This window comes from Rhizobium sp. BK538, assembly GCF_014197575.1.
Taxonomy (GTDB): domain Bacteria; phylum Pseudomonadota; class Alphaproteobacteria; order Rhizobiales; family Rhizobiaceae; genus Rhizobium.
The window spans coordinates 1-55,623 of sequence record NZ_JACIFT010000021.1 but is presented as its reverse complement, the minus strand read 5'-3'; the positions used below and the strand labels follow the sequence as shown (position 1 = coordinate 55,623).

The window sequence follows — 55,623 nt, the reverse complement described above, 5'->3', positions numbered from 1 at the left end:
CCTTGCCGGTTGGAGGCCATCAAGGGCGGAGATGGTGTCGTGAATGCGGCCGCTCTGCGCGACGTCCTGAGCGGCGCAAAGAACGCTTACCGCGATATCGCGCTTGCCAACGCGGCGGCTTCGCTGGTCATATCGGGCAAAGCTGAGATGCTCCAGGATGGTATGCGTCTTGCTGCGCAGTCTCTGGACAGCGGTGCAACGGCCGCGGCCCTCGATAAACTCATCGCCGTGTCGAACGACATCGACTAGGATAGAGCCATGACCGACATCCTGAAGAAGATCGAACTCTACAAGCGCGAAGAGATCGCCGCCGCAAAGGCGAAAGTGTCGCTGGCCGATCTGAAGGCGATGCAGGCGGATCAATCGGCGCCGCGCGGCTTTCACCGTTCGCTGGTGGCGAAGCGAGAGGCTGGTCAGTACGGCCTGATCGCTGAGATCAAGAAGGCCAGTCCTTCCAAGGGGCTGATCAGGCCCGATTTCGATCCGCCGTCGCTGGCCAAGGCTTATGAACTTGGAGGTGCGGCCTGCCTTTCGGTATTGACGGATACGCCGAGCTTTCAGGGTGCGCCGGAATTCCTGATGGCGGCGCGTGCGGCGTGTTCGCTACCGGCACTGCGCAAGGATTTCATGTTCGACACCTACCAGGTGCAGGAAGCGCGTGCCTGGGGTGCCGATTGCATCCTGCTGATCATGGCCTCACTTTCGGATGACGATGCAATGCGCCTCGAGGATGAGGCCTTCGACCTTGGCATGGATGTACTGGTGGAAGTCCATGATGCCGTGGAAATGGAGCGTGCACTGAAACTCTCCTCCTCGCTCGTTGGCATCAACAATCGCAATCTCCGAACATTCGAAGTCAGCCTTGAGGTCAGCGAGCAACTCGCCCCAATGGTTCCAGAGGATCGCCTGCTGGTGGGCGAAAGCGGCATCTTCACGAATGCTGATTGCAACCGTCTCCAAGCGGTTGGCATTAACACCTTCCTGGTTGGTGAGAGCCTCATGCGCAAGGAGGACGTAACGGCCGCGACGCGTGCGCTGCTCTTCGGCGAAGCCGTGCTGGCGGCCGAGTGAGATGAGCGGTGGCCAAACCGGACTGACCCACATTGATGCCTCCGGCGAGGCGCATATGGTCGATGTCAGCGATAAGGTCGAGACAACAAGGGTTGCGACCGCCGAAGGCCACGTGCGAATGGCGGCTGCGACGCTCGATCTCATTCGCACGGGCAATGCGAAAAAGGGTGATGTGATCGGCGCGGCGCGCCTTGCCGGCATCATGGCGGCCAAGCAGACGAGCAATCTGATCCCGCTCTGCCACCCCCTAATGCTTACGAAGGTTTCGGTCGACATCACGGAGGATACCGACCTACCCGGCCTGCGCGTCAGTGCAACGGCGAAGCTGACGGGCAAGACCGGCGTCGAAATGGAAGCGTTGACGGCCGTTTCCGTTGCCTGCCTGACGATATACGATATGGCCAAGGCTGCCGATAAAGCCATGGAAATCGGCGGCATCAGGCTGCTCGAAAAATCGGGCGGCAAGTCCGGAGACTTTCGTCGTCCGGAGTACGGCAAATGAGCATGCTCCCCGTTGCCGAGGCGCAAGATCAGTTGCTGTCGCGCGCCAAGCCGGTTCAGACGAGCGAAATCGTTTCCTTGCAGGAGGCCGAGGGCCGCGTGCTGGCAGCTGACGTTGCAGCCAAACTGACGCAACCGCCGTTCAATGCTTCCGCAATGGATGGATATGCGCTACGCCGCGAGGATGCTCCAGAGCCCGGCGCCGAGTTGAAGCTCATCGGCACGTCGTCCGCCGGTCGTGGGTTCGACGGTGCCATCGGCAAAGGCGAGACGGTGCGGATATTCACCGGCGCCCCGGTTCCTTCAGGCGCGGACAGCGTGTTGCTCCAGGAGGATGCGGAGAAGATCGACGGCGGCATCCGCACGACATTCACTGTTCGTATTGGCCAGCACATCCGGCCGCGGGGGCAGGACTTTCTTGAAGGCGAAGCTGTACTCAAGGCGGGGACTGCGCTGGACTTCTCGCGCCTAACCGTAGCGGCTGGAATGAACCATGCGGTACTCGAGGTCTGGCGCAAGCCGGTAGTCGCGTTGCTCGCCACCGGTGACGAATTACTGCCACCCGGAAGCTCGCCGGCTCCCGCTCAGATCATTGCGTCAAGCACCTTCGGTATAGCTGCGCTGGCGCGCAAGGCTGGCGCCGATGTTCTCGATCTCGGGATTGTACCCGACGACAAGCGCGCGATTTCGGCTGCGGTCGAGCGCGCCCGGCAGGCTGAGGTCGATGTCATCGTGACGCTTGGCGGGGCGTCGGTGGGCGACCACGATCTGGTGCAGGCGGCGCTGCTCGCCGCGGGGATGAAACTCGATTTCTGGCGGATCGCCATGCGCCCGGGCAAACCGTTAATGGTGGGCAGGTTCGACGAGACGCATGTTATTGGTTTGCCCGGCAACCCGGTATCGAGTCTGGTCTGCGGGCTGCTGTTCCTGGAGCCGTTGATTCGCAAACTTGCCTCACTTCCGCCGGTCAAGCGCGAGGCAAAGGTGGAGACGACAGCAACGCTCCGTGCCAATGACCAGCGACAGGACTATGTGCGAGCCACGCTGTCGCGATCGTCATCAGGCGCACTGACGGCGAAGCCGTTCAGCAAGCAAGACTCGTCGATGATGAAGATATTCGCCCAGGCCGACTGCTTAATTATCCGACCGCCGCATGCACCGGAACTGCCCGCAGGAAGTCCCTGCCCGGTGATATTGTTAAGGCCAGACCTTCTCGACTGAGGCCGTTTTATTTGTGGTGCCGGGTATGACTGGTGAACTGAAGGCAGGATTGCGATGACGAATGAGACCGTTCGGGACACGCATGCGATGCTGTCCGGCATGACGCCCACCCTCATGGAGGGTGAGTTCGTATTCTGCGTGACCTCAGACCAGGATGTCGCCAGGCTTGCGGCTCCCGATGCGCTGGCCTGGTTTCGTGAGCGTGAAGGAATCTCCCTGATCCTCTCGAAGAGCCGGGCAGCGGAACTCGGTTTCAATTGCGATGTGCCGATGCGGCGTATCGTTCTGGAAGTCTTTTCGTCGCTGGAAGGTGTGGGCTTGACGGCCGCGGTTGCCTCCGAATTGGCAGCCCATTCAATGCCGTGCAACATGGTAGCAGCCTACCATCACGATCACGTCTTCGTTCCAGCTGCCATGGCGGACTTGGCACTGGACGCCTTGCTGAAGCTACAGAAAGCGTCGTCTAACTGAGCGTCCTCATCGATCAGCCGGATGCGGCAGCGTGAATACGCCGCCAATGGCAGCCTGTCCGGTCGAAGAGTCGCCAAAATCGGGGACGGCATATTCCGCGATAAGCTCCAACGCTGCGCGCGGCAGTGACCGTCTGCCCGGATCCCCTATGAGCACCTCGATGCCCGCCTTGCGACTGGCCGTAAGGAACTGCAAAACTCTCTGCGCAAGCTGGGCACTGTAGAAGACATCCCCCGCAAGAATAATATCGACGTCGGGCGGGTGGCCTGCGAGAACATCAGCGCTCGTTACTTCAACTGTCACGCCGTTCGCTTCGGCGTTGAGAGCGATTACCGCGATCGCGTTCGTGTCGATCTCCGCTGCAATCACCCGGGATGCTCCGCATTTTCGAGCCGCGATCCCGACTATGCCCGAACCTGCGCCGAGATCGAGGATGCGACGATTGCGAACGATGTCTCGATGCTCCAGGATATGCCGAGCAAGTAGGGTTCCGCCGGCCCAGTTATAGGCCCAATAAGGCGGTGAATCCTCCTCGTCGCTGGATCTGAGACGCGAGAGCCCGCTGCCGGGATGAGCTGTATAAAGCTGTATCTCAGGCAAGCCGGGTGCCGGCTTCAGTTGCAGGTTTTCGACGATAAAGGTGTGAACATCCACTAGGGAGAGAGCGCCGCGATTTGGGCTACGCTCACGACGGTGCAGTCCCCTCATTCCCTTCCCACTCGCCCAATCAATAATTCTTCATCGCCAGATGCGGCATCCCGCCATCCGGGAACTCGTTGCCGAACGCGACGAATCCGAAGCGTTCGTAGAGGGCTATTTTGTCACTTTGTGCCGTCAGATAAAATCGATTCTCACGAACGGATCGGTGCTCGTTCATCGCATAGGTCAACATCGCGCTCGCGACACCGTGTCCGCGCCATGCCTTGCTGACTGCGACGCGGCCGATTTTCACATGCTCCTTCGCATGAGTGATCCGGAGTGTCCCGCAAACCTCGCCGCCCGCCACAGCGACGACATGATGCGCCGTGAGGTCAAGCGCATCGAATTCTTCATCGGCAGGTACATTCTGTTCGGCGATGAAGACCGCACGTCGGAGCTTGAACGCCTCGTTGCAAAGGGTGCTGAAAACAGGAACCGGTAAGACGATCGTATTTGCCATTATCCTCTCCCCTGTCTCTAGCGGCGACGCAAAAACTGCGTCGCCGTTGGGATGGTTATCCCTTCTTTTTTGAGAACTTGGGCTTCGGGCCACCGCTGCCCTTGCCCTCGAACTTCGGCTTGCCCGGCTTCTTGCCCCAGGGCTTTGAATCGCGTCGCTCGTCGCCCTCGCTGCGGGCTTCCTTGCGGAACTTATCCTTCGGGCGGTCGTCGCTGAATTCACGACGCTCGCCAAAGGCCTTCTTACCAGCATAGGGTTTCAAGGCTGTTGGTTTGCTGAAATCGGGTGTGCCGTCGAGGGGCGTGACGCGGATGCCGCGCTCCATCGTCTTGTTCTGACCGATCGACTGCAGGAAGCTGTCGGCGCGGGCCGCTGAAATCTCGACGTAAGTTTCGTCGGTCTGCATCTTGATCGCGCCGATCTCTCGTTTCGTCAGATTGCCGTTTCGGCAAAGCATCGGGATCAGCCAGCGTGGCTCTGCATTCTGCTTGCGGCCGACCGAAATCGAAAACCAGACGCTCGCCCCGAAGTCATCGCGCGGACCCTTCTGATACGGTTCGCGTGGCTCGTCGGCGGTCTCGCGGCGCTTGCCACCGCGGCTGTCCTGGACCGAGACCTCGACCAGATCCTCCGGTGCAGACTGGTTGGAGCGGTAGAGATTGACGAAGGCCGCGGCGAGCTTTTCGGCCCCATGCGTATCGAGAAGCCGCTTGACCAGGTCCCGAACTTCCTCGCTCGGCGCTTCCTCGAAGATGGGGTCGGCAAGCAGACGCGCTTCGTCGCGTGCCGTGACTTCTTCCGCTGACGGTGGAAGAGCCCATGCGGCCGAGATGCCGGCATTGCCAAGAAGGCGTTCAGCCTTGCGGCGCACGTTCAGCGGCACGATCAGTGCACTAACGCCCTTGCGGCCGGCGCGACCTGTGCGACCGCTGCGGTGAAGCAGAGTTTCGGGATTGGTCGGCAGGTCCGCGTGAATGACGAGGTCGAGGCCGGGAAGGTCGATACCGCGGGCGGCGACATCCGTCGCGATACAGACGCGAGCACGTCCATCGCGCATCGCCTGCAGTGCATGGCTGCGTTCGTTCTGTGTCAGCTCGCCAGACAAGGCGACGACGTGGAAGTTGCGATTGTGAAAGCGAGCGGTGAGATGGTTGACCGCCGCTCGCGTCGAACAGAACACGATTGCATTGGTTGCTTCGTAGTACCGCAGAACGTTGATGATTGCGTTCTCGCGGTCGCTTGGCGACACGACAAGAGCCCGATACTCGATGTCCCCATGTTGCTTTTCTTCGGTCGCCGTCGCGATCCGCACCGCGTTCTTCTGGTAGCTCTTCGCCAGCTTAGCAATGGCCGCCGGAACAGTTGCTGAGAACATCAGGGTCCGACGGTCATCCGGCGAGGAATCCAGAATGAACTCGAGATCTTCGCGGAAGCCGAGGTCGAGCATTTCGTCGGCTTCATCAAGCACGACGGCCTTGAGTGCAGAAATGTCGAGCGCGCGCCGGCGGATGTGATCGCAGAGGCGACCGGGTGTGCCGACGACGATATGGGAACCCCGCTCCAGCGCGCGGCGCTCGCTGCGGATGTCCATGCCGCCGACGCAGCTGACGATCAGGGCACCTGTTGCTTCGTAAAGCCATTCTAGCTCGCGCTTGACTTGGAGCGCGAGTTCTCGCGTCGGCGCGATCACGAGCGCCAGCGGTTCGGCCGCAGGCCCAAAACGGTCCTCGTTTTCCAGTAGCGTGGGCGCCAGCGCGAGGCCGAAGGCGACGGTCTTGCCGGAGCCGGTCTGGGCCGAAACGAGGGCGTCCGACGCGGCAAGCGCAGGGTCGAGCATGGACTTTTGAACCGGCGTCAGCTCGGTATAGCCGCGTTTCACCAACGCCTTGGCGATCGCCGGAACGACGCCGCTAAAATCTGTCATGTTGTCTATCTTTCGGAAGTCTCACGCGCACGTTGCGCCTTGGCCGGCAGTTGCCAGCAGAGAAGTTGGCCGTTCCTACTTGGTCAGACGCAAAATGTCAAAGCGGATGTCCCTGCCAGAGCCATACGTCGATGCCTTCGTTTCTGCCACGAATGCGCGCTTGCGCTGGGCCTTCGAGCTGGCCAGAGCGAAGCGGTGCGCTTTCCGGCCCGGCCGCCGCCATCAAGGCGGCGCTCAATGCCAACTTGAAACCGCGTTCGGCAGCTACTTCCATCAGGCGGCTTGCGACATTCACAGTGTCACCGGTCGCCGTAATTTGCTGGCGATTGCCGCTCCCGAGCCGCGAGGCGACGACCGGACCGCAATGTGCCCCGACCTTGAAACCGATCTTTTGGCCGCTCATGGCCGAATGAGCGATGAGCCAGGGCCGCATCCGCTCACACAGGCTGACTGCGCAGGCGGCGGCCCGCGTCGCGTCGTCGTCAGCCGGTTGCGGCAAGCCGAAGAGAATCATCGCTCCATCGCCCGTGAAGCTGGTGACCGCCCCGCCATGCGAGCGCGCCTCCTCGTCGACAAGCTCGAAGAAATCGCTGAGAACTTCGCGGACATTCGTCGCGCCGATTGCCTCGCTCAAGCCCGTGAAACCGGAGAGGTCGATGAAGATAACCGCGGCGTCCTGTCGGATCGGTTTCGCGAGAAAGTTCGGATCGCGCGCGAGCCACTCGCCCATGCCCGGTGCCTCGATGCGCTGCAAGAGGTCGCTTTGCGCCGCGAAGTGCGCGGCCTGGCGACGATCGATCCAGATCTCGGCGGCGCCGAAGAGCAGGACGGGCGGCAGGGCTGCTGCGATGGGCAGTGCTGCGCTGAACCAGTAGCCATGCGCGAAGGCGGCAACGTTCAAAGCGGCCCATGCGAGCGCCGCGGAGGCAATGATGGCATAGCCGATGGCGCTGCGCCGCCACGCAAGCAAGCTGATCAGCAGCAGCGGCAGAGCCAAGGCTATAAGCGAATCGAGCAAACGTACGTTGCGGTCTCTGACGATGCTGTCGCCGGCAATCAGATGTGTCGCCGCCGTCGCCATCACCTCTACGCCTGGGAGCACCGGATCGAAAGGTGTCGGGAAGACGTCGCCGCCGCCGGTCACGGTCGAGCCGATCACGACAATCCTGTCCTCGATCGCCTTGGCGGGGAGCTTTCCGGCCAGTGCATCCGCAGCGCTGAAGGTCGGAATGGTGCCGCGTGGGCCGTAGAAGGTGACTGGCAGCCGCTGCCCATTGTCGGTCGGCAGATGCCGGTCACCAAGTGCAAGGCCGCCAGGCGAGAACGCCGGATTGATGCCCAATGCCAGCGAAGCGACCCGCAATGGAAACGAGGCATCGACCCGCTCGCCGCCGCGGGAGATCAGGGGAATGAAACGCGGTGTGCCTGACTCATCGGTAGCCACGTTGACGACCCCAATGGCGGCAACGTCGGAAAAGCGGCCAAGGGGTAACAGCATCTTGCTGGCAGTCGGTATCGCCGCCAGCGGATCGTTGGCGTCGATGCCGACCACCTGTATCTCTTTCGGGAAAACGCCGGCGGCGGCGATGACACTGGGCGTCTGCTGCAGTGCCAAAGCCAACGCTGCATCGCCCTCGTCCGATCCGGGATCAACCAGCAAGAGATCGAGCGCTATGACCTTCGGCTTCAAGGCGCTGACGGCGGACACCACGCGGGCGAGTGTCGCCCGATTGAGCGGATAGCCGTTGTCGGCGGCGGTCTGATCGTCGATTGCGACGATGCTGGTGATCGGAGGTGGCACCCGCGCGCCGACTACAGTGCTTCGAAGATCGGTCAGCGAAGCCTCGAGGCGGTCGAGGAAGCTCATACTGCCCGAAAGATGCATATAGCCGAGAAGCCCGCCCCATAGTGCGGCCAGCAGCAGCGCGATCGTGATCAGGAGCCGTCTGCCCTGCATTGGGGCGCTATTGGCCAAGGCGGGCAAGCAGGGCTGCGGCGCGGGCTGGTGGCCAGCGGCGGACAGTCAACGGGGTGCTGCCTCGCGTGACGTCAACGCCCTCGCCTACACTCAACACGACCCGCCGTCCCGCCGAGGGACGACCGACCGCGACGCGGCCGCGCACGACGAAGACGGAGGTCGTGCCGCTATTGACATCGACAGCCCAGCGCGTGCCGCGGACGGCCGCGATCGCTTGTGGCGTGACGACCTCGAATCCGCCCGGCCGCTGGGCGCGGTCAACATCCACGAGCACGGCCTTGTTGCGCAATGACACCGCGTCCGGTCGCCCATCGCGGTTACGGTCGATGATATTGAAGCGGGCCCCACTCTCGGCAACGATCGCCACGCCATCCGCGCACCGCATGACTTGCCGCGAGGTCCCCGCCATGCGCTCCATGGTGCATCCGGTCGCTTGTGCAAACGCTGCATCCGAGCCGAACAGACAGGCAGCGCTACCCCACACGACCAACGCCAAAAGCATTCTGGAGTTTACAAGCATATCCGTCCCCTACCTGAATGCACCATCGGACGACCCAGCGTGCGGCGGCCATCATACGCTGATTGCTGCAGCACGCATGCCGAAACGTCAACGGCTATCCGACAGAGTCTATGCTTTAAGCGACGTTTCGATTGACGGTCCCGTATAGCGCGCCCTTGGACGAATGAGATGGCCGCTCTCGACCTGCTCCATGGCATGAGCGAGCCACCCGACGGTACGCGCGAGCGCGAAGATCACAAGCGGCGCATTTGCGGGAAGATCAAAAACAGCCGTCATAGCCGTCAGCGCAAAATCGATGTTGACGCTTTCTCCAATGATTTCCTGCCCCGCCCTCGCCAGTTCGGCGTAGCTCGGGGGTAAGGAGAACTGGGACATCAACGCCTTTGCCCTGATGTCTCCGTCCGGATAAAGAGGGTGGCCAAAGGCGGGGAGCGATCTTCCCTGCGTCAGCGCCTGCCGTACGGTCGCGCTGGCCCCAAGGGCATTGACGTCTTCGATCAATGAGGCGACGCCCTGCCACGCGCCGCCGTGGAGCGGCCCAGTCAAGGTCGAGAGGCCCGACAGCACGGCAGCCGATAGCGTTGCGCCTGAAGAGGCTGTGACTCGGGTGGCGAAGGTCGATGCGTTGAGTTCGTGATCTGCGAGGAGCACAAGCGCGCGCCTGATGCAGTCGGCGGCTTCAGGCCTGCGCCAACTCATGGCGAGGCGCAGATGCAATGGCAATGCGCTCGTATCTGGTGCTAGGGCACCAGAGACGCTCGACAGGATACTTTGCGCTTCGGCCTTCAGCACCTTCGGCGACCGTCCAAGGGTCGGCAGGTCGTGGGTGACACGCTGCGCGAGCAGAACAAATGCGCGTTCCAGCGAGGGCGCCGCTTCCGGAGCCTCGCCCGGCGCCGTCGCAATCTGTCCAGAGTTCCATAGAAGCGTTGCGGTTTCCTCCAGCGTCGCATGTTCCGCCCAGGCGGCGGCGTCATGGCCACGATAGTAGAGCCGGCCATCCAAAATGGTGGAAATAGCAGATGGCAGTACCGGATCACCCCATTGGATGGTGTCTGCCGCAACCGTCTCGGTCTTTCGGCGGCCCGCATGTCGCGCGGCCAGCCGCGTCACGTCAGCTGCGCTGTAAAGACTTCGCCGCGGATCGGTGGCATCAGGTTTGGCCCGGATGCGGCCGCGGCTCACATTGGCGTAAAGCGTTTGCGGCTTCGTGCCGAGTTTCTCAAGCGCCTGCTCGGCGGTCAGCCAGGACATCCTGTCCTCTTACATTGATCAATTACATCAAGATTGACGTCAATCAATCTAGGCTCGATCCTGCTCTGCGTAAAGGAGAAACACCATGAAGAACGGTTTGGAAGATGTCATCGCAGCTGAAACGCAGCTCTCCGATGTGGACGGCGAAGCGGGCCGCCTGATCATCCGCGGTGTGTCGCTCGATCATCTCGTGTCTACAGCAACCTATGAAAGCGTTGCCGCCCTCTTGCTCGACGGACTGATGGAGCGGCATTTTACTCTAGCGGATCTCGACCGGCGGTTGGGCGAAATGCGGGAGCGCCTGTTCGTGCACGTGACGACGCTCGATTCGGAGCTGTTGGCTTTGCCGCCTGTGGAAGTCATGCGGGCTCTCATCGCTCGCCTGCAAGATGGCGAGGATTTCGAGGCCGCCCTTCGATTGCTGGCTGCGCCTGCCGTCTTCCTGCCGGCGATCCTCCGTCTGCAGGCTGGCAACGACCCGGTAGCGCCGGACGGCTCCCTTTCTCAGGCGACCGACATCCTGCGCATGCTGACCGGCCAATTCCCGAGCGCGGAACAGACGGCTGCACTCGATGCCTATCTGGTGACCATCTCCGACCACGGACTGAATGCCTCGACCTTCGCATCGCGCGTCGTCGCCTCGACGCGCGCCGGCCTGACCTCGTCGGTGCTTGCGGCGCTGAGTGCCCTCAAGGGACCGCTGCATGGCGGCGCCCCCGGCCCTGTGCTCGATATGTTCGACGCGATTGGAACCAGCGAGAATGCACGCGACTGGCTCGGCCAGGCACTGGACCGCGGCGAGCGCCTGATGGGCTTCGGCCACCGCATCTACCGGGTGCGTGATCCGCGCGCCGATGCCCTGAATCAGGCTCTTCGGTCGCTCGTCTTGGCCGCGCAGGTCGATCGCGAGCGGATCGACCTTGCGGAAGCCGTCGAGCACGCGGCGCTTACAATCCTCAAGGAGCGTAAGCCGAATCGTCCGCTTAATGTTAATGTCGAATTCTACACGGCGTTGCTACTCGATGCGCTGGGATTTCCAAGAGAGTCCTTCACCGGCGTTTTCGCGATCGGCCGGACCGTGGGATGGATTGCCCATGCGCGCGAACAGAGCCTGGAAGGCCGGCTGATGCGTCCCCGCTCGGTCTATGTCGGGCCATTGCCGCAAGCGGCATGACGTCGCCAATAAGACAGCCCGGCCGCCACGCGGCCGGGCTGCTGTTTCAATCCGCAGGCTCGACGCCCAAAAAACCACCGGATTGGCGGGCCCAGAGCCGCGCATATATGCCGTTCTCCTGGAGCAGATCGGCATGCCCTCCCTCCTCCACGATACGCCCCCTTTCCAGCACGACGATCCGATCCATACGTGCAATCGTCGAGAGACGGTGCGCGATCGCCACAACGGTCTTGCCTTCCATGAAGCCATAAAGCGTGTCCTGAATAGCGGCCTCGACTTCTGAATCGAGTGCGGAGGTCGCTTCGTCCAGAACCAGGATAGGCGCGTTTCTCAAGATCGCTCGGGCCAGCGCGATGCGCTGGCGCTGGCCGCCGGAAAGCTTCACCCCACGTTCGCCCACATGCGCGTCATAGCCGGTCCGTCCCTCCTGGTCGCTGAGTCCCGGTATGAAACCATCGGCGTGAGCCTTGAGGGCCGCGGCTTCGATCATGGACTGCGGCATGTCCTCGCGACCATAGGCGATGTTGTCCCGCACTGAGCGATGCAGCAGAGTGGCATTTTGCGCTACCACGCTGAATCGGCCGCGCAGGCTCTCCTGCGTCACTGCGCGGATGTCCTGACCGTCGATCAGGATCCGTCCGCTTTCAGCTTCAAAGAAGCGCATGGCGAGATTGACGAGCGTCGATTTTCCCGCCCCCGAACGGCCAACGAGCCCGACCTTTTCGCCGGCTTTGATGTTGAGCGTGACGCCATCAAGCCCACCGCCTTCCTTGCCGTAGTGGTGCGTGATGTTCTCGAAGGACAGCGAGCCACCATTGAGCTTCATCTCAGCTGCTTCGCAGCGATCCGGAATATCGACCGGCTGTGCGATGGTGCCGAGCTGGTCGCGCGCGGCCCCGACATAATTGAATAAGGCCGCGACCGCATCGAGCAGCCATTCGGCCATGGCGGTGACGCGGAAGCCGAGCGCCAAAGCGGCGGCGACCATCCCGAGCGGGGCAGCTCCCGATTGCCAAAGGATGAGCGAGTAGCCAATCAGGCTGACCATCAACAGGCTGCTGAGAAAAACCATGCTGCTATTGACCAGGACCTCGAGCCGTTGCACCGAGATAAAGGCCCGACGCACCCTGTCGAGATGGCTGCGGTTGTCCCGATCCTGGTCTCGCTGACGGGAGAAGAGCTTGATCGTGTCCATGTTGGCGAAGGTGTCGACCAACAACCCGGAGAGCGCCGAGTCCGCCTCCTGAAACCGCTGCGACGCATTTCTTACGCGCGGGATCACGAAGCCCATGAGCGTGAAGTACAGCCCGACCCACGTGACCATCGGGACCACCAGACGCGCGTCTGCCGAGGCCATCAGCCAGATGGAGCCGAGGACGTAGATCGCCACATAGGAGATCGTGTGAATGACTGAATAGGCGGCTCCCGTCGCTGTGTTGCCGAGTTCCTGGACCCGGTAGGCGATGCGTCCTGAAAAGTCGTTCTGGAACCAGCCGACCGACTGGCCCTGCACATGGCGAAGTGCGCGCCAGCGGACCATCGCGACGGCAGTCGGCCGGAACGCGATGTCATCGAGTGCCTCTCGTGCGGCGGTGGCCAGCGGACGGATGACCAACAGCAGAAACGCGGCGATAAGGAGCGCGGCGCCATGGCGCTCCCAAAGCTCGTCGGGGCGAATGGCCGCAAGGGTATCGACTAGCCTGCCGGCGTAGCCGATCAGCCAGACTTCCAGGATCGCGCCAACGGTAGTGAGTAGCAGGCTCGCGGCAACGACACCACGAAGCGGCTGCAACGTATCGAAGATAAAAGGCCAGACCCGGTTAGACAGGGGGCTTTGGTCATAGCGTTGGAATGGATCGATCAGCTTTTCGAAGCGACGAAACATGAAGGCCCTCCAGGGGCAGGATGATGACATTTGATGACGGGCCGAACAGGCAGCCCACACCGGCACTGCTGCTCAGCGGTAATTTCCGGTGCCGTTGGTCCTCATCAAACGATCTCCCCATGGGTCGCTTTGCGCCAGCTTCAACTGGCGAATGGCGCGTTCTTACCATCTTGGGCTGCGTATGTGAATGTCTTTGCGCGAAAAGGGAGAATTCTGCCTCTACCCCTTGAGATAGGCAGCGCGTTGCTCGAGCGTCTGCCGGCAACCGAGCTCATTGTCTTCCAAACCTATCCCGACAGGAATGTCATCGGTCATCATGGTAACCTCGGTGCCGTCCGAGGTCGGCCGCATATGCGTGCGGATCGTCATTTCGCCTGCAAAGGCCGAATCGTCGGAATTGAATACCGTCTTCCAGACGACGAGAGAGTTCGAGATGAACTGCGCAATTTTCCCGGGGAACCGGTCGGTCTTCTCCGAGGTCTTGCCCTCCATGTCGGTCTCTCCGTCCGGATAGACGAGCGACATGCTGAAGGCGCGCCGCCTTGCCTGCCCTCGAACTCATGTACAACGCCGCGCGTCTCGCCTAGCGGCAGCCATGTAGCAACGGCCTTGGCATCGAGGAAGGCCGTATAGACCGCGCTGGGCGGTGCGTGAATGATCTGGGAAACAGTCGTGCTGCGGTTTTGGCTCATCCGACGCAAGATAGCGACGGTACGCCAATTGAAAAGGCCGCCGCGCCGATATGGCGAGGCGGCATCTTATTGATTAGACCAGGCGACTCTGTTCAGTCGCCGCTTCGATGAAGCTTGCGAACAGCGGATGCGGATCGAGTGGGCGGCTCTTAAGCTCAGGATGGTACTGGACGCCGATGAACCAGGGATGATCCGGATATTCGATCGTCTCTGGCAACACGCCGTCCGGCGACATTCCCGAGAAGACGAGACCGCAGTCTTCCAAACGATCCTTGTAATCGATATTGACTTCGTAGCGGTGGCGATGGCGCTCGGAAATATCGGTCGAGCCATAGATCTCGGAGATCTTGGTGTCCTTCTTCAGCGCAGCCTTGTAGGCGCCAAGGCGCATCGTGCCGCCGAGATCGCCCGATGCCGTGCGCTTCTGCAGCTCATTGCCCTTCACCCACTCGGTCATCAGGCCGACGACCGGCTCCTTCGTCGGGCCGAATTCGGTCGAAGACGCGCTATCCACGCCGGCAAGGTTGCGGGCTGCTTCGATGACGGCCATCTGCATGCCGAAGCAGATGCCGAAATACGGCACCTTGCGTTCGCGCGCAAAGCGAGCCGCATGGATCTTGCCTTCCGAGCCACGCTCGCCGAAGCCGCCGGGAACGAGAATCCCGTGGACCTTCTCAAGGTAAGGCGCCGGGTCTTCCTTTTCGAAGACCTCTGATTCGATCCATTCGAGCTTGACCTTGACGCGATTGGCGATGCCGCCGTGATGCAGCGCTTCGATCAGCGACTTATAGGCATCCTTGAGGCCGGTGTACTTGCCGACGATCGCGATCGTGACTTCGCCTTCCGGCGTGCGGATTCGGTTGCAGACCTCTTCCCAAGGATCGAGGCGCGGTTTCGGTGCCGGCTCGATGCCGAAGGCTGCCAGCACTTCGTTGTCGAGGCCTTCCTTATGGTAGGCGATAGGCACGTCGTAGATGTTGGCGACGTCGAGCGCCTGGATCACGGCGGACGGGCGGACATTGCAGAACAGCGAGAGCTTACGGCGTTCCGCTTCCGGAATTTCGCGGTCGGCGCGGACCAGCAGGATGTCGGGATGAATGCCGAGGGCCTGCAGTTCCTTGACGGAATGCTGCGTCGGCTTAGTCTTCAGCTCGCCTGCGGCCGGAATATAGGGCATCAGCGTCAGGTGGACGTAGATCGCCGTGCCGCGCGGGAGGTCGTTGCCGAGCTGGCGGATCGCTTCCATAAAGGGCATGGCCTCGATATCGCCGACCGTACCGCCGATCTCGCAGATGACGAAGTCGTAGTCGTCATTGCCCTCGGTGACGAAATCCTTGATCTCGTTGGTGACGTGCGGAATCACCTGAACGGTTGCGCCGAGATAGTCGCCGCGGCGTTCCTTGTCGATAATGTTCTTATAGATGCGGCCAGTGGTGATGTTGTCGGTCTTGGTCGCCGAACGCCCGGTGAAGCGCTCGTAGTGGCCGAGATCGAGGTCAGTTTCGGCACCGTCGTCAGTGACGAAGACTTCGCCGTGCTGGGTCGGGCTCATGGTGCCCGGGTCCACGTTCAGATAGGGGTCGAGTTTGCGAAGCCGCACCCGGTAACCACGGGCCTGCAGCAACGCTCCGAGTGCCGCGGCCGCAATTCCTTTACCGAGAGAGGAAACCACGCCGCCAGTGATGAATACGTATCGCGCCATGGGATTCACCGGATACCTTTTCAAAAACGATTCCACCAGCCCAAAAATTCATTTCCAGAATTTTTGGCGCCAGCGCGGAATCTGAACAAAAGAAAACCGGCAGACCCGAAGGCCTGCCGGCGGTTTATGCTGTCTGCCGCTTACTGTCCGCTTGGGACGGTAGCGGGCGCCGGAGTGGCAGGCGTGGTGGCCTGCGGTGCTGCCGGAGCAGTTTGACTGGACGGGGCCGTTGCCGGGGCTGCGGGCGGGGTTGCTGCCGGAGCCGGAGCGGATGCGCCGCCCGTCGGAACGCCGTTGCTGCTCTGCGGGGCCGGGGCTGGTGCGACCGGAGCGGTGTTGCCGCTCTGGCCGCCGAGCGAATCGAGGATGCCGTTGCCCTGCCCGCCCGTGGCCGGAATACGGTTCAGAATATCCGTCGGACGACTCTCATAGCGGTTGAGAATGCCGAGACCAAGCGATGTGATGAAGAACAGCGCCGCCAGGATCGCGGTCGTGCGCGTCAGCGCATTGGCCGTGCCGCGGGCAGACATGAAGCCCGAACCGCCGCCGATACCGAGGCCGCCGCCTTCGGAGCGCTGGATGAGCACGACGCCTACAAGCGCCAGCACGATCATGAGATGGATGACAATCAAAACGGTCTGCATGGGTCCAGTCCTGCCCACACGCGCGGCGGGCATAAAGTAAAATTCTGGCGCTCTTTACATGAGGTCATCCGCTATTCCAAGCCCTTCGGCTCGGAATATACACGGCTCTAAGCAAGCAACGCTTCGTATGCGCCGTAAATGGCGAGGAAGTCGGTCGCTTTCAAGCTCGCGCCGCCGATCAGGGCGCCATCGACGTTCGCGACGCCCATCAATTCTCTCGCATTGCTTGGCTTGACCGAGCCGCCATAGAGGATACGGATCTCCTTGCCGGCATCGCCAAATCGGGCGACGAGCTCGGAACGCATGAAGGCGTGAGCCTTCTCGACGTCTTCCACGGTCGGCGTGACACCGGTGCCGATCGCCCAGACGGGCTCGTAGGCAATGACCGTATTCTCCGGCGTCGCGCTATCCGGCACCGAGGCGGAAAGCTGACGCTTGATGATGTCGAGGGCCTGGCCGGCTTTGCGCTCGTCAGCCGTTTCACCGATGCAGACGATCGCCGTTAGTTCCGCGGCGAAGGCGGCCTCTGCCTTGGCGCGAACAAGGTGGTCGGTCTCGGCGTGGTCGGTGCGACGCTCCGAATGCCCGACGATGACGTACGTGCCGAAGCAATCCGCAATCATCTCGGCCGAGATATCGCCGGTGTGGGCGCCCGACGGATTCTGGTGGCAATCCTGCGCGCCGATTGCAAGCGGGCTATCTGTGCAGAGCGCCGTGGCCACATAAAGCAGCGTCGCCGGAGGGCAGATCAGCACCTCCACCTTCGCGGAAAGTTGCCCCTGAACACCTTCAGCGATCGCCTTGATCTGGTCGAGGGAGGCACGTGTGCCGTTCATTTTCCAGTTTCCCGCCACGAGCGGGCGCACGTCAGGTGTCATGCCAGCCTTCCAATCTTCCACGTATCGAGCGGCCTTAGCAAAAGCAGGGATCAATGAAAAGGTTTCGCCCCTTTCGTTAAGGGAAATAACGGCTTTTTGTCGCGCAGATGCTTAAAATTTGGGGCCGATGTTGCTGAAAATCATAAAGCGGGACGCCGTGTACGTCATCCGGCATCCTGTCTTCTGAGCGATCGTCAGGAACCCAATATCCAGTTTAGCGTACGGCGCCAATCGATCATGCGGATCGGCGTTCCGTGATTGCCGGTCTGATAGAGCGTGAAATGCGTAGGGTAACCTGCCTTCAGCAACTTCTCGAAGAGCGTCTGCTGGTCTGTCGCCTCATAGACGGGATCGCGGCTGCCATGCGCGAACCAAAGCGGCAGCCTGGCCTTGAAGAAAGGACTTTTGGCAAAATCCGGATCGGCAACGCCACTCAGGATCACCATCCCCTTGAGGCGCTTTGCGCTATCCGGATCGCGGCTAATACCCCAGCAGACCTGACTGCCCATCGACGCACAGGCCAGGATGAGCGGCTTACCGGGCGATTGTTTGGAAACGTAACGGATCAGACCTTCAATCGCGGCCACTCCATCGCTATCGAAGCTCTTGACCGACGGCGAGTAGTAGACGCCGCCGTTGCCGGCCACTAGGTTCTTCAAGCGATTGAAGTTTCCGCCGAAGCTGTAGTCGTTGGCGCCGAGACGCCGGTCGCCGTTGCGTCCGTGAACGAAGATGACCGTAAATGCGGCTCCCGAGCTTTGTCCCACCCGGGTGACATCGAGCCGTTGGCCGCCAAGCTGCAACGTCTCATCCGATTGCTGCTTTCTGATGCCGAGAGACACGTATTTTTGTTGGGCACGTTTTTGGGGTATCTGATCGCGGCCGTTAATGTCGCGCATCTCGTCGTACTCGATGACATCGAGCGAGCCACCGTTGCTCGTCTCCAGCACATTTTGTGTGGAAAAGAGATCGTCCTTAAAGGGTGGCAGCCGCTCAGCGGCCTGGCCGCTTGCTGACGCCGCTAGGAAAAAGGCCGCAATTGCGGCGATGATGGCACAATGACTTGTGGACATTCGCATGCGCATAGTTCCCTGAGCCTTATGGCCGCTTGCCATTCCACGTCCATCAACGCAAACCAATTCCTGAGAAAGTCCGCCGGATGGGCGGCGTCGCGTAACAAGGCGCTTTCTGGCAGAATCTGCCTGATTCGCAAACGTGACATCAAATGCGGTGATTTTGGGTCAGGCATGGCATAAGCCGCCTGCCCTGAACAGGATGAAGATCTGAACGACCCCATGGACGATAGCAACGACCTCTTTTCCGGACTGCCCCTGACACCGAAGCAGGAGGAGGCTCCAAAGCCTGCCGCGCCGCCAAAGGCAGCGCCCGCCGAGGCCGCTGCTGCGGTCTCGCGTCCAGCGCCCGTGAGCTCGACATCCGACGACTACGGTGCGTCCTCGATCCGCGTTCTAGAGGGACTCGAGCCCGTTCGCATGCGTCCGGGCATGTATATCGGCGGCACCGACGAAAAGGCCCTGCACCATCTGTTCGCTGAGGTGATCGACAACTCGATGGACGAAGCGGTCGCCGGCCACGCCAACTTTATCGAGGTGTATCTCGACCGCGAAGGCTATCTGACAGTCAGCGACAACGGACGCGGGATACCCGTCGAAAACCATCCGCAGGTTCCGGGCAAGTCGACGCTCGAAGTCATCATGACCAAGCTGCACGCTGGCGGCAAGTTCGACGGCAAGGCATACGAGACATCCGGCGGCCTCCACGGCGTTGGCGTTTCTGTCGTCAATGCGCTTTCCGACGTGTTGGAAGTCGAGGTTGCGCGTAACCGGAAGCTATACCGCCAGCGCTTCTCCCGCGGTTTGCCGCAGGGCGAGCTGGAGGAACTCGGCGACGTCCATAATCGTCGTGGCACGCGTGTTCGCTTTCACCCCGATCCGCAGATTTTTGGCGAGCACGCGAAGTTCGACGCGGGGCGCGTGTTTCGTATGGCACGCTCCAAGGCTTACCTCTTTGGCGGCGTGGAAATCCGCTGGAGCTGCGAAGAAGGTGTGCTTCCGCAAGGCTCAGAGATACCTGACAAGGCGGTCTTCCACTTCCCCGGCGGCCTGAAGGATTACCTGCAGGCGACGATGGGCAAGGAATTCACTGTCACTCGCGAGATATTCGCAGGCAAGACGGAGAAAACCAGCGGTCACGGCTCGCTGGAGTGGGCGATCACCTGGTACGGCGGCGATCCTCAGGTCCATTCGTACTGCAATACCATCCCGACACCCGAAGGTGGCACGCACGAGGCAGGCCTTCGTATCGCGCTGACCAAGGGCCTGAAGAACTATGCCGATCTGACCCAGAACAAGCGCGCCGCCCAGATCACCACCGATGACGTGATGATTTCAGCCGTCGGCATGCTGTCGGTCTTCATTCGCGAACCTGAATTCGTCGGCCAGACGAAGGACAAGCTTGCGACCGTTGAAGCTCAGCGCATCGTCGAAAACGCACTTCGCGATCCGTTTGACCACTACCTCGCCGATAATCCGAACGAAGCAGCCAAGCTGCTCGATTGGGTCATCGAGCGCGCGGAGGAACGCCTGCGCCGTCGCAAGGAAAAGGAAGTCAACCGCAAGACGGCCGTGCGCAAGCTGCGTCTTCCCGGCAAGCTCGCTGATTGCGCACAGAACACCGCCCAGGGTGCCGAACTCTTCATCGTCGAAGGCGACTCGGCAGGCGGCTCGGCCAAGCAGGCGCGTAACCGTGCCAACCAGGCGATCCTCCCGCTACGCGGCAAGATCCTCAATGTCGCCAGTGCCGGCCGCGAAAAGCTTGGCGCCAACCAGCAGCTGGCTGATCTCGTGCAGGCGCTCGGCTGCGGCACACGCTCGAAGTATCGCGAAGAAGACCTTCGCTACGAACGCATCATCGTGATGACCGACGCCGATGTGGACGGCGCTCACATTGCATCGTTGCTCATCACGTTCTTCTATCAGGAGATGCCCGAGCTGGTCCGTGGCGGTCACCTCTTTCTTGCCGTGCCGCCGCTTTACAAGATCACCCAGGGCGCGAAGTCGGCTTATGCCCGCGACGACGCGCACCGGTCCGAGTTGATGGAGACCGAGTTCAAGGGCAAGGCCAAAGTCGAAATCAGCCGCTTCAAAGGTCTCGGCGAAATGCTGCCGGCGCAGCTCAAGGAAACCACCATGGACCCAAGCAAGCGCACGCTGTTGCGCGTGATGATTGACGAGGTGGATTTCGAGGGCACACGCACGGCGGTCGACGATCTGATGGGAACGAAGCCCGAAGCTCGATTCCGGTTCATTCAGGATCGTGCTGCCTTTGCGGAAAACCTAGATATCTAGAACGTCTAGTCGAGGCGTACGGTAATCTCCGTCTTCACGGAGTTGGCGAGGAAGCACAATTCGTGCGCCTCGTGATGCAGTTTTTCTTCGAGTTTACGGCTGGGATTGTCGCTTGAGTAAGTGACGCGCGGCCGAAGCTCGACACGGCTCACCATCGTTCTGCCCTGCACGGTTTCCATGAGGCCGGTTGCTGCATCGACATAGCTGTCGACCATGATGCGCTTCTTTGAAGCAAGCCAGAGGTAGAACAGCATGTGGCAGCTTGACAACGACGCAACGTACGCCTCTTCCGGATCCACATTCTCAGCCACGGCATAGGGCAGCGGCACATTGTGTGGCGAAGCGGAGGCGGCGACGGTGGCGCCGCCGTCGAAGCTCCATGTGTGTCCGCGGCTGTATCGTCCGTCGATAAAACTTGCCGCGCCCCGCTCCCACGCAACCTCTGCCGAAAACGTCGTCATCTGTCATTCTCCTTCGCGTGTCAGGCGCGCTGTTGTCATTTGCAAATGGTCCGACAATGCTTGCAGCGCTGCGGCTTCGTCGCGACGTGCGCAGGCATCGATGATGGCGCGATGCTCGGCATGGAGGATAATGCGCTCATCGGAGCCCTTCGGCTGCCTCGAGTAGGCGCGACGCGATTCACGTCGCAGTTCGTCGATCATAGAAAGAAGGCGGGCATTGCCGCATCGCCCATAGAGCGTTCGATGAAAAGCGACATCCAGCTCTTCCAGGGTAGCAGGGTCCTCCTCTTCAACCAGATCTTCATTGAGACGCTGCGCCTTACGTAAGTCGCTACCACCGAGGGTCGGCAGTGCTCCACGCAGTGCCATACTCTCCAACGCCGCGCGGATATCGGCGAGCTCGCGCGCCTGCTCTTCCGTCAAACCGACGACAGCTAAGCTTCGATCCGGCCGCCGGTCGAGCAGGCCCGACGCCAGCAGTCGATCAAGCGCCTGACGCACCGGCTGCCGGCTGACACCAAATCGCTTCGCCAAGAGCTCTTGCTTCAGGACTGTTCCTGGCAGCAGACGCCCGGCTTCTATTTCGCGCCGCAGCGCCGTTGCGATCGTGGTTGTATCCATGGATCCAAACTATCTGCTGAAATGAATTTTGGCAACGCTGTTGCGGGATTTCTGTCATATTGATTGCGGAGAATGGGGCTAAGGAGCGTAGTATAGATCGCCGGGGATCTCGGGTGCCAGTCGACGGCATAAATCCGTCATTGTGCTTGCGCCCGAGGGATGCATGGCCCATATCCATAGTCAAAATAGGGGGAAAAGAACGACGTGAGCCTTCCGAACAACAATATCCAGCGAGAGTCGCGATGGCTCGGCCCTTCGGGCCCTGCCCGCACGCCGTTAATTCCCTCGATCTCTGCAGCGCGCTGGCTGCTGGTTCTCGTTGTCGCGGCTGGCGTTTACTTCTTCTACGGCTTTGCCGTCCCCGTGCTTGCGGCGCTAGTCATCGGTTTTGCGAGCTGGCCGCTTTACCGTCGATTGCTCGAGCGCGTCGGCGGAAACACAACAATCGCTGCCACCATCGCGATTGTACTGATCGTCACGTTCCTGGTTTTGCCCATCGTTTTTGCCGTGACCTACACGACAGGAGAGGTGCGGGAATGGGTCGCCTGGGCTGTGCATGCAAACAGGTCGGGCGCGCCGACGCCGCAGTGGATCATCGCCCTGCCCTTCGCTGGCCCTTATCTCGATGAGTTATGGACCAAATACATCGGCAGCCCCGGCTCCATGGGTGAGGTCATCCAGGCTGTCAGCGGCGCCAACATCGGCAACATCTATCGGGCGATTCTCGCCGCAGGCGGCGGCGCCTTCCACCTGCTGCTGACGCTGCTTTTCATGCTGATTGCGCTGTTCTTCGTCTACCGCGATGGTTCCGCCTTCTCGCAGCAGATCGATATGCTCGGCGAGCGCATTCTCCCCAACCGCTGGGAGCGGATTTCCCGGGTCGTGCCGGCAACGATCAGTTCGACCGTCATGGGCATGACACTGATCGCTATCGGCGAGGGCATCGTGCTTGGCGTCGCCTATTGGATCGCCGGTGTCCCCTCACCTGTCACGCTCGGCGTCCTGACTGGCATCATGGCATTAATACCGGGCGGTGCGCCGCTCTCCTTTACGCTGGTGTCCGTCTATCTGCTCGCCAGTGGCTCACACGTTGCCGGCGTCGGTCTTTTTGTTTGGGGAACGGTCGAGTTGTTCATTGTCGACAAGACGCTGCGCCCGAAGCTCGTCGGCGGCCCGATCAAATTGCCATTCCTGCCCACGTTCTTCGGCCTTGTGGGCGGCGTGAAGACCATGGGCTTCCTCGGCCTCTTCATCGGGCCGGTTCTGATGGCCCTGATTGTCGCGATCTGGCGAGAGTGGATGCACGAGGTTCACGATGCGGAAACGGGGCCACAAGTCATGATCGACGAACAGGCCCCGCCAGCGTCTCGCGCGGCTGAATGATCAGGCGAGCCGCTTTTCCATGAACAGGCTGAGTGGGTCCGGCAGGTAGCTGCCGAACGGCTCGATGTCAACATAGCCGTATTTGCGGTAGAGAGCGATTGCCTCCGGCTGGTAGATGCCAGTTTCGAGCCGAACGGCCCAAAGCCTCTTTTCAGTTGCGGCTGCTTCGAGCACATTCATCAGCTTGCTTGCCACCTTCAAGCCACGCGCGGCCGGGTCAACGAACATGCGTTTGATCTCCGCCGTTCCGTCGCCAACCTCGACCAGCGCGCAGCAGCCGACGATTGCGTTATCGTTGCGGGCGACAAAGAAGCTGACAGTCGGCTTTTCCAACGTCGAGATGTCGACGAGGTGGTTGCTCTCCGGTGGATACAGCGACTGCGCATAGGTGTCGGACATGTCGAGGAGACGGAGCACGCCTTCCTGGCGCGGTGGTTCCAGAGCAATCGTGATGGACACCGGATTTTCCTGTCTTGGCGCGCGCTCCCGCATGACGAAAGGTTATTGCTGGGGCGCCTTCATTCCGTTGGAATTACAGTCTCTAAGAGGCAGAGTTTCAATATTCATAAGGCCATATTATGCAAGCGGTATTGGTTGCAATGACCATCTTGGGGTGCAACGACTCGGTTACACAATGCAACTACATCGCCACGGTCGAGAAACAGTGGCAGACAGTTACAATGTGCGACGCCGACTCGGAAAGGCAGCTGAAGCAGTTTACAAATGTCGGCTACCCGACAGTGATTGCCGTTTGCGAGCCGCCGAAGCCCGCTACGCCGCCGGATACACCAAAGGCTGTAGTAGAAAACATACCAAAACCGCCCGCACCAGCTGAAACACAAGGCCGGTTGTCGGTCTTCGCCGATCGGGTGGCAGGCCAGGTACGCGCACATCTACCATCCGGCAGCGATATGAAAACAGTGCTGGTTTCACCCGTCCATTTTGTCTCGGGAAGTTATTCCTGGGTGGCGAAACGGCTTCACCCCTAGGCCGCCGCGAGAGATGCTACCTGCGCGTACGCGCGCGCATGCTGTCGCTGCTCCGCAATGTGCAGCCTCTCGACCATCTCGAGGAGTTCTTGGGCAGCACCGTGCGTTCCATGCCAACGGAGCTTCTCGAGCAGCTTGCCGCAGACGTCGCCCAGCATGGTGGCGGAAAGATTCTTCGATGCTTCCCGCCACAGCAGCGTTGCCTCGACGAAAATCACGCTGATGTCGCGGGCAAGGCCGGCCGATTCGTAGAGGGCGCGCACGGCGTGCATGCGCCCGGTTGCAAGGATGGAGCGAACGCGTCGCTCGTCACAACCCGTAAGGTTGACAATTGCCGTCGCGAAGAACTCCACCTTGCCGGAGCAGAGGGCATGTATCAGAAAGGACGGCGTCAGCTGGCCGCTTACCCGCAAATGTTCGACAAGGTCTGAAATCTCGCGCGGCGTAAGCTCGCCTGCAATCGAGACGACAGCGGCTTGGTTGGCCTCCCGGCTGATCCGATGCCGCCGGCTCGGATCGATCGTCGCTTGCGCCAATGGCAAATTGACGAGGGCGACGCTGACATGCTGCGTCAACAACTGCCGAGCGTCCGCAGGCAAATCCCCGCGATCCAGCAGCAGGTTGCGGATCTCGCAATGGTGGCCGAGACGCTCGGCGATTCTCTTGAGCGAGTAAGGTGCGATCGCGGCTCCTTCGTTTTCGAGAAGGCACATGATGGTCTCTTCTTCGCCAATTTCAGCAAGTGCGGCGGCGACCGGCCGTGAGATCGTTCCACGCGCTGCAATCAGCATTCGCGTAACGTCGCTACCACCGGCAGCAAAATCCACCAGATCGGAATCCGACAGCAAGGGCGAGCATGTGACGGCGTGGCATGCAATTTCGGGCTGATCCGCTGCGAGCGAGAGAATAACGGCGCGCGGTGCGTCCGGCGACCACGAGATCGCCTCAGCAAGAGCCAGCCTGACCTTGGGGGACGGGTCGTCGAGCAGGAAAGTCATGGCCATCTCGGCGGCCGCGCGTTCTGCAGCAGCCATCTCGGACTGCAAATAGGCTCTGCCGAGGGCATTGGCCGCACGGGCCCTGTCTCCGGCCTTGGCGGTTTCCGCCCAACGAAGAAATGCTTCTACGATCACCCGTGTGCCCCATGCCCGAATGCGATTCTCTCGCACTCCAATCAGTGAGATTACGGTACGGGCAAAAAGTTTATGATTGGTTCACCATGTTCGTTAAGCGTCAAAGCTGCGGCCGGAACATTTCGAATACGTCGCAGCCTTCACTGTAGTCCATGTAACCCATGCGCGCGATCGGCCTAGCGATCGCCATATCGAGGCGGCCATCGCGAATGATTGTTTCATCGATGCGGATGCCGATAACCTGGCCGAAGACCATGATGTTTTCGGAATCCCCGCCGGTGAGTGACTTCGGCACAAGGGTTTCCGTTACCTTGCATTCGAGCACGGCAAAGGCTTCGGCGACATAGGGCGCATCGACAAGCTCGCCCCTCCTTGCCGTCAGACCGGCAAGCGCAAACTCGTCGACGCCGTAGTCGACGGCCGCCGACGAAACGTTCATCTTCTCCACCAGGTTCCGGCTCACGAAGTTGCAGGTGAACTCGCCGGTTTCGATCGCATTCCTCTGGCTGTGCTTGAGACCGGCAGAGGAAAACATCACGAGTTTCGGGCGGTCGGAGATCGCATTGAAGAAAGAGTACGGCGCGAGATTGATCGAGCCGTCACTTCCCTTGCTGCCGATCCAGCCGATTGGCCGCGGCGCGACAATCGCCTTGAAGGGATCATGCGCCAGAGCATGCCGGTTCGTATCGGTGGTATAGAACATCAGTCCTCTCCGCCAACCCAGGTGACTGTCTCGGTCAACTCCGGACGCGGGCGTTCGATGGCAGGAAACGTCGTCGAGCCCATGTGAATAAAGCCCGCGATCTTCTCGCCCGGCCCGACGCCGAGGAGCTCATAGGCGCGCTCGTCGTAGGCGAACCATTCGGTCAGCCAATTGGCAACCCATCCATGGGCATTGGCGGCAAAGATGATGTTGAGGCAGACTGCGCCGGCAGACATCAACTGCTCCCACTCGGGGATCTTGATGTGCGGGCCGGCCTTGCTGACGACGGCAACGACGACAGGAGCGCGAGTGAAACGGGTACGTTCCACTTGTATCATTTCATCAGAAAGCTCTGGCTTGGCTTCGAGTGCAAGCTTCAGAAGCTTTTCGCCGATCCGGGCACGCTCTTCGCCGCGATAGACGATAAAGCGCCAAGGCGCGAGCTTGCCGTGATCAGGCACACGGGACGCCAGGCGCAAAATCTCTTCGATCTCGGCCTTGACAGGCCCCGGCTCGCACATCTGAAACGCGGGAATAGAACGGCGGACACCGAGATAGTCGATGAGCTTGATATCGGATTTCATGCGGGAGAGACTTCCATTTTCATGACAGCATTTCGGATGGGTCTTGAATTTGCCATCGCGTTGGTCTTGAAGTGGCCTCTGTGATTTCAGATGTCAATTGGTTCGCACGACACATGGTTGGCATTTCGCCATATGCACGCATAAGCCTGGCCTTGGCTTTCACCGCTCTACTGCCTTTAAGCAGCCAGGCGCAGGATGCCTTCCAGACCTTCAAGCAGTTGGATACGACGGCGAAGATGCCGAAGCTGAATGCCTTCATCGCGCCGGGTACGGCGCCGCAGGGTTCGAAGCTGCAAGAGGTCGCCCTTGAGGCAAAGCTGACGGCCAATGGCGATGCGGTTCAGGACGGACTATCCTGGTATGTGTTTAGCCCCATGACGGGCTCTGATGGCAAGCTGCCGCTGATCGCATCCTCACAGGGCGGCTCTGCGGACTTCCAGCTCGCGCCAGGAGATTATTTCGTCAATGTTTCCTTCGGCCGCGCCGGTGTTACCCGCAAGCTAACGGTTCCCGAAGACGGACAGGTCGACAAGCAGACGATGGTGCTGGAAGCCGGTGGCTTGCTGTTAAACGCCGTATCGGGCTCAGACGTCCGCATTCGGCCGGATCAGCTCAGTTTCTCGATTTATTCCGCTGAGGTGCGTGAGGACGGCGAGCGCGGTCTTGTCATGGCTGACGTGCCGCCCAACACCGTGGTTCGTCTCAATGCCGGGACCTACCACATCGTCTCCGAATACGGCGACACCAACGCATCGATCCGTGCTGACATCCAGGTGGAGGCCGGCAAGCTGACAGAAGCAACGATCCAGCACAAAGCCGCGCAGATCACCTTCAAACTCGTATCCGATGCCGGTGGCGAAGCGATTGCCGATACAGCCTGGTCGATCCTGACCGCCGCTGGTGATAGTGTCGGCGAGAGCGTTAGCGCCTTCCCGACGATGGTCCTTGCCGAAGGTGAATACTCTGCCGTCGCTCGAAACAAGGACAAGATCTACCAGCGCGATTTCAAGGTTGAGGCTGGCAAGAACACCGATGTCGAAGTGCTGATGAAGGACGTACAACCCGAAGAGCCGACGGAAGCCGCTAAAACGGTGCAGGTTCAGCCAGATCAACAGCCGCCAACGGGTGACGCCTCGCCGAGGACGCAAGCGCCGCTGCCCTCCTACGACCAATTGCAGAGCGGCGCTAGCGCCGGCGACGACGTGGAGTAATCGGCTTTCAGAGTATCGCAGACAAAGAAAAACCGCCCGGTCCTGTTAAAGACCGGGCGGTTTCGTATTTTAGGGCTGGAGGCAGGTCAGGCTGCCTTGGCCTTCCTGGCTTCCGCCTTCCGGCGGATGTCTGGTGGCGTGGCTTCGAGCCCGAGGCTTGCAATCGCCTCGTCAAGCGACATCGAAGTTTGCTCCTGGCTGCCGAGACGGCGGATATTGACGGTGCGCTCTTCCGCTTCCTTCTTGCCGCAGACGATGATGACCGGAACTTTCGTGACGGAATGTTCGCGGATCTTGTAATTGATCTTCTCGTTACGGAAGTCAGTCTCGACCGTCAGGCCGGCGTCGCGAAGTGCTGCCGTAACTTCGGCGCCATAGCCATCGGCCTCGGAGGTGATCGTCGCCACAACCACTTGCTGTGGCGATACCCACAGCGGCAGGTGTCCCGCGAAGTTCTCGATCAGGATGCCGAGGAAGCGCTCCATCGAGCCGCAGATGGCGCGGTGGATCATGACCGGCTGCGTCTTTTCGGAGTTGCTGTCGATGTAGAACGCACCGAAGCGTTCCGGCAAGTTGAAGTCGACCTGCGTCGTGCCGCACTGCCATTCCCGGCCGATCGCGTCCTTCAGCGTATATTCGAACTTCGGACCGTAGAACGCGCCCTCGCCCGGCAGGATGCCGGTCTTGATGTTGTTCGACTGCTGCTGGATCGTCTCCAGCACATCAGTCATGACGCTTTCGGCGCGATCCCAAAGGTCGTCTGAACCAACACGCTTTTCGGGGCGCGTCGAAAGCTTGATGGTGATCTCGTCGAAGCCGAAGTCCTTGTAGACGGACAGGATCAGATCGTTGATCTTCAGGCACTCGGCTGCCATCTGCTCGTCGGTGCAGAAGATGTGCGCGTCATCCTGCGTAAAGCCACGCACGCGCATCAACCCATGCAGAGCGCCTGACGGCTCGTAGCGGTGAACGGTACCGAATTCCGCAAGACGGATTGGCAGTTCGCGGTAAGACTTCAGGCCGTGCTTGAAGATCTGCACGTGACCGGGGCAGTTCATCGGCTTCAGCGCGAAGACACGGTCGTCATCCGTATCGTCGCCGGCAACCGTGACCTTGAACATATTGTCGCGGTACCAGCCCCAGTGGCCGGAAGTTTCCCAGAGTGACTTGTCGAGCACCTGCGGCGCGTTGACCTCCTGGTAGTCTTCAGCGAGGCGGCGGCGCATATAGGCGACAAGCGTCTGGAACATGCGCCATCCCTTGCCGTGCCAGAAAACGACGCCCGGACCTTCTTCCTGGAAGTGGAAAAGGTCCATTTCGCGGCCGAGGCGGCGATGATCGCGCTTCTCGGCTTCGGCAAGCACGTGCAGGTAATTGTCGAGATCTGCCTGCTCGGCGAAAGCCGTGCCGTAGATGCGGGTCAGCATCGGATTGTTGCTGTCACCGCGCCAGTAGGCGCCGGCCACTTTCATCAGCTTGAACGCCGTGCCGATCTGGCCGGTGGACGCCATATGCGGCCCGCGGCACAGGTCGAACCAGTCGCCCTGATAGTAGATCTTCAGATCCTGGCCTTGGGGAATCGCATCGACGAGCTCGACCTTGTAGCTTTCACCCTTGGCGGCGAAAACGTCCTTGGCCTTCTCGCGCGACCAGACTTCTTTCGTGAACGGCGCGTTGCGAGCGATGATCTCCTTCATCTTCTTTTCGATCTTTGGCAGATCGTCCGGTGTGAAGGGCTCGTTCTTGGCAAAGTCGTAGTAGAAACCGTTCTCGATGACCGGGCCGATCGTTACCTGCGTGCCGGGCCAGAGCTCCTGCACAGCTTCCGCCATCACGTGGGCTGCGTCATGCCGGATCAGCTCCAGCGCGCGACCATCGGTGCGGGTAATAATTTCAATCGCGCCTGCCGTCACCGGATCGGAAAGGTCGCGGACCTGGCCGTCGATCGCAATCGCGACTGCCTTCTTGGCAAGTGACTTGGAAATGGATTCTGCGACATCCTTACCGGTTGCGCCAGCATCGTAGCTACGCACGGAACCATCGGGAAATGTCAGGGAAACGGATTGGGACATCTAGAATTCTCCTTGTCCAGTCCCGCCAACGAATGCGGGTGGTTGCAATGAAGCGCTTCGTCCGCACGAATGCGCCGCCGCCTGATACCGAGATTTGCCGATTGAGTAAAGAAGAAGCCGGTTTAGCCGATCATTTCCGCAAGGCCGCGAACCGTGTTCCAGTTTCGCAGCGTGCCGACGCCCATGCGCTTGGTCGTCAGTGCCGAAAGCAGCTTCCATTCGCTTGGCTTTCCGGCAAAATCGATCCAGAGATCACCGCCGGTGAGCGCCAGACGCTGCTTCGGATCGGCATAAGGGCGAAGCGCCTCGATGGTGGCGGGGTCGAGCGGTTTGCGCATCACACGGACGATCACCTGGCTGCCCTCGCCGTCCAGAAATGGATTGGACTTTGCAAGTTTCAACCAGTCGGTACTTTCGCGCACGATAATATCGACGGGCTTGCCGAACCTCGCTTTGAACGCGGCTTCCAGCCTTGCCTCAATACCCGCCAGTGGCAAGGCGTCCGCCTCGAACACGATATTGCCGGTCGAAACCAGCGTCCTCGGATCTCGGTAACCGATATTTTTGGCCATGTCGCGAAGGTCGGACATCACCACGCGGCGACCGGGCGCAAGCACGATACTATGCAGCAGCGCAACGTAGATCATGCTTTCTAGAACTCCGTGTCGCCGCCCTTGGGAAGATCGTCAAGGTTATGCTTGAGGCCGCATCGATGCGCTTGTGGAAGGCATCGGTGACATCGTGACGACCGCGAAAATACCCGAAATGCGCCCTGCGTCATCTCTCTGCTGCCTTGCGCCCCAACGCGAGGTAGCGCCACGGTGTCCACCAGTGTAAGCGCTCGCCGAGCTTCTCGGGAACCGGGTCGAGTCCGCTGGTGCCTCCGGGTCCACAACGCGCGACGCGAAACAGTGTCATCCATCCACCGCTCCACAACCCGTGGCGCGCAACTGCCTCATAACCGTACTCAGAGCAAGTCGGAATGTGGCGGCATGAATTCCCGATGAAACCAGAGAGCGTCAGCTGATAGGCGCGAATAAAGCCCATCCCGAGCAACCTCCCCGGTGTCTTGCGGAACGGGCCGGAGTAATTGCGGGAGTAGGAGCGTGCGGGTCTACGGGGCGCAGCGGCGCCACCCTCGTCTTCGTCGTCATCGCGATTGATCGAACAGAATTCGCACATCGGCTATGCCGCTCAGGCCTCGACCGTTTCGGCGCGCTTGGCCTCGATCTGGCCAATTGCGTCAACAACGGCATCGAAGGTCAACATTGTGGAGGCATGTCGCGCTTTGTAGTCCTTGACGGGGCGGAGATAGCGCATGTCTTCGAAACGGCCTTCCGGCCCCTCCCCGTCCGCCTTCAACATCGCCAGCATATCCTCTCGCGCCTTGCGTAGCTCACTCGCATTGGCGCCGATTACATGGCGCGCCATGATCGAAGAGGATGCTTGTCCAAGCGCGCAAGCTTTGACGTCATGCGCAAATCCGGTCACGGTGCCGCCGTCCATTTTCAGCCAGATTTTGACCTTGGAGCCGCAAAGCTTGGAATGCGCCTGGGCGCTGGCGTCCGCGTCCGGCAGGCTGCCGATCAGTGGAATGTTGCCCGCAAATTCGAGGATCTTGCTGTTGTAGATATCGTCCATCGTGGATTCCGCTCCAGAATTCATGCGGATCGGCGCCTCAAAACTCATTGTAGCACAAAAGAAAAACACAGCGTGTCGTGCCGGGAGACTTACATAAGGATGCCGTTTTCCTATATGTATGTCGTTCGAAGGCCAGAAAAATGCAATGGCCTCGGCTAAGTTTGATTGGGAAACCGTGCCGGACGGGCAGCAATTCAAGCCCTGAAAGCCCCGGAGCCTGCCAAAGGTGCATGAATTCCCTTGAGTGGAATTGCCAGTGGCTAGTCCGAAAGACGGTCCGCAAAAGCGGATCAGGAGACAGTTGCATATGGACGCCATCATCAAGAATTTTCCGCAGACCCCCGCCGATCTAGAAGCCGATCGGCCAAGCCAGAGAGAAGCCGAGGACGCCATCCGCACGCTCCTGCGTTGGGCGGGCGACGATCCGTCGCGTGAAGGCCTGCTGGATACCCCGGCGCGCGTGGCAAAAGCCTATCGCGAACTTTTCGCCGGCTATGATATGGACCCGGAAGACGTGCTTGGCCGCACCTTTGAAGAGGTTGCCGGCTACGACGACATGGTCCTGGTCAGAGACATTCCCTTCTTCTCCCATTGCGAACACCACATGGTTCCGATCATCGGCAAGGCGCATGTCGCTTACATGCCCGACGGCAAGGTCCTTGGCCTTTCGAAGATCGCGCGGGTCGTCGAAATCTACGCTCGCCGCCTGCAAACGCAGGAAACCATGACGGCCCAGATCGCAAAGGCCATCGACGACACGCTCGCTCCCCGCGGCGTCGCCGTCATGATCGAGGCCGAACATATGTGCATGGCGATGCGCGGTGTACAAAAGCAGGGCTCGACCACATTGACGACAACATTTACCGGAACGTTCAAAACTGAGCCGGCTGATCAAGCCCGATTCATGTCTATGGTCCGGGGCCGCTGAATACGGCTTCGATTAAGAAAGCCGCGACGATGCCCTTTGCGTTCAACACACCGTCCGACGATAAATCAGAACTCGAGGACGCGGGAGATTTCACGCCGCGGTTTGACGATCGCGGTTTGATCACCGCGATCGTCACCGATGCTGCCGATGGCGAATTGCTGATGGTGGCGCATATGAATGCGCAGGCTCTCGCCCTGACCATCCAGACCGGAAAGGCGCATTATTTCAGCCGCTCGCGGGGCAAGCTCTGGATCAAGGGCGAGACTTCTGGCAACACCCAGATGGTCAAGGAAATACGGACGGATTGCGATCAGGATGCGATCTGGCTGAAGGTCGAGGTCGCTGGCCACGATGCCACCTGTCACACCGGCCGCCGGTCCTGCTTCTATAGAACCGTCAACCTCGAAGAGGGCAAGCCGATGCTCGAAATTGTCGATGATGAGCTCCAGTTCGATCCCAATGAAGTTTACGGAAAAGACTCTTAGCCGAAAATTGCCTCTTATTGGGCCAAAATCTACGCCTATATACGAATTGGAAAGGGACGCGGGCCACTAATATAGTTCGTTTTTGATTGTTTGCCGGGAGGGAGGCGAGCCATGCTGAATTGGGGTTTGTACCGCCAAAGCTCCGACGTAGGCACGTCCAACACCAGCACCCCGACAGCGCCAGACATGAACGCTCCCGCCATTCCCGCGCCTGCGCCCAAAAAAACCAAACTTGCCCTTGCGCTGGGAGGAGGTGCGGCGCGCGGTTGGGCGCATATAGGTGTCCTACGCGCCTTGGACGAGGAAGGCATCGAGATCGGCATGGTTGCCGGAACCTCGATCGGAGCCTTGGTCGGGGGGTGCTATCTGGCCGGCAAGCTTGATGAACTGGAAGGATTTGCCCGTTCGCTGACAATGCGGCGCATCGCCAGTCTGCTCGACCTGACGATCGGCGGCAGCGGCTTGTTCGGTGGTATGCGGCTGACAAAGCGCATGCAGGAACATCTGGAGGGCCTGAACGTCGAAGATCTGGACCGGCCGTTCGTGGCCGTCGCTGCCGAGGTCAACACCGGGCACGAGGTCTGGATCGCCAACGGATCGCTGATCACGGCGCTTCGCGCCTCCTATGCCCTGCCCGGTATCTTCGAACCCATTCGCAGCAACCAGCGGACGCTTGTCGACGGCGCCTTGGTCAATCCGGTTCCCGTCTCCGTATGCCGCGCCTATGAGCAGCCGCTCGTGGTTGCGGTCAACCTGAACTACGATCTTTATGGTCGATCAGCCGTCGTCCGGCACAATGCCACCCTCTCGCCATCCGAAGTGCACCGGCGCGAAGAGGCGCCCTATGCCAGGCTCGGCATGACCGGTGTGATGGTGCAGGCGTTCAACATTATCCAGGACAGGATTGCGCGTGCGCGCCTTGCGGGCGATCCGCCGGATATGTCGCTTCAGCCGCGCCTCGGCGACATCGGCTTGTCAGAGTTCCATCGCGCCGGAGAAGCGATCGAGCGCGGCTACGAGGAAGCTAAGCTGCGGCTTCCTGAATTGAAACGTATGCAGGAAATATTCGCCGGCTCTCTCTAGGCGCCGGCGAAGCGTTCAGCCGGCGATGTAGGCCTTGATCTGCTCTGCTTCCAGTTCGACTTCCGCGATACGGGTTTTCACGACGTCGCCAATCGAGATGATACCCGCGAGCTTGCCATTCGTCTCAACGGGAACGTGGCGGAAGCGGCGGCTTGTCATCAGCCCCATCAGGTCGTTCACGGTTGAATCTTCATGGCACCGGTAAACCTTTGCGGTCATCAACGAGCCAACGGGTTGATCGAGACAGGCGGCTCCCCCCTTGGCGATCGCGTGCACCACGTCGCGCTCCGTGAAAATCCCGGAAATCTTGTTCTCCATCCCAACGATGACAATGGCGCCGATCTTTTTCTTGCTGAGAATCACAGCCGCTTCGGAAACGGTCGTGTTCGGCCCGGCGGTTACGACATCCCTGCCTTTTGTATCGAGTATGGCCTTGACTGTATTGGACATTTTGAACCTCCTATGTCGAAAGTGAAGCACTTCTACTGATCACAGGCATCCGCGGCGGTTTCTCCTCCCATTACGGATCAGTTCGAATGGTGCACTCCAACTCTCAAGATTGCAATATATCCGATGCTTCTGAAGTTAGCGGCTCCTCGGGCGGCTTCCGGTCAAAAAGACTGAAGAGAATGAAGCCGAAAATGAACCCTCCGATATGGGCGTCCCAGGCGATTGCCTGCGACCCGTCGCCGATCAGCGGGACGCCGACGGCAATCAGCAGATTGCCCACGAACCAGAAGAGAATGAATGCGACGACCGTGCGGCTGTGAAACGCTTCGAGCATCGAAAGACGCGCATTGAGATGCGCCGGCCGGGCAATCCGCTGTTCCGGTGGGAATGCAAAGCGGCAGGCGGCGCCCATCAGGCCGGACACAACGCCGGACGCGCCGATCAGCAACGTGGCCTCTCCCCAATTCAAGGCCGCATGGAGAGCGGCGGCCGCGATCGCGGATAGCACCCAGAAGGTGACAAATCGGAACGCGCCAATTCGGCGCGCCACCGGCGTACCAAAGGCCATCAGCCATAGCCCGTTGAAAACGATATGCTCTATGCTGCCGTGAAGGAGCGAATAGGTGATCGGCGTCCAGAGAAGTTGCGGGCCCTGCTCCGACAACGGCGTGATGTACCTCAACGGAATGAAGCCGAAATTGAAGAACAGCCAGTCGAGACCGTTGCCAGATAGAAACAGTGATTGAACGGCGTATATCAGCCCCAATAGCGCAAGTGCTGCGAGCACCGAGCCTGGAAGGTTGAAGATGGGTGACCGCGGCGCCGGAGGCTCCATCGCCGCTTGCGGCTCGACCGAGTGCTCGTTCATCTTCGTCCTCGCTTGATTGCGGCACAGCCTTACAGGACGAAAGGTCAAAAAAAAAGCCGTCCGGCAAAGACCGGACGGCCTTCGAGCGTCTAGGGATAGACCCGCGCCCGACAGTCCGTGCTGAACTTCCCGAAGGCAGGAAGCGATGAGGAAACACTGCCACGGCACGGCTGGCGGCTCAATCGAAACCCTTCCTTAACCTTAACCGCCGCGAGTTGGCACGAAATACGCACGGCATCAGACTGCACGGCCATGACGGCTGTGTTTTGATCCAAAGTGAAACAGCCGGTGCCGTAATGCGTCTCAAAACCACGATCGACCTATTCGAATATTGGAATCGCATCCGCGGCCAAGACCTTGCGCCGTTGAGATCGCAGGTCGAACCAACGGATTTGCGGCAGATTCTATCAAGTGTGTTTCTCCTCGAAACAACCGACACAGGTCGCGTCGCGTTCCGTCTTGCCGGAACGCGTATTTGCGATCTCTTTGGCCGCGATCTCGGTGGCGCCCCGTTTTCCGAGCTCTGGGCGTATGGGAATGACGACATCGAGCCCACAGCGGTCGGCATCATGACCCACGCGATCCCCGCGCTGCTCAACGCCACGGGTTTCACGGCGGCCGGTCATCGTGCCTGCTTCGAAGTGATCCTGCTGCCGCTACGCTCCGACAACGGCGAATGCGACAAGCTGCTGGGCGCCATCGCTCCTGCGGCCGCTTTAAGCTGGCTCGAAGTCGTGCCGCTCCAGTTCCTCGCTCTCGATCGCAGCCGATTGCTGCACGAACGGCTTGGTGGCGATGAGAAGCCTAATGACACGGAGCTTGAGGATAAGCACACGCTATACGCGCGTCCACCCTCGATCGCCGATACAATGCGACGCGTCATGTCTGGTCTATTTGCTGAAGCCGACACTCCCAGTGTTCCGGTTCGACACAACTGATTGCGTGCGTAGAGGACGAACCTGAACAACCTTCTGTTAAGGGATTGCGGGTAATGATCGGGCGGTTGTATTTTATGAAGAAGCCCTTTGATGCACGCGTTCCAGCAAGTTCAGACGCAACGGACTGCGCCTCGCCTCGAACAAGGTGCCTTTCAACGCGTACCTATTAACATGCAGGGCCGGTTGATGCTGGCGAATTACGAGGAATTTGAGTGCTTGGTGATCGACATGTCGCCGGGCGATATGTACGTGACTTGCCAGGGACGTCCGCGCGCCAGCGAGCGTGTTGTAGCCTACATCGACCACCTTGGACGCGTCGAAGGCTATGTGCAGACGGTCGATGGTCGTGGTTTCTCCATGTCGATCCATGCGACCGAACGCAAGCGGGAGAAGCTCGCGGCGCAGCTCACCTGGCTTGCAAACAAGCATGAACTCGGTCTTCCTGAAGACCGGCGTCACGATCGCCTGACGCCGCGCGAGACCAAAACCGAAATCACGTTGGAAGACGGCGCCCGCTACAGCTGCCGCATCATGGATTTGTCGCTCTCCGGCGCCGCAGTCGATGTCGAGGTGCGTCCGCCGATTGGTACACCGCTCCGCCTCGGCAACATGCGTGGCCGCGTCGTCCGTCATTTCGTAGAAGGCGTTGCGATCGAGTTCCTGTCGATCCAGTCACGCGAAACGCTTTGCGAGTTTCTTTGATTGCTGTCACCAGTGCGTCGCGCACATGATGCGTGAGGCTGCCGGAAGGGTGGCGCATGACGAGTCTCTATCCTGAAATAGAACCCTACGACCATGGCTTTCTTGATGTGGGCGACGGGCAGCGGATCTATTGGGAGGCCTGCGGCAATCGGGATGGTTTGCCGGCGCTCTACCTGCATGGAGGCCCCGGCTCCGGCTGTTCGACGTTCGCTCGTCGCTACTTTGATCCCTCTGCCTATCGCATCGTCCTCTTTGACCAGCGCAATTTCGGCCGTAGTCTGCCAAGCGCTGCCGATATGAGCACCGAACTTCACGCGAACACTACCTGGCACTTGGTCGAGGACATCGAGAGGCTGCGAAATCACCTCAGGGTGACACGCTGGTTGCTGCTCGGAACCTCGTGGGGTTCGACCTTGGCACTTGCCTATGCTGAGACCTATCCCGCGAGCGTTCGCGCGATAGTGCTTGCAGGGGTTACCACCACGCGGCCTTCGGAAATCGACTGGCTCGTGCATGGAATGGGCAGGCTCTTTCCCGCGGAGTGGGACCGCTTGCTGAACGCACTTCCTGCCGATTTCAGGGAACTCGGCGTACTTGAGGGGTATCACCGTCTTCTCAACTCGCCCCGGAAAGACGTCCGCCTTGAGGCCGCGCGCAATTGGCACGACTGGGAGGCGGCTTCGATCCTCCTCGCTGATCCAAAGGGGCTCCCTCGCCGTTGGCAAGATCCCAGCTACCTGCTGACACGGGCTAGGATCATTACACATTACTTCCGCAATCTCGCCTGGCTGGACGACAGCGTCCTGCTGCGTGATGCAGAAAGGCTGGCGGGCATACCTGGTGTGCTTGTTCAGGGGCGGCTAGACCTCGAAGCGCCACTCGTAACGGCGTGGGAGCTCTCGAAAGCCTGGCCGCAAAGCAGGCTTGTTGTCGTGGAGAATGCTGCCCATTCGGCATCGCACGAGGATTTGGCCGGCACAATCGTCGACGCGACAGGCACTTTTCGCGAAATTTCTCAAAAATAATTCTGGCACCGAAGCTGAAATCGCTCGGCCAATCGGCCACTTTTGGCGCTAGTTCCTCGGTTTCAATCGAAGCGCAGGCCAGCACCGCGACCGGCTTGGATGGTAAATAAAGTCCTCCACAAACCTCCAGTCTGGTCGCGCCGTTAATAATTTGTCCCAGAACGCTCCGATCACACGCCGGACCGCTTTCCTGGGAAGGAACAATTTTAATCAAAATTAGCGCGAAAGCGCTTCGAATTTTAGGTGTATTCGATTTTGTTTTTAGTCGATTTCTCTGCGTGTTTGAATCAACTAAGCCTTTAATTTAACTGCGTAATTTTGCGCTGAATAAAAGCGTCTGTGTCAGGTTCTTCTCACAACGGGGAGACGACAAATGACGATAGCAACTTTCATCAAAGGCAGTTTGGCTGTCGGTGCGATGTTGATTGCGATGGCGGGTTCGGGACAAGCGAGCCCCCTCAACATGACGGTCCTTGGAAACGCGAGCCCGCCGATCGGCGCCTATCAATTCTGCAAGGAGATGCCCGCCGATTGCGCCAATGCGGCCGGTGATCAAGGCGAACTCCTTCTGACGGAAGAGCGCTGGAAGGCGATCCTCAAGGTGAACTACCAGGTCAATTCGTCGATCACGCCGCTGACTGACAAGGAAATCTACGGCGTTGAGGAGCGCTGGGCCTACCCTCGCACGGCTGGCGATTGCGAGGACTATGCCCTGTTGAAGCGCAAGATGCTGATCGAGGCCGGCTTTTCGCCTTCCGATCTGCTGATGACTGTGGTCCTGCAGCCGAATGGCGAAGGCCATGCGGTGCTGACGGTCCGCACCGACCGCGGCGATTTCATTCTCGATAACATGCGCAACAAGGTCATGCTTTGGGCCGACACAGAATACACGTACCTGAAACGTCAGTCCGCCGACGATCCGACTCGCTGGGTCAAGCTGCAGGATGGTCGCGCAGTAGCGGTCGGCAGCGTCAAGTAAGCATGCTGTCGCCGGATAGATGGCGACAACCATACGGCTCCGGTCGTCCCCCGCATCCCCGTCCCTGACCGGCGCCATAGAACCGCTCCCGCTGTCCCGGGAGCGGTTCATTTTTTTCGGCTTCCATCTGCGTTTAATTGTCTGTTAACTGTGGTAGCCGGATCATTGCCGAAATAATCAACGGCACCGGCGACTCCTGTTCTTTTCGCGGCGGTCTGACATCCGAAGGCCGCCATGAACCATACAGGTACTGCCCACGAGATTGAGGAATCGCCGCTCCTTTCGACGCGCTTCATCGTCCGTCTTACGGTCGTTGTCGCCTGCCTTGCGGCATTGACGCTGATCATCAGTTTCGGTGGTCGCTGGTTTGGGGCGCGCATTTCCCTCGCCGGCAATACAGATTCGACCGCTCCGATCACCCTGACGATCGGCCGCGATACCCTCAGTCTTCCCGAAAACACGCTGCGCTTCCCCAGCCAGCGGAAAGACGGCCTTTCCGAACGGGCGGACCTCTATCTCACATGGCCGGAAATGCAGGGCTACAGCAACGAGCATCGCGAGCGTTTCGACGACATTGCCCGGTCGTCGGGACTGATCTTCCTCCAGATCGCGCAGAGCACGATGTCGCGGGATATGTCCGGACGCCTCGAGCCGATCTACTCGCATCTGATCGAGGGTGACGGCGTGCCCTTTGCCAATGGCATGACGCTGCACCGCCTGCGCGCAGACGCAGGCTATGCTGGCGAAGTTCTGTTGACCGCGCCACGCCCCGGCGCCCCGGATTACGTCGTGCGTTGCGCCTTGCCAGCGACGCCTCAAATGGCCACCAGCGGCGATTGCCAGCGCGATATAAAAGTCGGTCGCGACTTAACTGTGCTTTACCGCTTCTCAAGCACGCATCTGCCCGATTGGGACCATATTGACGCCGCTATTCGCCATTTTGTGGAGGCGCGACTTGTGAACGCTTCTGCGACACGCCGCTAGAATGATCCGATGTGGCGAAAGAAACGATTAATCATAAACGGATTGGTAACCCCAGACGGATAATTTGCGGAGAGAACGATCGCGCCGGGAGGCGGGCGATCTTTCCAGTATCCGAAATGCAAGCGAAGAGTAGAATAGTGCTAAGGTCAGTCTCCTCCGTATCTCCATCGCGATCCCGCAATTTTCTGATAAGAGCGATTACGGCGCTGTCTCTCGCGGCCGGTATCGTCATGGCCGACTCGATCGATGCCGATGCGGAGGCTGCCAATTCGAAATATGCGGGCATCGTTGTCGATGCAAAGACCGGCAATGTTCTCTACAGCGAGAATGCGGATCGTCTGCAGTATCCGGCGTCCCTCACCAAGATGATGACCCTCTACCTGACGTTCGAAGCGTTGGAACAGGGGCGCATCCGTCTGGACACATCGGTTCCTTTCTCCGCACACGCTTCCGCTCAGGCACCGACAAAGCTTGGTGTGCGCCCCGGCGGTACGATCACCGTGGAACAGGCAATACTTGGCCTCGTGACGCTTTCCGCCAATGACGCCTCTACGGCGCTTGGCGAGTTGCTTGCCGGCTCGGAAGACCGCTTTGCACAGGTGATGACGGCCAAGGCGCACGCGCTCGGCATGACACGCACGACCTATCGCAATGCCAACGGCTTGCCGAATACCGCCCAGATGACGACCGCGCGCGATCAAGCCCGCCTCGGTATCGCACTTCGCCAGCATTTTCCGCAGTATTACGGCTATTTCTCAACGCAGAGCTTTAAGTTCGGCAGCCGTGTTATCCGGAGCCACAACCGTCTCGTTGGTTCCGTGCGCGGCGTCGATGGCATCAAGACCGGCTATACACGTGCCGCCGGTTTTAACCTGGTGAGCTCCGTTCAGGTCGATGGCAAGTCGATCGTTGGCGTTGTTCTCGGTGGTGCTTCGACCCCTGCCCGAGACAATCAGATGCGCAAGCTCATTGCAGTCTATCTGCCGAAAGCATCCAGCCGCGGCGGCTCCCCAGATCTGATCGCCCAGATCGTGCCGCAACCTGTAGCGCCTGTCGCTGAAACACGCGTTGCTTCAGCTGCGCCTGAAGTCAGCCTGCCGCGCACCGCACCGACCCCGGACACTCGCTACCAGCCGGCCTCCGCGCAGGTCGCCTATGCCGATCTTGCCAAGCCAAAGTCCGACAATCCGCTGCTCCAGCAGGAAATGCCAGCCCCGAAGAAGGTCAAAACCCAGGCTATCAAGCAGGCATCTGTCGCCACGCCGACGCCTGCACCCGCCTATGTGCCGCCGGAACAGGGCGACACGACTGTCGACGAACTGACGACGGCATCGACCAAGGAGCCGCAGCTGGCTGGCTGGGCCGTCCAGATTGGTGTTTCCGCCAGCAAGGAAGGCGCAATGGATCTGCTCGACAGCGCCAAGAGCAAGGGTGGCAAGGCCCTTCGTTCCGCGAAGCCTATCGCGGTCGCTAACGCCGGAAGCTACCGTGCACGCTTCGGCGGCTTTGATGACCAGCGTGCTGCTGTGAACGCCTGCAATGCCCTGAAGCGGGCTGGTGTGAAGTGCTGGGCCACGGCCCAATGATCAAAAGGACTGCCGCCTGACATGCACGGGCGGCAGTCCAAGACGTCGTGATCGGTGTGTTTGATCCGACGGAGTTCTGAGACTCGGTTTGTAATGCGTACGAGGATGAGAATGGCGATCAACGAGAATATTCCGGAATTTCCGCCACACGGCCGGGTGACCGGCAAGAATCCGCGAGCCGGTTTGCACCCGCTACATGAAGCGGCCTTGCGACTGGCGGAAGTGGGGTTGCAGCGGCAGAAGCCCAAAACGGCAAAGACCAAAGATCTAATTAACCTGCTGCTGTGCCATGGCGCGCGGGCGTGGCGCTGCTCACAAGCGGAAGCCAATATCCACCTTCACGTCACCTGCCCGGAAGGGCGAGCACCGGTAACACTGCGCCTGCGCTGATCAGAGCAGGCCGAGTTCAGAAAGCTCGCGGCGAAGGTCTGCGGGCATTTCCGCAATTCCCTCGCCCAGGCTGTTCAGATCGCGCGGCACGTCCTCTTGCGGATAATAGCGCCAGCCCTGGAACGCTCGCTTCGGCTGTACGGCCGTTTCGATGACTTCAGGCCCCAGCACAAGATGGCATCGTGAGATTCCTTCGCCATCTGTAAAAGTCTGGATGTCGAGCAGTTTCTGGCGCGCCTGAACCTGCCCCTTGATGACCCAATAAAGTGAACCGCCTTCGAGCAATTCCTCGACACGTTTCGGGACCATCCTCGTCGTATGGACGGAATGAGGCTCAAGCCCGGCCGCGATCGCCCGCAAAGAGCGTTCGGCGACCCATTCGCGCAGATCGTCAATCGAGTCCGCGCCTACGCATAATTTAATGAGATGCAATGCCATGCCGCCGTTGAAATCCTTTTAGCGGGCAGCGTCAAGCGGCAAGTCGCATGTCCACAAAGTCAACATTCCACGACGTTGACGGCAAGCCCGCCAGTGGATGTCTCCTTGTACTTCTCGCTCATGTCGTTGCCGGTCTGCCGCATGGTCTCGATGCAGGCATCAAGCGGAACGAAGTGCTTGCCGTCTCCCTTGATCGCCAGCGACGCGGCCGTAACCGCCTTGACTGCGCCGAGAGCATTTCGTTCGATGCAGGGAACCTGCACGAGGCCCGCGACGGGGTCGCAGCTCATACCGAGATGATGTTCCAGCGCGATTTCGGCGGCGTTCTCGATCTGCTCGGGCGTGCCGCCCATGACGGCGGCGAGGCCGGCAGCTGCCATTGCGGCTGCAGATCCCACCTCTCCCTGACAGCCGACTTCCGCGCCGGAAATAGAGGCGTTGTGCTTGATGATCCCGCCGACAGCGGCGGCGGTGAGCAGATAGTCGCGGATACCGTTCTGGTCCCAGTCGTCGTGGAAATGCTCGTAATAACGGATCGTTGCGGGGATGACGCCCGCGGCTCCATTCGTCGGCGCCGTCACGACGCGACCCCCGGCGGCATTTTCCTCGTTCACGGCCATGGCGTAGACGCTCAGCCAATCGTTTGCGAGTAGCGGGTTGATGCGATTGCTGCGCCACTCTTCCTGCAGCTTGTCATGAATCGCGCGGGCGCGGCGGCGAACGTTCAGTCCGCCCGGCATGATGCCATCGACCTTGAGACCGCGTTCGATGCAGGAGCGCATTGCTTCCCAGATGCGATCGAGACCGGCGTCCAGTTCCTCGCGGCTCCGCTGCGTTTCCTCGTTGGCACGCTTCATCTGCGCGATCGAGAGGCCGGAGCGCGCAGCCATATCGAGCATCTGCTTGGCTGACGCAAAAGGATACGGAACCTTGCGTGAATCAGAGGGCGTCTTCTTCTTCGCGCGCATCTGCTCGAGTTCGGTGTCAGTCACCACGAAACCGCCGCCGACGGAATAGTAGATGCGCTTGATCAGCATCCGCCCGTCTTTGTCGAAGGCGGAGAAGGACATACCGTTGGCGTGTCCGGGCAGCGGCTGCTTCTTGTCGAAGATCAGGTCGTTCTTCGGTTGGAAGCCATAGCTCGGATGGCCGGGCGGCGAGATGCGGCCGGTACGCTCCACCTGATCGATGATGCCGTCCATCTTGTCCGGATCGACGCTGTTAGGCTGCTCGCCCATCAGTCCGAGAATGACGGCCCTGCCCGTTCCATGTCCGATCCCGGTATGGGCTAGCGAACCGTGCAGGCTAACCTTCATGGACGCAACCTGAGCGCCCGAGGTCGGGCGCGGCCAATCGTTCGAGAGAATCAGATCGAGGAACCGATTGGCGGCAGTCATCGGACCCATCGTGTGCGAGCTGGAAGGCCCGACACCGATCTTGAAGACGTCGAAAACGGAAAGGAACATGACTGCGTCCTGTAAAGTTGCTGCGCAAACCTACGCCACCGGCTCTCGCGATCCCCGCGACGGACCGACATAGCATTTCACGCGTGCGACATCTGTAAAACGAAGCGCGGCTGCTTGCCAGTCATTGCAGCACGCGCCCGCATCTGTAGAGTGGCGCGGCGACGGGAACCTGATTCAATATAATGATGACGACAGCGGATTACATTGCACTGGTGTTCTTTGCGGCGATCTGGTTCTGCTATGCGCGCCTGCTGCAAAGCTCGAGCTTCTTTGGCAGGACCAGCCTCACGCACGCCATGCGGGAGCGCCGGCGCGAGTGGATCTACAATTCGCTGCGGCGCGACCTGAAGATGATCGACACTCAGATCATGGCCGGCCTGCAGAACGGCACTGCTTTCTTCGCCTCGACGTCGATCTTCGCCATCGGCAGCTGCTTTGCGCTGCTGGGCGCAACGGAGAAGGTCGACGCGGTCTTCGCCGACCTGCCTTTCGTCTTTCATAGTGGGCATGCCGTCTTCGAAATGAAGGTCGGCGGCCTTGCAGCGCTTTTCGGATATGCCTTTTTTAAGTTCGGCTGGTCGTATCGCCTCTTCAACTACTGCACGATCCTTTTCGGCTCCATCCCGATGATGCGCGACACCGAACAGGATGTGATTGCGGCCGAGCGGGCGGCCGAACGCGTCATCCGCATGAACATCATTGCGGCGGGTCATTTCAACGAGGGGCTGCGCGCCATCTTCCTCTCGATCGGTTACCTCGGTTGGTTCATCAACCCCTATGTTTTCATGCTGACGACGACGATCGTGATCGTCGTCCTGACCAGGCGGCAGTTCTTCTCTGAGGCGCGTCTGGCGATTATGGACGCCAACCCGCCATCAAATCTCCACCTTTCTCCTATTCCCCGCGCCAAGCCGTCGAACGATGGCAACGAGTCATCCGAGGGATTGTGAATGAAGGCTCCGGCGACGAAAACATATGCGAGCGTCAAGCCGCCTCGCATCGGCTTGCTGGATACGGCACGCGGTGTCGCCCTGATGGCGATGGCGACCTATCACTTCACCTGGGATATGGAGTTTATGGGCTACCTTACCCCAGGCACCGCTGAAACCGGCTGGCTAAAGCTCTATGCCCGCGCGATCGCATCGACATTCCTGTTCATCGTAGGGGTCAGCCTGGTCCTCGCCAACACGCCGGAAATTCGCTGGCGGACGTTCTGGAAGCGGTTTGCGATGATCGCCGCGGCCGCGCTTGCGATCTCCGTCGTGACGCGCTTCGTCTTCCCGAATGAATGGATATTCTTCGGTATTCTGCATTGCATCGCCGCTCTCAGCCTGCTTGGCCTTGTCTTCCTGCGTCTGCCACTCCCCGTCACCATCGTCGTGACGGCCGTCGTGACTGCAGCATGGGCCGTGGATACCTGGCTCGCGCCGGATCTATTGCGTTCGCCGATCTTCAATCCGCGTTACCTTGCCTGGATCGGCTTGGCCGAGATGCCGCAGCGATCGAACGACTATGTGCCGATTTTTCCCTGGGCCGTGCCCTTCCTGCTTGGCGTGACGGCGACCCTGCTTGCCATGAGGACGGGGCTGCTTGAGAGGCTTGCCAGGGTTGGTACAGGATCAAGCTTACCGGCGAAGGCCGGGCGCCATAGCCTCGCCTTCTACTTGATTCACCAGCCGGTGCTGATCGCGATTGCCTACGGGCTGTCCGTGGGAATTCCACCTGCGAAACCGGATCCCGTCGAAAGCTACCTGAAGCAATGCAATGCTTCATGCACGATGCAGGAAGGCGAAGCGCTATGCCGCAGCTTCTGCCAGTGCACACTTGACAAGCTACAGAAGGAAAATCTCTTCACGGAATTCCAGTCCGGTGCCGTCAAACCGGATGATGGGCGAATATTGGCACTGGCGAGCGAGTGCAGCGTCGACGCGCAATAATCAGGTGCCGACGCCGATGTCGGCGAGACGCCCGAGGCAGGCCTCTTCGATGTTGTCGAGTTCGGTCAGAGTGTCGTCGATATCCTTGCGCTTCTGGCGCAGATCTTCGCGCTTCTCATCGACGCGCTTCATCAGGAGCTTGAGCTGGCCCAATTCGCCCGGCGGCTCCTTATAGACCTGAATGATCTCGCGGATTTCCGCGATGGTGAAGCCGATACGCCGGCCACGCAGGATTTCCTGGATTAGACGGCGATCCGCCGGACGGAACAGCCGCGTGCGTCCACGCCGCTCGGGATGGATCAATCCTTCGTCTTCGTAGAACCTGAGCGTACGCGTCGATACTCCAAACTCGCGCGTCAATTCGGTTATGCTATAGTACTTGCTGACCGGCATGGGCTCCCCACCATTAAGGAAGGTAATAATATTGACTTTTACGTAATAGTCAATTTCTGCAGCGAAATCGAGCCGGCTAAATTCCGAACCACCATGTGGCGATACCAAGAAAGGCAAAGAAGCCCGTGCAATCGGTCACGGTCGTGACAAAGACAGACGACGCGATGGCCGGGTCCGCGCCGATCTTATGCAGTAGCAACGGCAGCAAAATTCCGGCAAGTGCCGCCGCAAAGAGGTTGATGATCATGGCCGCGCCGATCACGAAACCAAGCTGGTAATTGTGGAACCACGTTGCGGCAATCATGCCCATGATGACCGAGAAGAGCGCGCCGTTGGCGATGCCGACCCCTGCCTCCCTGCGGATGATGCGCCCGGCGTTGTAGATGTCGATGTCGCCGGTTGCCAATGCGCGGACAGTGACCGTCATCGTCTGTGTCCCCGCATTGCCGCCCATGGACGCCACGATCGGCATCAGTACCGCGAGCGCGATCATCTTCTCGATCGATTCGTCAAACAACCCGATGACGCTTGCAGACAGCAAGGCCGTTCCAAGATTGATTACTAGCCAGAGAAAGCGCGAGCGCACGGTAGAGAGAACATTGTCTGAGAGCTCTTCGTCGCCAACACCGCCAAGGCGCTTGATGTCTTCGTCGGCCTCCTCGTGAATAACGTCGACCACATCATCGATCGTGAGCACACCAACCAGCCTGTCGTTCTCGTCGACGACGGCGGCAGAGAGAAGGTCATACTGCTCGAAAAGCTGCGCGGCTTCTTCCTGGTCCATCTCCGCAGGGATCGGATGGTTCGTCTCCCGCATGACGGATTCGATCTTCGTCTGCCGCTTTGTGCGCAGGATCTTGTCCAGATCGATAGCACCCAGCAGTTTGAATGTCGGGTCGATGACGAAGATCTGCGAGAAGGAATATGGTAGGTCCTCCTCGTCGCGCATGTAGTCGATCGTTTGGCCGACTGTCCAAAACGGTGGCACCGCGACGAATTCCGTCTGCATACGGCGTCCCGCCGAGCTCTCGGGATAGTCGAGCGCGCGCCGCAGCCGCACGCGTTCTGTAAACGGAAGCTGCGCAAGGATCTCCTCGCGGTCCTCGGTGTCGAGATCCTCAAGGATGTAAACAGCGTCGTCGGAATCGAGTTCGCCGATTGCCGCTGCAATCTGTTCATTCGGGAGCTGGTCGACTATCTCACGGCGAATCGTCTCGTCGACCTCGGTCAGCGCCGTCATGTCGAATTCGTCGCCCAGGAGGCGAACGAGCGCGAGTCGCTGGTCTGGCTGCAGCGATTCGAGAAGGTCGCCTATTTCGGATTCGTGCAGGCGGGCAACGTGTTGGCGCAGGAAGATCGTATCGCGATCGGCGATCGCTGCGCCCACCAGTGCGAGGAAATCGCCTCTGACGTTGCCGCTTTCATCATAGATGTCGGCGTCGCCGCTGTCTGGCCGCGGGCGGACGAGCTCTTCTGCGTCGTTCGTCATGATTTGCCGCCCTCGCATCTCGTTTGAAGTTCAACGACTAAGCGCCGAAACATGTAGTTTCGTGCTAGCTGAAAGCTCGAAGCCCGTCCAGCTGCAAAAGCCTCGCGTGGGTGACAATGCGCGTGCGCAGCGATAGTTTCCGCGTGTCTCAAATCAGGAACCTTGCCAGTGGCTGTCCGCCCCATATTGCGCTTCCCCGACGTCGGTCTCAGAACCGTTTGCGAGCCCGTTGAAGTCTTTGACGAGCGATTATACAAACTCGCGGATGACCTGTTGGATACTATGCGGGCCGCTCCGGGTGTCGGTATCACCGGCGCACACATCGGCGTGCACCTTCGGGTCGTCGTGATCGAGTTCAGCCGTGACGACGGGCCACGCTATTATGTCAATCCGGAGATCATGATTGCGTCCGACGAGACGATTCGCCATGTCGAAGGAAGCGTCTCTATGCCTGGCATGACCGACGAGGTCGTGAGGCCCAAGGCAATCCGTGTGCGCTACCGTGATTTGTCCGGCGCCGAGCATGAGGAAGACGCGCAGGACTTCCTCGCAGTCTGCATCCAGCACGAGATCGATCAACTCGACGGTGTCTTTTGGACACAGCGCCTTTCCAGGCTCAAGCGGGAGCGACTGGTCAAACGGTGGGACAAGTTGCGCAACTAACAGCGGCATGAAGCCTTCTGGAGCATCCCGGTTTAAGCTCCTAATGTCTCGTCTCTTGATTGCGCAAATACCGACGCCACCCGCCCTGGAATAGGAAACAATGTTCCATCACAAAACTGTCAAATCCGGTCGCGTATCTGTGATTTCATTTGATAAACCGCCGGCAGTTGTGTGATTTTTTGCCCGCATTCTTGCCGCAATTCGAGCGCGAACTCACTCTTGCCGAGGGTTTGGTATCGTTGTCATTGCAACGACGAATTGAGGAGATTTTCCATGCGCTTCAGATTTGCCGCCGCCGCTTCCATTCTCGCCCTCGGCCTGGCAAGTGCCGCCTTCGCCCAACCGCAGTACTCAAACGACTACAATAACGATAGTGACGGGTTTGCGCCGGTCCAGATGGTGCCGAAAAAGCCGGTCCACTATGTCAATCGCAAGGTGCCGGAATACTCTTCCGACTACACGAATGACAGTGATGGATTCGCCCCGAGCCGGATGTCGTCGCCCGTCGACAGGACGACAACGGCCAGCATCAAGCCGCTGCCCGACTGCGATTACATGAAGACGAACTCCAAGGTGCATACGGCCGGCGGGGATAGCGGAGCGTCACATTCCGACGCCTGCCGCGACATCGGTGACAAATAGCAATCTAACTACAAAGGGCCGGTCAGCCGACCCTTTGTGCTCTCCTCGCGAGGGCTTTTGCGTCATCTATCGTTGACCGTATCGCCGAAGACCGATTCGAACGCCTGCCGAAGCTGGATGTCGACATCAGTCATCATGACCGGCAGGCCGAGATCGACGAGGCTTGTAACGCCATAGGCCGAAATTCCACATGGAACGATTCCGCTGAAGTGGTCGAGATCGGGTTCGACGTTCAGCGACAGACCGTGAAATGTTACCCACTTCCGCAGCCGGATGCCCAGCGCCGCGATCTTGTCTTCAGCCATCGTGCCATCGGGCAGAGCCGCTTTGTCCGGCCTGCGCACCCAGACGCCAACACGGTCCTCGCGCCGCTCGCCGCGGACGTTCATCGATCCCAGCATACGAATGACCACCTCCTCAAGCGCGGCGACGAAGGCGCGCACGTCCTGGCGCCTGCGCTTCAAGTCCAGCATGACGTAAGCAACACGCTGGCCAGGCCCGTGATAGGTATATTCGCCGCCGCGTCCCGTGGCGAAGACGGGGAACCGATCGGGCTGCACAAGGTCTTTGGCATCCGCGCTGGTTCCCGCCGTATAGAGAGGCGGATGTTCCACGAGCCAGACGAGCTCGTCGCCGCCGTCTGCAATTGCCGCGACCTCGCGTTCCATGTTTTCCACAGCCTCCGCATAGGGCGTGAGGCCGTCGGCGATCCGCCATCGGATCGGCCGCGAGCCTTCAAGGGGCAACATGGAGAATTCAAGATCGGTGCGTAGCATGGCCATTCCTTGTCGCTTCTGCTCGAGAGGCAGCATTGCGAAGGTTATATGGCCCCGTTTTAGAGGCGATTCAAATGCTGTGATTTGTTTTGAAAAAATCTGTCATATCGCCCTTGTGTACCCCAAACGCTTTTGCTACATGCTGCCCCGCCGGCACAAATCGGCACCTACCACGATGCGGTCGTGGCGGAATTGGTAGACGCGCAGCGTTGAGGTCGCTGTGGGGCAACCCGTGGAAGTTCGAGTCTTCTCGACCGCACCAACCATCCCTGCGATGGTTATCAAGAGCTCTTCTCTTCATCTTCGACAGGAGATAATTCCGAGCACGCTATTGACGCGACTTGTGGAAGAGCCCTCCCTCAAACGCGAAGCTGGCATTCGCTTCCCCCCCGATTCGGTCGAGGCTCGATTCATGACCGCCGAGTGTTCGAGCCGGCCCTGGTGAGCGCGATGTCCCTGACGACCTTATCGTTGACCGCTTGATGCTTTCGCCGATGTTGGCGCCACTGCGTTTCGCAGGCCTTAACAGCGTATCAATGAACACTTATCGGCGCTGCCCCCAAAGCGCGCGGAAGGCTATCTTCGTCCTCGTTGATCCGGTCACTTCGAAATCCCGGGCAGACCAGCGCAACGTTCGCGTCCGCAAATTGCTGCTCCTGGCTGCAGGGCTTCTTCCGCCCCTTCACCCGAACCGTGACTTTCTGTATAGCCTCTTGGACCTGATATAGAATCTCACCGATGCGCAATCCTCCCGAACACCAAAATCCTCTCCAGGGAATGGCCCTCATGGCGGGCGCCATGCTCGTGCTGCCGGCGATGGATGCAGTCGCGAAATACATGGCGACCTTCGAGGCCATGTCGCCGGGACAGGTGACATTCTACCGCTTCTTCTTCCAGCTCGTCTGCACGCTGCCGTTTCTGTTCGTGATCTTCGGCCGCAAGGCACTCCAGGCCAAACGCCCCTGGATGAATCTGTTGCGCGGGATCCTCCACGGGGCGGCGAGCCTGCTCTTCTTCGTTGCCGTGAAATACATGCCGCTCGCAGACGTGTTTGCGATCTATTTCGTCGAACCCCTCATGCTCACCGCGTTGTCGGCGATCTTCCTCGGCGACAAGGTCGGCTGGCGCCGATGGATGGCAATTGTCGTCGGGTTCGGTGGCGCAATGATAGTCATCCAGCCGAGCTACGAGATCTTTGGTCTGAAGGCGCTCTTGCCCGTTTTTTGCGCCTTCCTGTACTCGCTCTATCTCTTTTTGAACCGGGCGATCGGCGATGCCGATTCACCGCTGACGATGCAAACGATGGCGGGTATTGGAGGTACTGCCTTCATGGCGGCGGCATTGATCGTGGGCAATGGGTTTGGCGTCGGTGATTTCCACCCCTCCTTGCCTTCCTCTGCGTTGGCGCTCGCTCTGCTGCTGATTCTTGGGACGATTTCGGGCTATGCCCACATGGTCATCGTACGCGCCTTCCGGCTGGCACCGTTGTCGCTGCTGGCACCGTTCCAGTATTTCGAGATCATTTCCGCAACTGTGCTCGGCTACGCGCTCTTCGGGGATTTCCCGAACGTCTCCAAATGGATCGGTATCCTGATTATCGTCGCTTCCGGCCTCTTCATCATCTGGCGGGAGCGCCTGCAGACCCGATCGTTAAAAACGTCGTGACCGGTTGAGTGCGCCGTTAACACTGCTTCTTGAGGGATCATAAATTCGCTCGCGCTAGAACGACCTTCGGCCTCATGATGAGGTCTGGAGACAAAAGATGAGCGAATTCCGTCTCGCTTTTCCGGCATGTGTGATCGCCGGAAAGCATCGGCTGACGGCCGAAGATATCAGTCTGCTGCGCAAGCACACCTTCCCGGAAGGCATCCGGACCGCGGACGACGTGGTCGTCATGCTGGCGCTGAACAATTCCTGCCCCGAAAAATGCCCGGAATGGAGCTCCTTCTTTGTGGAGCAGCTCGCCGGTTTCATCGTCAACTACACCTATCCTCAAGGGTCACTTGACGAGATAAACGTGGCCTGGCTCATGCGTATGGTCGCGACCGACGGCGTGGTCAACTCGGCGCTAGAGCTCGAATTGGTTCTGCACGCAATGGAGATCTCGGCGAACGTGCCGGATGAACTGCGCGCCTTCGCACTCGACCAGCTGCGTCTTGCGCTGACAGAAAACGTCGGCGGCTACAGGCTGTGTCGCGCAGTGGATCGAAAGGGCATCACGCGCCAGGATATCGATTACGTCATGCGGGTTCTGCGCGGCGTTAGCGATGCCGGCGTTATCAGCGCACCGCCCCTCACCTGGAGCGTTATGATGCGGATGGCGGAGGAAACGCTGCCAGCCGCAAATCATCCACGTTGGCCCGCTATTCTCTCAGCGCTTCAGCTCGTCGACTATGCCGAGGCCCCACGTCGCAGCCGGTGGCTCAGGATCGTGGATGACAGCTTCGGCAGCGAAACCGCGGTCGCCTGACACCCCCCGATATTCTTTCGGCTGATTGTGCGTTCCGGTGTTTATGCGTAAAACTCCGGAACGCATGTTTTGGGTGGAGTCTCCATGTTCAAGAAAATCCTGATCGCGAATCGCGGCGAGATCGCTTGCCGCGTTATCAAGACCGCGCGCCGTATGGGAATTGTGACGGTAGCGGTCTATTCAGATGCGGATCGGGATGCACTCCACGTGGAAATGGCTGATGAGGCTGTTCATATCGGCCCTGCGGCAGCCGCCGAAAGCTATCTCGTCGCGGATAAGATCATCGCAGCCTGCAAGCAGACCGGCGCCGAAGCGGTCCATCCCGGCTACGGCTTTCTCTCCGAGCGAGCGTCGTTTTGCGAGGCACTGGAGAAAGAAGGCATTGTCTTCATCGGTCCGAAGCCGAAGGCCATTATGGCGATGGGCGACAAGATCGAATCGAAGAAGTTTGCCAACGCCGCCATGGTCTCCACCGTCCCCGGTTATCTCGGCGTCATCGAGGATGCGTCTCACGCAGAAAGGATCGCCGCCGAGATCGGCTATCCCGTTATGATCAAGGCGTCTGCCGGCGGCGGCGGTAAGGGTATGCGCATTGCGTGGAACGAAGCAGAAGTGCGCGACGGTTTCGACCGGGCACGTTCGGAGGCAAAGAGTTCCTTTGGTGACGACCGTGTCTTCATCGAAAAATACGTTGTCGAGCCCCGCCACATCGAGATTCAGGTGCTTGCCGACGCGCACGGCAACGTCGTCTATCTCGGCGAACGCGAATGCTCGATCCAACGCCGCAATCAGAAGGTTGTCGAAGAAGCCCCTTCACCTTTCCTCGATGCCAACACCCGCGCGGCGATGGGTGAGCAATCGGTCGCGCTTGCCCGAGCTGTGGAATATCAAAGCGCCGGCACGGTCGAATTCATCGTCGATCGTGACCGCAATTTCTATTTTCTGGAAATGAACACGCGCCTGCAGGTCGAGCATCCGGTTACTGAACTGGTCACGGGTATCGACCTCGTGGAGCAAATGATCCGCGTTGCGGCCGGCGAGAAGATACCGTTCGTGCAAGGTGACATAAAGCTGAACGGCTGGGCGATTGAGAGCCGGTTGTATGCCGAGGATCCCTATCGCAATTTCCTGCCTTCAATCGGTCGTCTGACGCGATATCGGCCGCCTGCGGAAGGCAAATCCGAAAGCGTCGTCGTGCGCAACGACACCGGCGTTTTCGAAGGCGCCGAGATTTCGATGTACTACGATCCGATGATTGCGAAGCTCTGCACCTGGGCACCGACGCGCCTGGAGGCGATCGAAGCGATGGGCGAGGCGCTCGACGGTTTCGTTGTCGATGGAATTGAACACAACGTCCCCTTCCTTGCCGCGCTGATGAAACACCCCCGCTGGCGCGAGGGACGTCTATCGACCGGTTTCATCGCCGAGGAGTACCCGGATGGTTTTGAGCCGATGGTGCCCGATACAGACCAGCAAGCGATTCTCGCGGCCGTCGCCCTTTCGGCGTCTCTCATCGAGGCCAACCGTCGAGAGCGCTTCGCCGACCGCTTGCGCACTCCCGGCGGTGCGACACGTGATGATTGGACCGTCAGGCTCGGTGACAGCTACGTCGATTCGCGTTTGGTTGACAGGCTAGTGACGATCCCGTTCGATATGGACATCGAGATCGGCGGCAAGATTTCCAACGTTGTCACCGATTGGAGACCTGGCGACGCCGTTTGGCGCGGCAAGGTCGCGGGCCAAAACGTGATTGCGCAAATCCGCCCGGTTCTCAACGGTCTCCGGCTGGACTGGCAGGGAATATCCCTGAAGGCCAAGGTGCTGACGCCGCGCCATGCCGCGCTAGAGAAGCTGATGCCGGTCAAGCTTCCGCCCGATACATCGAAGCTGTTGCTCTGCCCTATGCCTGGTCTCGTCGTTTCGATTGCAGTGGTCGAGGGCCAGGAAGTCAAAGCTGGTGAAACGCTTGCCGTAGTCGAAGCTATGAAAATGGAGAACGTGCTGCGCGCCGAACGCGATCTTGTCGTCAGCAAAATCAACGCCAAGCCCGGAGAGAGCCTTGCCGTCGACGCCGTGATTCTCGAGTTCGCCTGACGACCGCCGACGCTCCTTGGCGTCCAGCCGGTTAGGTTTTGTTAACGGCTGGACTGCCTATCGTGACCCGCCCGGCAGGATGCCGGGTGGAGGTAGCAAATGACGACGCTGCAATCGGCGATCCTCTTGCTGGTCATAAATTTCGGCCTTCTCTGGCTTTTGATGCGGGTTCCGCTAGGGCGCAGGACCATTTGCCTTAGCCAAACCTATCGATGTTCCCCCGATACACTCTGGAAGGCGATGAATCCCGCCGGTGCGGATGCGTCCTGGCACCACTCGGTCATCAGCAGTCGCGCGCTTGCCGATCGGAGCGGTGTCGTGGAGCAGACCTACCGGCATCTCGACAAGAACGGCGCGCCCTCGCGCCGGCTTCTTGCACTGGACCCGTTGCCATCAATGGCGAGTAATGCCCACGGCTTCCAGGCTCGCATCATCGATGACAGCACGCTGGATCCCACATTCTGGAACCACTACCGGGAGCGGCGCATCATTCGACCAACACCTGATGGTGCTCTGCTGGAGGTCGAACAGACGGACCGGTACCGCGGGCTGGCTTTCCTCATGTTTCGCTATTTCGTTCTGCGCCGGGAAATGAAGGCGCTTGATGGATGGTTGAAGACAGGCGAATCGCTGCCGCAGGGCTACTTTGAGAGACCGCTGGTCCAAGGCGGACTTGCAGTGTTGTCGACTCTGCTGCTCTGGCCCTTCCTTGGGCTCGATGCAGGTGGCCTGATGCTCTCGACCTTCCTGACGCTTGTCATTGTCTTGCATGAACTGGGGCATATGGCGGCCTATCGCATGTTCGGTCATGCATCGGTCAGGATGATCTTTGTACCTCTGCTTGGTGGCATCGCTGTCGGCGGGAGGCCGTACCGGTCGCTATTCGAGGTGGCAACTTGTGCCCTGATGGGCGCGGGAATGTCGGCCTTTATGGTCCCGATCCTAGCAGTCGCCTCGCAGCTTTCGGATGTTGGCCTGCTGCCCTCGGCGTCACGCGGACCTCTGCTGATTTTCCTGTTGATCCTCGGCACTTTCAACCTGCTGAACCTACTGCCGATGCACCGTTTCGATGGAGGTCAGGTTCTCCGGCAAATCTTTCGCACGCGAAGGTCGCAGATAGCGGCCAGTTTCGTTGTGACGCTCTGCATTCTCGGCATTGGTTTCGAGATCGGTTTGCCCGCGAAGATGCTGACGGCGGGCCTGTTCGTCTTCATGCTTGTCAGCCTTGTCTGTGGCGGTTTGGTGAAGCCGCGCCAGATGCTTGACGAGATGAAGGATGGCGAGCGCATGCTCGTTGCTTTTGGCCTCTACGCGGCTATTGCAGTACATGGCTATGCCATTATTTTCGCAACCGAAAAGCTCTTCTGACGCAAGCCGCACAGCGACCGGCGCAATCAGTGTGTTCGGGGCGGAAATTCAAACTGTCAGGCGGTTTTTTCTTGAGCCGCAGACGCGGTGCGTGCAAAAGTCCGCGCAAATCAAGTCATTAGGAGGAATTCGATATGGACGTTCGCGCCGCCGTTGCCGTTGAGGCTGGCAAGCCGCTTGAAGTGATGACCGTTCAGCTGGAGGGGCCACGGGCCGGCGAGGTGCTGGT

At 59.9% G+C, this 55,623-nt stretch carries 56 protein-coding genes, 1 tRNA gene and 1 pseudogene (1 of these 58 only partly in view); 29 read left to right on the top strand and 29 right to left on the bottom strand.

Annotated elements, in window-relative coordinates; all coding sequences use genetic code 11:
• The 5 genes in view from trpD to FHX09_RS23135 are tightly spaced (at most 54 nt apart) and all read left to right on the top strand, a layout consistent with a single transcriptional unit that may run on beyond the window.
• On the top strand, nt 1-249 hold the 3' end of the coding sequence (trpD, locus tag FHX09_RS23155; protein WP_007793708.1) for an anthranilate phosphoribosyltransferase. It extends 768 nt beyond the left edge of the window; the window shows 249 of its 1,017 coding nt (coding positions 769-1,017); the start codon falls outside the window, past its left edge; it ends in the stop codon at nt 247-249.
• A 9-nt stretch (nt 250-258) separates the two neighbouring features.
• Nucleotides 259-1,071: an indole-3-glycerol phosphate synthase TrpC gene (trpC, locus tag FHX09_RS23150; protein ID WP_183721805.1), complete on the top strand. Its 813-nt coding sequence runs from the start codon at nt 259-261 to the stop codon at nt 1,069-1,071.
• A gap of 1 nt (nt 1,072) precedes the next feature.
• Complete coding sequence (gene moaC / locus FHX09_RS23145; RefSeq protein WP_132591126.1) at nt 1,073-1,573, top strand: cyclic pyranopterin monophosphate synthase MoaC; 501 nt, start codon at nt 1,073-1,075, stop codon at nt 1,571-1,573.
• The gene (gene glp, locus FHX09_RS23140; RefSeq protein ID WP_132591128.1) at nt 1,570-2,793 is read left to right on the top strand and encodes a gephyrin-like molybdotransferase Glp; all 1,224 of its coding nucleotides are present in this window, start codon (nt 1,570-1,572) and stop codon (nt 2,791-2,793) included. Before moaC ends, glp begins: the two co-directional genes overlap by 4 nt.
• Nucleotides 2,794-2,847: 54 nt before the next feature.
• Nucleotides 2,848-3,264 (top strand): ACT domain-containing protein, encoded by a 417-nt coding sequence (locus FHX09_RS23135; RefSeq protein WP_007793719.1) that lies wholly within the window; start codon nt 2,848-2,850, stop codon nt 3,262-3,264.
• A 6-nt stretch (nt 3,265-3,270) separates the two neighbouring features.
• Here FHX09_RS23135 and FHX09_RS23130 read toward each other — a convergent pair whose 3' ends face one another.
• The 6 genes from FHX09_RS23130 to FHX09_RS23105 form a co-directional block, all read right to left on the bottom strand.
• Complete coding sequence (locus FHX09_RS23130; RefSeq protein WP_132591130.1) at nt 3,271-3,972, bottom strand: 50S ribosomal protein L11 methyltransferase; 702 nt, start codon at nt 3,970-3,972, stop codon at nt 3,271-3,273.
• A gap of 19 nt (nt 3,973-3,991) precedes the next feature.
• Nucleotides 3,992-4,423, bottom strand: a complete 432-nt coding sequence (locus tag FHX09_RS23125; protein WP_184450725.1) for a GNAT family N-acetyltransferase — start codon at nt 4,421-4,423, stop codon at nt 3,992-3,994.
• 55 nt (nt 4,424-4,478) lie between these two features.
• Nucleotides 4,479-6,347, bottom strand: coding sequence for a DEAD/DEAH box helicase (locus tag FHX09_RS23120; RefSeq protein ID WP_184450724.1), 1,869 nt, complete (start codon nt 6,345-6,347; stop codon nt 4,479-4,481).
• A 97-nt stretch (nt 6,348-6,444) separates the two neighbouring features.
• Nucleotides 6,445-8,304: an adenylate/guanylate cyclase domain-containing protein gene (locus FHX09_RS23115; protein ID WP_132591136.1), complete on the bottom strand. Its 1,860-nt coding sequence runs from the start codon at nt 8,302-8,304 to the stop codon at nt 6,445-6,447.
• Nucleotides 8,305-8,311: 7 nt separating this feature from the next.
• Entirely contained in the window at nt 8,312-8,827 is a 516-nt protein-coding gene (locus tag FHX09_RS23110) for a FecR domain-containing protein (RefSeq protein WP_245505495.1), read from the bottom strand.
• Between the two features lie 126 nt (nt 8,828-8,953).
• Complete coding sequence (locus FHX09_RS23105) at nt 8,954-10,099, bottom strand: citrate synthase (protein ID WP_132591140.1); 1,146 nt, start codon at nt 10,097-10,099, stop codon at nt 8,954-8,956.
• A gap of 85 nt (nt 10,100-10,184) precedes the next feature.
• Between FHX09_RS23105 and FHX09_RS23100 the strand changes: the two genes are divergently transcribed.
• Nucleotides 10,185-11,273 (top strand): citrate synthase/methylcitrate synthase, encoded by a 1,089-nt coding sequence (locus tag FHX09_RS23100; RefSeq protein ID WP_184450723.1) that lies wholly within the window; start codon nt 10,185-10,187, stop codon nt 11,271-11,273.
• A gap of 46 nt (nt 11,274-11,319) precedes the next feature.
• Here FHX09_RS23100 and FHX09_RS23095 read toward each other — a convergent pair whose 3' ends face one another.
• From FHX09_RS23095 to FHX09_RS23070, 6 genes and pseudogenes are all read right to left on the bottom strand, one after another.
• Nucleotides 11,320-13,158 (bottom strand): ABC transporter ATP-binding protein, encoded by a 1,839-nt coding sequence (locus tag FHX09_RS23095; RefSeq protein WP_132591144.1) that lies wholly within the window; start codon nt 13,156-13,158, stop codon nt 11,320-11,322.
• Between the two features lie 219 nt (nt 13,159-13,377).
• Nucleotides 13,378-13,850 (bottom strand): annotated as a pseudogene (locus FHX09_RS23090) (SRPBCC domain-containing protein).
• A 73-nt stretch (nt 13,851-13,923) separates the two neighbouring features.
• On the bottom strand, nt 13,924-15,552 hold the full coding sequence (locus FHX09_RS23085) for a CTP synthase (protein WP_037082873.1): 1,629 nt from the start codon (nt 15,550-15,552) through the stop codon (nt 13,924-13,926).
• Nucleotides 15,553-15,692: 140 nt separating this feature from the next.
• Nucleotides 15,693-16,196 carry a preprotein translocase subunit SecG gene (gene secG, locus FHX09_RS23080; RefSeq protein ID WP_184450722.1) on the bottom strand — a complete coding sequence of 168 codons (504 nt, stop codon included), beginning with the start codon at nt 16,194-16,196 and terminating at the stop codon, nt 15,693-15,695.
• A 107-nt stretch (nt 16,197-16,303) separates the two neighbouring features.
• Entirely contained in the window at nt 16,304-17,074 is a 771-nt protein-coding gene (gene tpiA / locus FHX09_RS23075) for a triose-phosphate isomerase (RefSeq protein WP_132591148.1), read from the bottom strand.
• Between the two features lie 194 nt (nt 17,075-17,268).
• A complete protein-coding gene (locus FHX09_RS23070) occupies nt 17,269-18,153 on the bottom strand; it encodes a phospholipase (protein ID WP_037082913.1) in 885 nt (294 codons plus the stop codon).
• A 216-nt stretch (nt 18,154-18,369) separates the two neighbouring features.
• Here FHX09_RS23070 and parE point away from each other — a divergent pair, with 216 nt between their 5' ends.
• Nucleotides 18,370-20,442 carry a DNA topoisomerase IV subunit B gene (parE, locus tag FHX09_RS23065; protein ID WP_132591150.1) on the top strand — a complete coding sequence of 691 codons (2,073 nt, stop codon included), beginning with the start codon at nt 18,370-18,372 and terminating at the stop codon, nt 20,440-20,442.
• A 5-nt stretch (nt 20,443-20,447) separates the two neighbouring features.
• Here parE and FHX09_RS23060 read toward each other — a convergent pair whose 3' ends face one another.
• Nucleotides 20,448-20,903 carry an OsmC family protein gene (locus FHX09_RS23060; RefSeq protein ID WP_132591152.1) on the bottom strand — a complete coding sequence of 152 codons (456 nt, stop codon included), beginning with the start codon at nt 20,901-20,903 and terminating at the stop codon, nt 20,448-20,450.
• Nucleotides 20,904-20,906: 3 nt separating this feature from the next.
• Nucleotides 20,907-21,524, bottom strand: a complete 618-nt coding sequence (locus tag FHX09_RS23055; protein WP_132591154.1) for a GntR family transcriptional regulator — start codon at nt 21,522-21,524, stop codon at nt 20,907-20,909.
• A gap of 225 nt (nt 21,525-21,749) precedes the next feature.
• On the opposite strand from FHX09_RS23055, the gene FHX09_RS23050 reads away from it, so the two are divergent.
• On the top strand, nt 21,750-22,907 hold the full coding sequence (locus FHX09_RS23050; RefSeq protein WP_244423761.1) for an AI-2E family transporter: 1,158 nt from the start codon (nt 21,750-21,752) through the stop codon (nt 22,905-22,907).
• On the opposite strand, the gene FHX09_RS23045 is transcribed toward FHX09_RS23050, so the two are convergent.
• On the bottom strand, nt 22,908-23,366 hold the full coding sequence (locus tag FHX09_RS23045) for a GNAT family N-acetyltransferase (RefSeq protein ID WP_132591156.1): 459 nt from the start codon (nt 23,364-23,366) through the stop codon (nt 22,908-22,910).
• A 119-nt stretch (nt 23,367-23,485) separates the two neighbouring features.
• Here FHX09_RS23045 and FHX09_RS23040 point away from each other — a divergent pair, with 119 nt between their 5' ends.
• Nucleotides 23,486-23,896: a hypothetical protein gene (locus FHX09_RS23040; protein ID WP_132591158.1), complete on the top strand. Its 411-nt coding sequence runs from the start codon at nt 23,486-23,488 to the stop codon at nt 23,894-23,896.
• Here the strand turns inward: FHX09_RS23040 and FHX09_RS23035 are convergent.
• The 3 genes from FHX09_RS23035 to FHX09_RS23025 all read right to left on the bottom strand — a co-directional run bounded on the left by FHX09_RS23035 (nt 23,893) and on the right by FHX09_RS23025 (nt 26,316).
• Nucleotides 23,893-25,029 (bottom strand): DUF2336 domain-containing protein, encoded by a 1,137-nt coding sequence (locus tag FHX09_RS23035; RefSeq protein ID WP_183721787.1) that lies wholly within the window; start codon nt 25,027-25,029, stop codon nt 23,893-23,895. The genes FHX09_RS23040 and FHX09_RS23035 overlap by 4 nt on opposite strands.
• A 100-nt stretch (nt 25,030-25,129) precedes the next feature.
• The gene (locus FHX09_RS23030; RefSeq protein WP_184450721.1) at nt 25,130-25,732 is read right to left on the bottom strand and encodes a flavin reductase family protein; all 603 of its coding nucleotides are present in this window, start codon (nt 25,730-25,732) and stop codon (nt 25,130-25,132) included.
• Nucleotides 25,732-26,316 carry a nitroreductase gene (locus FHX09_RS23025; protein WP_184450720.1) on the bottom strand — a complete coding sequence of 195 codons (585 nt, stop codon included), beginning with the start codon at nt 26,314-26,316 and terminating at the stop codon, nt 25,732-25,734. The genes FHX09_RS23030 and FHX09_RS23025 overlap by 1 nt, the downstream gene beginning before the upstream one ends.
• A 113-nt stretch (nt 26,317-26,429) precedes the next feature.
• On the opposite strand from FHX09_RS23025, the gene FHX09_RS23020 reads away from it, so the two are divergent.
• Entirely contained in the window at nt 26,430-27,527 is a 1,098-nt protein-coding gene (locus tag FHX09_RS23020) for a hypothetical protein (protein WP_184450719.1), read from the top strand.
• Between the two features lie 86 nt (nt 27,528-27,613).
• On the opposite strand, the gene thrS is transcribed toward FHX09_RS23020, so the two are convergent.
• From thrS to FHX09_RS23000, 4 genes are all read right to left on the bottom strand, one after another.
• Nucleotides 27,614-29,599, bottom strand: a complete 1,986-nt coding sequence (gene thrS, locus FHX09_RS23015) for a threonine--tRNA ligase (RefSeq protein WP_132591166.1) — start codon at nt 29,597-29,599, stop codon at nt 27,614-27,616.
• Nucleotides 29,600-29,721: 122 nt separating this feature from the next.
• Nucleotides 29,722-30,246, bottom strand: coding sequence for a DUF1697 domain-containing protein (locus tag FHX09_RS23010; protein WP_007793799.1), 525 nt, complete (start codon nt 30,244-30,246; stop codon nt 29,722-29,724).
• Nucleotides 30,247-30,376: 130 nt separating this feature from the next.
• Nucleotides 30,377-30,781: a membrane protein insertion efficiency factor YidD gene (gene yidD, locus FHX09_RS23005; RefSeq protein WP_132591168.1), complete on the bottom strand. Its 405-nt coding sequence runs from the start codon at nt 30,779-30,781 to the stop codon at nt 30,377-30,379.
• 12 nt (nt 30,782-30,793) lie between these two features.
• The gene (locus FHX09_RS23000; protein WP_007793804.1) at nt 30,794-31,240 is read right to left on the bottom strand and encodes an iron-sulfur cluster assembly scaffold protein; all 447 of its coding nucleotides are present in this window, start codon (nt 31,238-31,240) and stop codon (nt 30,794-30,796) included.
• 307 nt (nt 31,241-31,547) lie between these two features.
• On the opposite strand from FHX09_RS23000, the gene folE reads away from it, so the two are divergent.
• The 3 genes from folE (at nt 31,548) to FHX09_RS22985 (ending at nt 33,736) form a co-directional block, all read left to right on the top strand.
• A complete protein-coding gene (gene folE, locus FHX09_RS22995; protein WP_007793808.1) occupies nt 31,548-32,168 on the top strand; it encodes a GTP cyclohydrolase I FolE in 621 nt (206 codons plus the stop codon).
• 29 nt (nt 32,169-32,197) lie between these two features.
• Nucleotides 32,198-32,653 carry a phosphoribosyl-AMP cyclohydrolase gene (hisI, locus tag FHX09_RS22990; protein WP_132591170.1) on the top strand — a complete coding sequence of 152 codons (456 nt, stop codon included), beginning with the start codon at nt 32,198-32,200 and terminating at the stop codon, nt 32,651-32,653.
• Nucleotides 32,654-32,764: 111 nt separating this feature from the next.
• A complete protein-coding gene (locus FHX09_RS22985) occupies nt 32,765-33,736 on the top strand; it encodes a patatin-like phospholipase family protein (RefSeq protein WP_132591172.1) in 972 nt (323 codons plus the stop codon).
• A gap of 15 nt (nt 33,737-33,751) precedes the next feature.
• Here FHX09_RS22985 and FHX09_RS22980 read toward each other — a convergent pair whose 3' ends face one another.
• Nucleotides 33,752-34,186 carry a CBS domain-containing protein gene (locus FHX09_RS22980; RefSeq protein WP_007793817.1) on the bottom strand — a complete coding sequence of 145 codons (435 nt, stop codon included), beginning with the start codon at nt 34,184-34,186 and terminating at the stop codon, nt 33,752-33,754.
• Nucleotides 34,187-34,289: 103 nt separating this feature from the next.
• On the bottom strand, nt 34,290-35,054 hold the full coding sequence (locus FHX09_RS22975) for a rhomboid family intramembrane serine protease (RefSeq protein WP_132591174.1): 765 nt from the start codon (nt 35,052-35,054) through the stop codon (nt 34,290-34,292).
• A 296-nt stretch (nt 35,055-35,350) separates the two neighbouring features.
• Here FHX09_RS22975 and FHX09_RS22970 point away from each other — a divergent pair, with 296 nt between their 5' ends.
• The 7 genes from FHX09_RS22970 to FHX09_RS22940 all read left to right on the top strand — a co-directional run bounded on the left by FHX09_RS22970 (nt 35,351) and on the right by FHX09_RS22940 (nt 41,658).
• On the top strand, nt 35,351-35,992 hold the full coding sequence (locus tag FHX09_RS22970) for a PAS domain-containing protein (RefSeq protein ID WP_132591176.1): 642 nt from the start codon (nt 35,351-35,353) through the stop codon (nt 35,990-35,992).
• Between the two features lie 90 nt (nt 35,993-36,082).
• Entirely contained in the window at nt 36,083-36,694 is a 612-nt protein-coding gene (locus FHX09_RS22965) for a PilZ domain-containing protein (RefSeq protein ID WP_132591178.1), read from the top strand.
• A gap of 56 nt (nt 36,695-36,750) precedes the next feature.
• Nucleotides 36,751-37,719: a prolyl aminopeptidase gene (pip, locus tag FHX09_RS22960; RefSeq protein ID WP_184450718.1), complete on the top strand. Its 969-nt coding sequence runs from the start codon at nt 36,751-36,753 to the stop codon at nt 37,717-37,719.
• A 373-nt stretch (nt 37,720-38,092) separates the two neighbouring features.
• Nucleotides 38,093-38,698, top strand: coding sequence for a transglutaminase-like cysteine peptidase (locus FHX09_RS22955; protein ID WP_183721765.1), 606 nt, complete (start codon nt 38,093-38,095; stop codon nt 38,696-38,698).
• 234 nt (nt 38,699-38,932) lie between these two features.
• Entirely contained in the window at nt 38,933-39,682 is a 750-nt protein-coding gene (locus FHX09_RS22950) for a hypothetical protein (RefSeq protein ID WP_183721763.1), read from the top strand.
• A gap of 116 nt (nt 39,683-39,798) precedes the next feature.
• Complete coding sequence (locus FHX09_RS22945; protein ID WP_183721760.1) at nt 39,799-41,268, top strand: D-alanyl-D-alanine carboxypeptidase; 1,470 nt, start codon at nt 39,799-39,801, stop codon at nt 41,266-41,268.
• A gap of 111 nt (nt 41,269-41,379) precedes the next feature.
• Nucleotides 41,380-41,658: a hypothetical protein gene (locus FHX09_RS22940; RefSeq protein ID WP_007793839.1), complete on the top strand. Its 279-nt coding sequence runs from the start codon at nt 41,380-41,382 to the stop codon at nt 41,656-41,658.
• Here FHX09_RS22940 and FHX09_RS22935 read toward each other — a convergent pair whose 3' ends face one another.
• Nucleotides 41,659-42,096, bottom strand: a complete 438-nt coding sequence (locus tag FHX09_RS22935; RefSeq protein WP_007793840.1) for a DUF1489 family protein — start codon at nt 42,094-42,096, stop codon at nt 41,659-41,661. It abuts the gene before it with no gap.
• A 59-nt stretch (nt 42,097-42,155) separates the two neighbouring features.
• Nucleotides 42,156-43,562: an L-serine ammonia-lyase gene (locus FHX09_RS22930; protein WP_007793843.1), complete on the bottom strand. Its 1,407-nt coding sequence runs from the start codon at nt 43,560-43,562 to the stop codon at nt 42,156-42,158.
• Between the two features lie 185 nt (nt 43,563-43,747).
• Here FHX09_RS22930 and FHX09_RS22925 point away from each other — a divergent pair, with 185 nt between their 5' ends.
• Together FHX09_RS22925 and FHX09_RS22920 are read left to right on the top strand one after the other, a co-directional pair.
• The gene (locus tag FHX09_RS22925; RefSeq protein ID WP_037082916.1) at nt 43,748-44,512 is read left to right on the top strand and encodes a DUF599 family protein; all 765 of its coding nucleotides are present in this window, start codon (nt 43,748-43,750) and stop codon (nt 44,510-44,512) included.
• Nucleotides 44,513-45,499 carry a DUF1624 domain-containing protein gene (locus FHX09_RS22920; RefSeq protein WP_183721755.1) on the top strand — a complete coding sequence of 329 codons (987 nt, stop codon included), beginning with the start codon at nt 44,513-44,515 and terminating at the stop codon, nt 45,497-45,499.
• Here the strand turns inward: FHX09_RS22920 and FHX09_RS22915 are convergent, their stop codons facing one another.
• On the bottom strand, nt 45,500-45,892 hold the full coding sequence (locus FHX09_RS22915) for a MerR family DNA-binding transcriptional regulator (RefSeq protein WP_007793852.1): 393 nt from the start codon (nt 45,890-45,892) through the stop codon (nt 45,500-45,502). It abuts the gene before it with no gap.
• A gap of 76 nt (nt 45,893-45,968) precedes the next feature.
• Nucleotides 45,969-47,384: a magnesium transporter gene (gene mgtE, locus FHX09_RS22910; protein WP_183721833.1), complete on the bottom strand. Its 1,416-nt coding sequence runs from the start codon at nt 47,382-47,384 to the stop codon at nt 45,969-45,971.
• A gap of 165 nt (nt 47,385-47,549) precedes the next feature.
• On the opposite strand from mgtE, the gene FHX09_RS22905 reads away from it, so the two are divergent.
• The gene (locus tag FHX09_RS22905) at nt 47,550-48,044 is read left to right on the top strand and encodes a peptide deformylase (RefSeq protein WP_183721752.1); all 495 of its coding nucleotides are present in this window, start codon (nt 47,550-47,552) and stop codon (nt 48,042-48,044) included.
• Nucleotides 48,045-48,317: 273 nt separating this feature from the next.
• Nucleotides 48,318-48,686: a hypothetical protein gene (locus tag FHX09_RS22900; protein ID WP_132591196.1), complete on the top strand. Its 369-nt coding sequence runs from the start codon at nt 48,318-48,320 to the stop codon at nt 48,684-48,686.
• 62 nt (nt 48,687-48,748) lie between these two features.
• Here the strand turns inward: FHX09_RS22900 and lipB are convergent, their stop codons facing one another.
• Nucleotides 48,749-49,468 carry a lipoyl(octanoyl) transferase LipB gene (gene lipB, locus FHX09_RS22895; RefSeq protein WP_184450717.1) on the bottom strand — a complete coding sequence of 240 codons (720 nt, stop codon included), beginning with the start codon at nt 49,466-49,468 and terminating at the stop codon, nt 48,749-48,751.
• Nucleotides 49,469-49,639: 171 nt separating this feature from the next.
• Here lipB and FHX09_RS22890 point away from each other — a divergent pair.
• The 5 genes from FHX09_RS22890 to FHX09_RS22870 all read left to right on the top strand — a co-directional run bounded on the left by FHX09_RS22890 (nt 49,640) and on the right by FHX09_RS22870 (nt 55,394).
• Nucleotides 49,640-49,724 (top strand) — tRNA-Leu (locus tag FHX09_RS22890).
• A 524-nt stretch (nt 49,725-50,248) separates the two neighbouring features.
• On the top strand, nt 50,249-51,127 hold the full coding sequence (locus FHX09_RS22885; RefSeq protein WP_246699500.1) for a DMT family transporter: 879 nt from the start codon (nt 50,249-50,251) through the stop codon (nt 51,125-51,127).
• 97 nt (nt 51,128-51,224) lie between these two features.
• Complete coding sequence (locus tag FHX09_RS22880) at nt 51,225-51,932, top strand: hypothetical protein (protein WP_183721746.1); 708 nt, start codon at nt 51,225-51,227, stop codon at nt 51,930-51,932.
• An 84-nt stretch (nt 51,933-52,016) separates the two neighbouring features.
• Complete coding sequence (locus FHX09_RS22875) at nt 52,017-54,026, top strand: acetyl/propionyl/methylcrotonyl-CoA carboxylase subunit alpha (protein ID WP_183721743.1); 2,010 nt, start codon at nt 52,017-52,019, stop codon at nt 54,024-54,026.
• A 99-nt stretch (nt 54,027-54,125) separates the two neighbouring features.
• The gene (locus tag FHX09_RS22870) at nt 54,126-55,394 is read left to right on the top strand and encodes a hypothetical protein (protein WP_132591206.1); all 1,269 of its coding nucleotides are present in this window, start codon (nt 54,126-54,128) and stop codon (nt 55,392-55,394) included.
• Nucleotides 55,395-55,623 lie beyond the last annotated feature (229 nt).

Excerpts from the sequence above, each read along its gene's own strand:
- trpC (WP_183721805.1), top strand. The coding sequence starts at position 259 with ATGACCGACATCCTGAAGAAGATCGAACTCTACAAGCGCGAAGAGATC.
- moaC (WP_132591126.1), top strand. The coding sequence starts at position 1,073 with ATGAGCGGTGGCCAAACCGGACTGACCCACATTGATGCCTCCGGCGAG.
- glp (WP_132591128.1), top strand. The coding sequence starts at position 1,570 with ATGAGCATGCTCCCCGTTGCCGAGGCGCAAGATCAGTTGCTGTCGCGC.
- FHX09_RS23135 (WP_007793719.1), top strand. The coding sequence starts at position 2,848 with ATGACGAATGAGACCGTTCGGGACACGCATGCGATGCTGTCCGGCATG.
- FHX09_RS23130 (WP_132591130.1), bottom strand. The coding sequence starts at position 3,972 with ATGAGGGGACTGCACCGTCGTGAGCGTAGCCCAAATCGCGGCGCTCTC.
- FHX09_RS23125 (WP_184450725.1), bottom strand. The coding sequence starts at position 4,423 with ATGGCAAATACGATCGTCTTACCGGTTCCTGTTTTCAGCACCCTTTGC.
- FHX09_RS23120 (WP_184450724.1), bottom strand. The coding sequence starts at position 6,347 with ATGACAGATTTTAGCGGCGTCGTTCCGGCGATCGCCAAGGCGTTGGTG.
- FHX09_RS23115 (WP_132591136.1), bottom strand. The coding sequence starts at position 8,304 with ATGCAGGGCAGACGGCTCCTGATCACGATCGCGCTGCTGCTGGCCGCA.
- FHX09_RS23110 (WP_245505495.1), bottom strand. The coding sequence starts at position 8,827 with ATGCTTTTGGCGTTGGTCGTGTGGGGTAGCGCTGCCTGTCTGTTCGGC.
- FHX09_RS23105 (WP_132591140.1), bottom strand. The coding sequence starts at position 10,099 with ATGTCCTGGCTGACCGCCGAGCAGGCGCTTGAGAAACTCGGCACGAAG.
- FHX09_RS23100 (WP_184450723.1), top strand. The coding sequence starts at position 10,185 with ATGAAGAACGGTTTGGAAGATGTCATCGCAGCTGAAACGCAGCTCTCC.
- FHX09_RS23095 (WP_132591144.1), bottom strand. The coding sequence starts at position 13,158 with ATGTTTCGTCGCTTCGAAAAGCTGATCGATCCATTCCAACGCTATGAC.
- FHX09_RS23085 (WP_037082873.1), bottom strand. The coding sequence starts at position 15,552 with ATGGCGCGATACGTATTCATCACTGGCGGCGTGGTTTCCTCTCTCGGT.
- secG (WP_184450722.1), bottom strand. The coding sequence starts at position 16,196 with ATGCAGACCGTTTTGATTGTCATCCATCTCATGATCGTGCTGGCGCTT.
- tpiA (WP_132591148.1), bottom strand. The coding sequence starts at position 17,074 with ATGACACCTGACGTGCGCCCGCTCGTGGCGGGAAACTGGAAAATGAAC.
- FHX09_RS23070 (WP_037082913.1), bottom strand. The coding sequence starts at position 18,153 with ATGCGAATGTCCACAAGTCATTGTGCCATCATCGCCGCAATTGCGGCC.
- parE (WP_132591150.1), top strand. The coding sequence starts at position 18,370 with ATGGACGATAGCAACGACCTCTTTTCCGGACTGCCCCTGACACCGAAG.
- FHX09_RS23060 (WP_132591152.1), bottom strand. The coding sequence starts at position 20,903 with ATGACGACGTTTTCGGCAGAGGTTGCGTGGGAGCGGGGCGCGGCAAGT.
- FHX09_RS23055 (WP_132591154.1), bottom strand. The coding sequence starts at position 21,524 with ATGGATACAACCACGATCGCAACGGCGCTGCGGCGCGAAATAGAAGCC.
- FHX09_RS23040 (WP_132591158.1), top strand. The coding sequence starts at position 23,486 with ATGCAAGCGGTATTGGTTGCAATGACCATCTTGGGGTGCAACGACTCG.
- FHX09_RS23030 (WP_184450721.1), bottom strand. The coding sequence starts at position 25,732 with ATGTTCTATACCACCGATACGAACCGGCATGCTCTGGCGCATGATCCC.
- FHX09_RS23025 (WP_184450720.1), bottom strand. The coding sequence starts at position 26,316 with ATGAAATCCGATATCAAGCTCATCGACTATCTCGGTGTCCGCCGTTCT.
- FHX09_RS23020 (WP_184450719.1), top strand. The coding sequence starts at position 26,430 with ATGGTTGGCATTTCGCCATATGCACGCATAAGCCTGGCCTTGGCTTTC.
- thrS (WP_132591166.1), bottom strand. The coding sequence starts at position 29,599 with ATGTCCCAATCCGTTTCCCTGACATTTCCCGATGGTTCCGTGCGTAGC.
- FHX09_RS23010 (WP_007793799.1), bottom strand. The coding sequence starts at position 30,246 with ATGATCTACGTTGCGCTGCTGCATAGTATCGTGCTTGCGCCCGGTCGC.
- yidD (WP_132591168.1), bottom strand. The coding sequence starts at position 30,781 with ATGTGCGAATTCTGTTCGATCAATCGCGATGACGACGAAGACGAGGGT.
- FHX09_RS23000 (WP_007793804.1), bottom strand. The coding sequence starts at position 31,240 with ATGGACGATATCTACAACAGCAAGATCCTCGAATTTGCGGGCAACATT.
- folE (WP_007793808.1), top strand. The coding sequence starts at position 31,548 with ATGGACGCCATCATCAAGAATTTTCCGCAGACCCCCGCCGATCTAGAA.
- hisI (WP_132591170.1), top strand. The coding sequence starts at position 32,198 with ATGCCCTTTGCGTTCAACACACCGTCCGACGATAAATCAGAACTCGAG.
- FHX09_RS22985 (WP_132591172.1), top strand. The coding sequence starts at position 32,765 with ATGCTGAATTGGGGTTTGTACCGCCAAAGCTCCGACGTAGGCACGTCC.
- FHX09_RS22980 (WP_007793817.1), bottom strand. The coding sequence starts at position 34,186 with ATGTCCAATACAGTCAAGGCCATACTCGATACAAAAGGCAGGGATGTC.
- FHX09_RS22975 (WP_132591174.1), bottom strand. The coding sequence starts at position 35,054 with ATGAACGAGCACTCGGTCGAGCCGCAAGCGGCGATGGAGCCTCCGGCG.
- FHX09_RS22970 (WP_132591176.1), top strand. The coding sequence starts at position 35,351 with ATGCGTCTCAAAACCACGATCGACCTATTCGAATATTGGAATCGCATC.
- FHX09_RS22965 (WP_132591178.1), top strand. The coding sequence starts at position 36,083 with ATGCACGCGTTCCAGCAAGTTCAGACGCAACGGACTGCGCCTCGCCTC.
- pip (WP_184450718.1), top strand. The coding sequence starts at position 36,751 with ATGACGAGTCTCTATCCTGAAATAGAACCCTACGACCATGGCTTTCTT.
- FHX09_RS22955 (WP_183721765.1), top strand. The coding sequence starts at position 38,093 with ATGACGATAGCAACTTTCATCAAAGGCAGTTTGGCTGTCGGTGCGATG.
- FHX09_RS22950 (WP_183721763.1), top strand. The coding sequence starts at position 38,933 with ATGAACCATACAGGTACTGCCCACGAGATTGAGGAATCGCCGCTCCTT.
- FHX09_RS22945 (WP_183721760.1), top strand. The coding sequence starts at position 39,799 with ATGCAAGCGAAGAGTAGAATAGTGCTAAGGTCAGTCTCCTCCGTATCT.
- FHX09_RS22940 (WP_007793839.1), top strand. The coding sequence starts at position 41,380 with ATGGCGATCAACGAGAATATTCCGGAATTTCCGCCACACGGCCGGGTG.
- FHX09_RS22935 (WP_007793840.1), bottom strand. The coding sequence starts at position 42,096 with ATGGCATTGCATCTCATTAAATTATGCGTAGGCGCGGACTCGATTGAC.
- FHX09_RS22930 (WP_007793843.1), bottom strand. The coding sequence starts at position 43,562 with ATGTTCCTTTCCGTTTTCGACGTCTTCAAGATCGGTGTCGGGCCTTCC.
- FHX09_RS22925 (WP_037082916.1), top strand. The coding sequence starts at position 43,748 with ATGACGACAGCGGATTACATTGCACTGGTGTTCTTTGCGGCGATCTGG.
- FHX09_RS22920 (WP_183721755.1), top strand. The coding sequence starts at position 44,513 with ATGAAGGCTCCGGCGACGAAAACATATGCGAGCGTCAAGCCGCCTCGC.
- FHX09_RS22915 (WP_007793852.1), bottom strand. The coding sequence starts at position 45,892 with ATGCCGGTCAGCAAGTACTATAGCATAACCGAATTGACGCGCGAGTTT.
- FHX09_RS22900 (WP_132591196.1), top strand. The coding sequence starts at position 48,318 with ATGCGCTTCAGATTTGCCGCCGCCGCTTCCATTCTCGCCCTCGGCCTG.
- lipB (WP_184450717.1), bottom strand. The coding sequence starts at position 49,468 with ATGGCCATGCTACGCACCGATCTTGAATTCTCCATGTTGCCCCTTGAA.
- FHX09_RS22885 (WP_246699500.1), top strand. The coding sequence starts at position 50,249 with ATGGCGGGCGCCATGCTCGTGCTGCCGGCGATGGATGCAGTCGCGAAA.
- FHX09_RS22880 (WP_183721746.1), top strand. The coding sequence starts at position 51,225 with ATGAGCGAATTCCGTCTCGCTTTTCCGGCATGTGTGATCGCCGGAAAG.
- FHX09_RS22875 (WP_183721743.1), top strand. The coding sequence starts at position 52,017 with ATGTTCAAGAAAATCCTGATCGCGAATCGCGGCGAGATCGCTTGCCGC.
- FHX09_RS22870 (WP_132591206.1), top strand. The coding sequence starts at position 54,126 with ATGACGACGCTGCAATCGGCGATCCTCTTGCTGGTCATAAATTTCGGC.